We start from the raw sequence: 56589 nt of genomic DNA on the forward strand, positions 1-56589 counted from the left end.
CCTGATGTTGCTGTTGATGGGATTTTTCGCAATCATCTTCCAGATTCCGCTGTTCATCATGCTCGCCGTCATGATGGGCGTGACGAGCCGAACGTGGCTCACGGACCGACGCCTCTACTTCTGGGGTGCCTTCCTGGGGATTGCGTTCATCACCAACCCCGATCCGACAGGGATGGTTCCGATCATTGTGGCGCTCTCGATGGTGGTGTTGTTCGAGGGCACGCTGCTCTTGCTCAAGTGGACCGAGCGAGACTAATCGGACAGTCGAAATACAATTGGGCCACCGGCTCCGCTAGTCCGATCAATGGCGACCGTCCTTTTGCTCAGACACGGCCGAACGGCGTGGAACGCGAATCGTCAGCTCCAGGGGTGGGCTCCAGTGCAACTCGACGATCGTGGCCGAGAACAGGCACGCAATGTGGGAACGTTTCTCGCATCGACAGACAGATACGCTGTCGATCGGATCGTCCACTCTGATCTTGCCCGAACGCAAGAAACGACAGCACTCATCACTGCATCGCTCAGTGTGCCCACACGCGCCGACAGCGCGTTTCGAGAGCGAGACATGGGTGTCTACCAGGGCCTCTCCTACGACGATGTGGACGAGCGATTTCCAGCGTTTGCGCTCGGCAGATCCGGCGTGGACGCTGCCGATCGAACACCCGAAAGCGGCGAAAGCTACCGAGCGCTCCAATCGAGGGTCCGTGAGGGATGGAACGATCTCCTGGCGTCGCTCGATCCAGAAGAGTGTGTTCTTCTCGTCAGCCACGGCGGCCCGATCAAAACGATTCTGGGTGAGATTCAATCGCAGCCACTGGAGAACGCCCTCGTTGAAGGCTCACCACGGAACTGTGCACTCTGTGAAATCGCGGTCGAATCCGAGCCAACGATCGTTCGACGTGACGTGCGTCCCTGGGAGTGATCGACGGTCACGACGGCGATTCAACGGTGATCGTCTCTTCGACCGGATCAACCGTCACTGGCGCACCGATTGGTAGCGGCGCGACAGGTGTGGTGTGACCCCAGTCTAGTCCACAGACCACTGGTGCCGATGGATTGTATCGCTCGATCTCCTCAATGATCGCGGTGCGGACCTGTCGGCGATACGCTCGTTGCTGGGCGGCTGGGGGCTGTTTGAGAAAGCTCTGGCCTGGGATGCGCCCGACGATAACGCCGGCAAATCGCTCTAAGAGGCCACGCTCACCCATCGAGAGCAGCGTCGCCCTGACGGTCGTGGGCGAGGGAAGGTCCTCGGCAGTTTCGAGTGCCAATATGGCACCGTCGATCGTCTCTGGCTCTGGAACGCAGCGATCAGCAGCGAGCCGCCATTTGACGATCGATTGATTGCCACCCCAGAGTGGGCCTGACACGCGCTTGTTAGCGCCTGCCCACTGCCAGCCGTCGTTCGAACGGTAGGCGGGAGACGTTTCTAGCGCGGCGGGATCCTCCCAGTCAGCGGGCTCGTCGGTCCATCTCGTACTGGGCGCTATCGTCCCGAGCGAGGAGTCAAATACAGCCCGACGACAGTATTGTTCGGTGTACGCTGGTAGTTCACCGGGAACGGCGATCTCATTGAGCAGCTGCCCGCCAGTAAACGAGATCACACCCGCCGCAAACAGTTCGAGCGAGAGATTCGTGTTGTCGCTCATCCCGAAAAACCGCGTCGGGTTGGCAGCCAACAGCCCGTGGTCGAGATGCGCACAGATCCGGAGCTGGTCCCACCCGCCAATAGTTGCGAAGACAGCGCTGATCTCCGGATCGCTGAATGCAGCGTGAATATCCGCCGCCCGTGCGCGTGGATTTCTCGAGAGAAATTCAGTTCCCTGTCGAGCGGTCGGGAAGACAACCGGCTCCAGCGAAAAGACGGTTTTGAGGCGCTCAAGCGCCAGTTCGAACACGTGTGGATGTTCGTGTGCGCCACCACTCGATGGAGCAACGACGGCAACTCGATCGCCGGGTGCTACCGCTGGCGGAAGCTGCATTTCCATGCCATCTTCTGAGAACGGTGACTGGAAATAATTTCGTGAACTGTGCTATCTATTCAGAACAACGTTGCGCCCGCTGTGACGGTACTGTCCGGTCTGAGGAGAATTACCTCGCCGTTATCATCGGGCACGCCAACGGTCAACACCTCCGAGGTGAATCCAGCGATCGTGATGGGGTCGAGATTGGTGGCACACAACAGCTGTGTCCCAACCAACGATTGCGGGTCGTACTGATGGCCGAGTTGGGCAGCCGACTGGACGGTTTCGTCGCCGATATCGATCCAGAGTTTCATCATCGCCTCCTTGTTCGTCTCCGGAAATGGCTCTGCGCGCGTCACATCACCGACTTGCAATCGAACGTCGAATGGAGAATCCACCATTACTGCAAACGGAGCTGCAGGCTCGCACAAAACCGTTCCGGTATCGGTTCATTCACCAGTGGGATACTCCGCGTCGAAGACGTTCTCGACGACCGGTTCGCTGTCAGTAGCTGGACTGACGCTGCCGGTTTGATACCCCTCGAGATCGAGCGTCACGTGCTCGAAACCAAGCTCGGTGAGTTTCTCGCGTGCGGCCGCGATGAACGACGGATCGAGTGCATCTTCGAGTTCGTCTGGGCCAACTTCGATGCGAGCCAGTCCATCGTGATCACGAACGCGAAACTGCTCGAATCCCCAGTTGCGAACGAGCGATTCCGCACGTTCGATCCGCGAAAGCTTGGATTCGGTCACTTCGATTCCAGTCGGAATTCGCGAGGAAAGACACGCCATAGCGGGCTTATCTGCAACAGAGAGACCATACTCCTTGGCGATAGATCGCACGTCTGCTTTGTCGATGTCGTGGTCGAGCAGCGGTGAGTACACCTCAAGCTCGGCTACGGCACGCAATCCCGGTCGGTGACCCTCACCGGGATCGGAGGCGTTCGTCCCATCACAGACCGTCTCAATGCCCAGTTCGCGAGCGGTTTCGTACATCTTCGAGAGCCGCATCGTTCGGCAGTGATAACACCGTTCGTCGTCGTTTTCGACGAACGCCGGATTGTCGAGCTCGGAGAACTCGACGATCTCGTGGCGAATACCGATCTCCTCGGCGACGGCGATCGCGTCTGCGAGCTCTTCGCGAGGAAGCGTCTCGCTCTTTGCGGTGCACGCTACCGCCTTGTCTCCGAGCGCATCGTCGGCAAGCGCAGCGACGACGCTCGAATCCACGCCGCCAGAGAAGGCAACGAGCACGCTGTCCCGACTCGCGAGCGACTCACGAGCCGCGGCGACTGTTTCCGCAGAGTGCATAGTTTGCCAACGGTTTCACGGTCAAAAAGACCGTTGCCCTCGCCGGTCCGTGTCGGCGAGCGGTGCAGTTTTCCCTTTCGCTGACGAGAACCCTACCAATGGAACTGGAGTCCGTTCCGGGGATTGGCGAGCGAACCGCCGAACAGCTCGCAACGCTCGATGACCCTGAGCGAGCACTCCGAACCGGTGACGTGTTGACGATTGCCTCGGCACCAGCGATTTCGGAGGGACGAGCAGCCCGTCTGGCACGGAATGCGATTCGCCAGCAACACGACGATACCGATCCCTGCCTTCGAACCGAACGGGCACAGTCACTGTACGATGGGGCGCTGGAACTCCTCCAGGAGGGCGCGGTGACCGAATATGCCACCAGACGACTCGAAACCATCTATCCAAGCTGTTCACGAACACGAATCGAGGAAGTGCGATCGTTCGTAACCCAGGCGATCGATCGCGACCCGGATCCGGCCGTTCGATCAGCACTCGAGTCCGTCGCACCGCTGTCACAGCCGGCCAATGTGACGGTCAGAGACCGCTGTCTGGCGACTGCATCGCCTGAAAAACACGCCAAAGCCAGCAAAAACGTTCCCGAACTCTCGATTGAACGAGTCGAGGACACACGTGAACTTTCTGATCTCGCCAGGGGCTACTCGACGGTGATCGCGCTCGATGAGTCATTTGCTGGACTGGATCTCCCAGACGGCGTTCGTGTAGAGCCAGACGCCATCGAACGAATCGAGACCGTCGTTCCCGAACGGTTGCTGGTGCTGTTTGGAACGAATCAGGAGCGTATCCGCGCGGCGATGGCCGTTCACGAGCGTGCCGGTCTCGATCGACCCTGCTCGTTCGAGACGCTCAGGTCTGCACTCGACCGACTCGATGCAGAAGGTTCGATCGTCGGAGACGATCGGCTCACTGAGCTCACAGCTGCACTGGACGATCTTGAGGTGGTCGTCTCTCGGGCAGAGACGCTTGCCAACGAACGGCTCCGGGGCGTAATGGAAGACCGAGACGTGACGATCGAAGGTGCAGATCTGCTCTCACTTGCCGAACAGGGCGCGCGCGTTGAGCGCTTGCTCGAACGGGAACTGAACGACGCGTTTGAGGAGGCAATCGAGCTAGCACGATCGATACTCCGCGAGCATGTCCCACTCGAGACGGTCACCGACCAGACCGAGCGAGTGTTTCCGGACGATCCAACGTTCCCGGTTGCACGCAACGAGCGGGCGCTCTCACAGCTCATGACCGAACTGCGCGCCGCCAAAGTCCAACACGCCGCCGAGCAAAAAGCACAGCTAGCGTCCACGCTCCAGTCGTTCGTCGAGCCGGCAGAACTAATGATCGAACGAGCCCTCGACCTTGATGTCGAGCTTGCAATCGCCAGATTCTATGATCGATACGACTGCACGATGCCCGAGATCGTGTACGACGGCGACGGAGACGTTGGTGTGTCGATCGAAGCCGGTCGCTCTCCGCTACTCGATCTGCCGTACGAAGCCGTCGAATCGGTGTCGTATGCGGTAAGTGGCACTGCAATTCTCTCGGGAGTAAACAGTGGTGGGAAAACGTCGCTGCTTGATCTCGTTGGGCTCGTCGTAATCCTGGCACAGATGGGTCTCCCGGTACCCGCCAGTGCTGCACGCATCGAGCTGTTTGATGCGATATACTACCAGGAAAAGAGCCAGGGAACGCTCGATGCAGGCGCGTTCGAGGCGACGCTCCGATCATTTGGCGAACTGCTCGATGATGCTGGTACGCAGTTGGTGCTGGTCGATGAACTCGAGAGCATCACCGAACCGGGAGCAAGTGCAACCATCATCGCTGGCATCCTCGATGCCCTGAATGACAGAGCGGCTACCGGCGTGTTCGTCTCGCATCTCGCCGCCGAAATTCGAACAGCGTGCGAACAACCCGTACAGATCGATGGCATTCAGGCCAGAGGACTCGTCGATGGTGAACTCGAGGTAGATCGAACGCCGATCAAAGACACGATCGCTCGCTCTACACCCGAACTCATCGTCGAAAAGCTCGCAACTGATGAGCGTGCTCCGTCGAGGTCATTTTACACGTCATTGCTGAGCGCCTTCGACGATAACGGTGATCCCAAGTGAACTGTCCGGCGTGTCAGAACTGGCGATTATGTGGCCACCGAGTGTAGTGCTCCGACGACGCAATGGAACGAGAAACGTGGGTGTCACGCGATGGCTTCATTCTGGCGGCGATCGGAAGTGCCGTTGGTCTGGGAAATATCTGGCGCTTTCCCTGGTTGACGGCGGACAACGGGGGGAGCGCATTTCTGGTTGCATATCTCGTGGCCATCTTCGTCGTTGGCATTCCCGGGTTGATGGTCTCGTTCGTGATCGGTCGGCGTTCGAAGCGCAATCCCGTTGGTGCGTTTCGCACGCTCGCTGGAGGCACACACTGGAACATCCTCGGCGGACTCTGTCTGGTTACGTCGCTCGTTTTGCTTTCGTTTTACACGGTTGTTGGTGGTTGGGTGGTCCGGTACGTGCTCGAATCGATAACTGGTGGCTACTTCCACGATCCAGCGAGTCATTTTTCGGCAATTGCCTTTGGTATGCCTGCGTTTTTCTTCCAGCTCGTATTCCTGTTCATCACGGGCGCGATCGTCACCGTCGGCGTCCAGCGAGGAATCGAATCGACGACGCGGCTGTTGACGCCAGCAATTGTCGTGTTCCTGGGTGGTCTTGCAATCTGGACCTGGATCCGTGCACCAGCAAGCCCGGGATACGACTTCTATCTTGGATTCGATGGAACGTACTTCACCCAGAACTACCTCTCGGTGATTGGGGCCGCCTCGGGACAGGCGCTGTTTTCGCTCTCAATTGGCAGCGGAACAATGATCACCTACGCGTCGTATCTCGGCGAGGATCGGTCGTTGCTCGCCGACGGATCGATCATCGCGATCGTCAATCTCGGAATCGGACTGCTCGCTGGTCTCGTCGTCTTTCCGCTGTTGTTCACCGTCGTCGGAGAGCCAACCGGTGGCGGGCCCGGTGCGTTGTTCGTTAGCCTTGCGGGGGCGTTCGGAACCCTGCCGGGTGGCAGAATCATCGGCGTTGCGTTCTATCTCACCGTTTTCTTTGCGGCCCTATCTAGTGCAATTTCGATTCTAGAGATGCCCGTTGCCTATTTCGTTGACGAACACGGACTCTCTCGACCGACCGCAACCGCCGTGTTGACGGCACTGCTCGTCGTCACGGGCGGTGTCAACGCATTCAACGAATCGTTGTTCGACTTTGTCGCCGGACCGCTGGTGAGCCAGCTCCTTACGCTTGGCTTGCTTGGGTTCATGCTGTATGCGGCCTGGGTGCTCGGCGATGAGAGCACAGCGGAGTTCAAAGCCGGTGCCGGACCGCTCTCCGATCTTGTGGCAACCCCGTGGCGGCTCATCGTGGGAACGTTGTTGCCGCTGTTTCTGTTGCTCTCGATTCTCTCAACGCTCGCATCAATGGTGTGAACTCACCACTCGTTGCAAAACTCCTGTGAGGCGTACACCCGGTCGTTGGTGATGTACACTCCCACTCCCTCAACATCCCACCGAGCGGTGAGCAGATTCTTACGATGGCCGCTGGAGTTCATCCAGCCACGCGTGATTCGGTTGGCCACTTGCTCGGCGGTCGTCGCCCTCGGCGTCGTCACATATGCCAGATTCTCGCCGACCCCCTTACACCGTCTTGGAAACAGCGACCCAAACCTGTCGCTGGGACCGGCACCCTCCGGTGAGGTGTGATTAAAATACCCCCGAGTCGCCATATCGTAGCTGTGGCGCCGACCGATCGATTCGATTTCCTGGTCGTAGGCCACGCTACTACGATCGTGTCTGTCTCGTATCGTATTCGTCTGGGCGTGAATCTCCATGGCGATTTCCGAGGAATTCAGTGATCCATTCGCCGTCGATTCTCTGGGATCTTCCGTCGTAACCGAAGGAGTGTCATCGAGCGGAAACTCGAGCAACAGTGGAATGTCAGGAAGTGGTTCGGGTGTTTCGATCGCACCGATCTGTTCGGTGTCCACCGTGAGCAGTCCCAATGAAACCGCCACTGACAGGAGCAGATACACGACCAGAACGACGTACAGTACGCGAACGAACGTGCGTACACCCCGGCCGATCAATTCCCCCATGCTATGGTGGGTTCTCCGCCCACCGACTTTATTCCTCGCAGATTTAGTTGGATAATAATTGGGTCGTGAATGGGGTGTTCGAATCTGTATTTACCACTCGGCGATTGAGCCGTCTGGGTGTGTCCAGACCGGGTTGTGCCAGTCTACGGATTGTTCTGCTCGTTCGCAGACGGTCGATTCGTCGATGGAGATACCGAGCCCAGGTTTCTCGGGGAGTTCAATGTAGCCATCTTCGTACTCGAAGAGGCTTGGATCTGCCAGATAGTCCGTGACATCACTGTCAGTGTTGTAGTGGATGTTGAGACTCTGTTCTTGAATCAGTGCGTTCGGTGCAGTGATGTCAACCTGAACACAGGATGCGAGCGCAATCGGTCCGAGCGGACAGTGTGGTGCGATTGCAACGTCGTAGGCTTCGGCCATGGAGGCGATTTTGTGGACCTCGGTGATGCCCCCAGCGTGGCTGAGATCCGGCTGGAGCAGATCCACAACGCCGTCTTCGAGAATCGGCTTGAAATCCCATCGAGAAAACATCCGTTCGCCGGTGGCAATCGGCGCGGTGGTTGCGTTTGCGATCTGTTCGAGCGCTTCGTTGTGCTCTGCCAGGACGGGTTCCTCGATAAACATCGGATCGTACTGGTCCAGTTTGCTCGCTAGTTTTTTTGCCATGGGTTTTGCAACCCGTCCGTGGAAGTCAACGGCAACATCGATATCCGGACCGACGGCCTCGCGCACCTCGCGGAGACGATCCACCGCGCCATCGACGACAGCGGGGGTGTCGATGTGTCGAACTTCGCTGGTTGTGTTCATCTTCAGCGCGGTGAAACCGGCATCGACCATCTCCGCCGCGGCGTTGCCAACGTCTGTGGGTTTATCACCGCCAACCCACTGGTACACTCGAACGCGGTCTCGTGCCTTTCCCCCAAGGAGATCGTAAACGGGTGCTTCGTAGTATTTCCCTTTGATGTCCCAGAGTGCCTGATCGATTCCGGCGATGGCAGACATTAACACTGGTCCTCCACGATAGAATCCGCCGCGATACATGTGCTGCCAGTGTTTCTCGATGTGGCGTGGATCTTCTCCCAGAAGATACGTGTCCATGAGCTCCTCGACGGCGGTTCGGACCGTTTTGGCCCGTCCCTCAACTATCGGCTCGCCCCAGCCCACCAGTCCGGTATCAGTTTCCAGTTTCAAAAACAGCCAGCGGGGTGGCACTTCGAACAGCTCGTAATCGTTGATTTCCATTTGTTCGTACTTTGAACGACCGGTGATAACGATTCTGTTCGGTCCTCACAGCTCCACGACACCCCCTGCTCGCCACACTTATGTGCTCTCACGGGCGATATGAAAGTAGAATGTCGGACGAGGAGCTGTTGTCGTGGGACGAAACTGTGTTCCGGGACGAACACGTCTTCGAGATCGATTACGTCCCGGAGACGTTTCGTCATCGTGAGGAACAAACACGACAGTTACAGTATGCTCTCCGGCCAGCCGTTCGAGGCTCACGGCCGCTGAACGCCATGATACGGGGCCCATCGGGGACGGGAAAAACGACGGCGCTTCAGCTACTCGGCTCAGAGCTGCAAACCCGGTCGGGCGTTCGGATGGCACATGTTAATTGCCAGGTGGATGCAACGCGGTATGCTGTGTTTTCTCGGCTGTTCGAAACGATGTTCGAGTATCAACCACCCACGAGCGGCATCTCGTTCAAGAAGCTGTTCGGGCAGATCACCGATCGGCTGGTCGAAAACGACGAAGTGATGGTGGTCGTGCTCGATGATGTTAACTATCTGTTCTATGAAGACGAAGCGTCCGATACGCTGTATTCGCTTTTGCGCGCACACGAGGCACATTCGGGGGCGAAGATCGGCGTCATGTTGGTTTCCTCGGATCTTGATCTCGACGTGATCGACGAGCTAGACACGCGCGTCCAGAGCGTTTTCAGGCCTGAAGAGGTGTATTTTCCACGGTACGACGAGCCGGCGATCGTTGACATTTTACAAGAGCGCGTCGATCGTGGCTTTCGGTCGGGCGTAGCCGATGCGACGATTCTCGATCGGGTTGGGGAGCTGACGGCCGAGACGGGCGGCGATCTTCGGGTTGGAATCGATCTGTTGCGTCGGGCCGGATTGAACGCCGAGATGCGAGCGAGTCCGACGGTCGAACTGGAGGATGTCGAAAAAGCCTATGATAAGTCGAAATACGTCCATCTTTCGCGGCATCTCCGCGATCTCAGCGAGACCGAAACGGCGCTCGTGGCGGCGGTTACCGAACACAACGGCAAACGCGCTGGTGTGGTGTACGAATCGTTCGAAGCAAAAACCGGGCTGGGATACACTCGCTACTCCGAACTGGTGAACAAGCTGGACCAGCTCGGCATTATCGACGCCGAGTACACGACCGTCGAGGGACGCGGGCGATCACGAATGTTGACGCTCGCCTACGAGGAAGCTGCCGTCCGGGAACGCCTGGCGTGATTGCTGGCGTGTCAGTCAGTCACGAAACCGACTCACTCCGGAATCCTTATACTGCTGTTGGGTAGAGTAGTAACTGTCCCAGACGACGACTGGGCCAGTGTAGCTCAGCTGGCAGAGCGAATCCTTCGTAAGGATTAGGTCAAGGGTTCAAATCCCTTCACTGGCTCTATACTTTTCACTCGGATCTGCCAATATATGGTTAGTGCTCAACACAGGTGAGAGTCAACCGCAGCATTGTCGGTACGGAGCTCTTTGTGTGATGGATCACGTAGTCGTTGGCGATTACGGTGTTTGCTGAATCAAGAACGGACGGCGATCCATTACTGAAAATTACAGACTATCAACCCATAGAATAGACGCCATCAAGAGAATAACATCCATGGCCGTGCCACGAGTTGGAACATCTCATTATGAGTGAACTCGACGACCCTAGTACCGCGTTCTTCTCAATTCCGAAGGCATTCTGCCCAAAAGCATCACCGGATGGAAAGAGGGTCATTTGCAACTGGAATACAACAGGTCGCTTCGAACTGCATGCGATTACCGTCTCAAGCGGTGAACGACGGCAATTAACGGAGGGAGAACTACCACTCCATCCAGAAGATGCCACGTATTGCTGGACTGCCACGAGTGACGTCGTCCTGTATCAGGTTGATCGTAACGGGAACACTGACGTTTACCGAGTGACTCTCAATGGCAACCGTGAAAGAGCATTTACTGTTGCTGATGACACACATCTCTGGGCAGTAAATCCAAAAATGGATATCATCTACTATCGAGTCGGAGACAATACGCTCCGCTGGCGGAATCCAGTAACGGAAGAGAGGGGTGAGTTCCCCTGCTTTCCGGGGCTTGATATTCAGATACAGGCGACGTGTTCTGTGAGTCCAGATGGGGAGTGGATTGCTTACACCTCAGTTCCACCTGAAGCCGACGAATCTGCAACAACTACCTATGAAAGTGGTCTTACAACGTATATCTCGCGTGCAGATGGAAGCAATCCGACACGAATATCGGCTTCCAATCATGGATACCGTCTCACACCTGTACAATGGCACCCTGATGGTGAACGTCTCCTCATCCATCGAGACAATGGCCACTGGAAAGATGGCCGGAAATGTGGGATCTACGATCGGCACAGTGGAACGGTCGAATGGATTGCTGATGTTGGAGCGGTTGCGTTCCTCTACAATGGCGAGCGGATTCTTGCGGGCGCTCCACCCCGTTCAGCAACTGAGCTCTACGACGTAGCTGGCAATGCAACAGCTATCCCCTGCGAAGGGATGTTTCATGGATGTAATGGTACAGAAGCGGTAGTTGGTGACACTGGATTTATTGTACAGCGACATACAGTAGACCATCCGTATGAAGTCCTGCATCACGATACAGCGACTGGTGAGACCACAGTCCTCTTTGGAGCCGAGTATGAACAACGTGCAATCGGCCCAGATACGTTTGTGAAGCCAACTGAGGTGCAGTACGAAATCGGGGGTGGTGAAGTCGCCGAGGGACGACTCTTCCGACCAGTTAATCACGAGAACGCACCAACACCCGCAATCGTATTCTTTCACGGACAGAGGAACCGCTGGGCTCGTAGATTTCGCCCCTCTGTACAACACCTCGCTCACCAGGGCTATGCAGTCTTACTAGCTGGTTGTCCTGCCGATGGGTGGAGCCATGAAGCACATGCTGTATTCGCGGCAGCTGGTCGCTGGCTCGCACAACAGGAGGGAATTGACCCTAATCGAGTGATTGCATATGGTCACTCTCACGGTGGCTACAACGTGTATATGCAGTCTGTAGCGTATCCTGCGGTGTGGGATGCCTTTGTAGCAGACACTGGTTGTGTTGATCTTCGGTCTGCAAAGCCAGTTGGAAATCTCCGTCGACAGCTTGGCGATCCTATCAAAAATCAACTACTGTACCGGGAATTAAGCCCGATAACGTACGTTGACGAAGCTGTTGGATCACCACTTCTGATGATTCATGGAGCGGATGATGGATGGGCGGATCAGCCACATATCTTCACAAATGCACTCAAAGACTACGGACTAGTAGCTGGCGATGAGTACGAGCACATCGAATTTTCAAACGTTGGCCATACTCCGAAATCCAGAGAAAAACAGGTTCTGTGGTGGGATACGATCGTCACTTTCCTCGACAACCGGCTTCGCAAGTGAGGGTCCCACCTGCTCTCTACTAGACAAATACCCCACGACCATTCTATGCAATCATATGGGTAGTTATGGAAGCAAACGCACTCGAAGAATCCGGACTTGTTATCGCTATAACGGTGTTCTGTTGCAACCGCGTTACTCGTTCAGGGCTGCTGCGAACAGCCGGAGGTTCGTACCGAGATGTTTCACAAGTGCCCGTGGAAACCGCTTTCGAGCGCCAGAAAGCGCATCGTCAAGTGCTGCAGTAGCATCCTCGAAGACGCCTTCTCCATGCCCGAATAGGATTCGTTCTGGTTCGATTCCTGCAAAGGTTTCTCGTGGCGGGAACGGTCGAAGACCGAGCATTACGCCGATACGTTCGTTACCGACTGGATACGCCGAACCGGATGAGAGCAGATCAGGAACGATGAGTGTTCCATCAGTCTCACGATAGGCGATGGCACCCTGATAGAGCGACAGCGGCTCAACACGAGTGATCTCGAAACCAGCACCACCAAGAACAGACTCGTCGCGCCTGATAGGAACATTGACGCGCGAGGCAATCCGATCCATCCACGGCGGAATGTGAACGGCGACATCATGACGTGCCGCAACTGGACCAGCATCCCTGGTATGGTGACTGGAGAGGACCACAACTCCAGCCACGTCTCCAAACTCGTTCAATAGCGCATCGATACCCGGTGCGTCCACAGGATCAATCACCCAGACCCCATCATCCGCTTTCAGCGCGTGGCTCGCTCGCTCGCCGTCTTCGTCAGGGTGGGCTATCCACCCGAAGCCCTCATTCCACCGGTCAATTTCCTCAAATCCGGTTGCAGTGGACCGATTGTAGGCAGGCATATCTATGTGGAGTCACTCCCCATCCATCAATACCCATTGGAATGAACTGTAACGTTGTGAGCTATCGATAGTAGCTGTGTTCGAACCAAGTGTGAACGGACTCTCACCGCGTTTTGAGCGGTGGCAACAGCTCCTCGATCCGTTCAAGATCGACGTCCAGCCAATCGGGGACCTTCAGCTCCTCGCCGAACTCGGCCGGCTCCTGATCGATATCGAATCCCGGTCCCATCGTGGCGTACTCAAACACGGACCCGCCGGGTTCGGTGATGTATCGAGAGCTGAAATAATCTCGATCCTTCCTTGAGGTCGTGATGTAGCCGTGCTCGCGCAGTCGATCGCTCACCTCGTCCTGGTGGGTCGTGTCCTCGACGCCGTAGGCAACGTGGAGATACGTTCCAATGCCCATCTGGCCACGCGGCGCGTTCGGCCGGATCAGAATATCGACCACCTGACCACACGGCCCAGTACCGGGTGCTCGGTATCGGATTCGATCGCCAGCCTGTGGATGCGTGGCTTCTCCAGAGTGCTGCCACCCCATTACCTCCAGCACGTCCATCGTTCCGGCGGGATCGGCCGAATGGACCGTTACGTTGTGCATGCCACGAATACCGTGTTCGGCCGGGATGTCACCGTCTCCCGTCCAGGGATCGATCGAGGAATCACCAGTAACGAGCTCGTATGGCAGCCCATCCGGATCGCTAAAGCCGATCGCCGTCTCCTCAAAGCGCTCTTCGACGGTGTAATCGACACCGTGGTCGTCGAATCGATCCTTCCAGTACTTGACGGATGATGGCGGAATTGTCAATCCAACTGATCGCAACATCCCCTTGCCGAGCTGTCCCTCCTCCATCGGCATATTCGTCATCGGAAAGTAGGTCACGATCGTTCCAGGCGTCCCCATCTCGTCGCCGTAGTACAGATGATAAATTTTCTCGGGAACGTCGAACCGCACCGTCCGTTTCACGAATCGTAGCCCCAGCACGTTCGTGAAAAAGTCGTAGTTCTCCTGGGGATCGTCACAGAACGCGGTCACGTGGTGTATGCCTTCGATTGCTGCCATTGTATTAGACAAACAACCTGTTTATATTCCTAATAGATAACTATTACTGTATTATAGTTGGGTTGATCTTCGATCAAATTTGATTAGTTGGCAAGGAAATTGAGTACGTCTGTAAATCCAAGTATTTCACTCACCAACATTGAGCGCCGTTTGGGGATTCTCGTACACGATACGTTCGATCTCCTCGACAGAAAGTCCGAGTCGGTAGCACTCCACAATAGCTCGTTTGATCGCGAGGACATCCGTATTGAGGACGTTCGCGGCGTCGGTCTCGATCATGATCCGCTCTGGACCGTATTCATGAACGAATTTGGCGACGGTTTCGACAGTGACGCCGGTGAGCCAGGGGTAGCCGAGGGTGAAACTCAGCAGGCAGTCGGTTGCTTCGAGCAGCAACTCCGCATTGTTCGCATCGGCGTGTGAGGCGATGAGCTGGCGTTCGTCGAATCCCACCTCGCGAGCGAGGGCAATATCTTCCTCGAGGGCCTGTATGGCCGGGTTGTCGCCGTCCAGCACTGGTTCTTGCGTGAGTTCATCGTTTCGCTCAAAGCCAGGGATTCCGACGCCAGCTCGATACAGCTCCGCTGTTGTAGACGAAGCGGCCGGCGTGTGGAGAATCACTGGACAGTCATTCTCTGCTGCGATAGCGAACTGTTCACGAACGACGTCTCGCTGGCCCTCCAGTGGCCACTGCTCGGCGTGCTGTGTTGGCGTGATTCCGGTTTCACCAATTGCAACGACGGAATCGAGTCGGCAGTACTCCCTGAGCCGATCGAGGAGCTCGTCAGAATCGTCGATGCGGACACCCGTGTGGATACCAACTGCGAGTCCAGTGTCGAAAAAATGTTCCCGTTCGATCGCTCGCTGACGATTAATCACGTCGTCCCAGAGATACTGGATATCCTCGGCTGCAACTGGTTTGTACGGCGTCCAGTGATAACCAGACGCCACCAGTACCATCGCGTGACAGCCCGCCAGCGCATATTGTTCCCGATCACGCCAGGACAACGTCTGTGCATGGGTGTGGGGGTCGATCCACGGTTGATTGAGAAGGCTTGCCGGCGGATCGTACGAGTTCTCAAACGAGTGGGCAGCGTCGGTCGGTCGACGAGTCGGGTGGGCCATTGGTGTGCAGGGTTCGGCGCCAGTGCCTTCTACCTTGGGCCCACCCGGTCGCATTGGCTCCCAAACGCTCTCTGAATGTGGGGGGTCTCCGCGAGCGTTCAGACTCTCAGATACTGTCGGTTTGTGTGGCCCGCCCATGAATCACTTGACGTAGCACAACACGTCATCGAACGCAACACGCGCACGTTCGAGTTAGTGTCCTTATATATTGAAATTTGGGTATACTTCACTGTTGTAGCGGTTTACCTACAGTTTATTCCAAACCATGATAGTATCCTGGATCGCCACCAGCGGTTGTCTTCGTAATCAGCGGTGCGATGTATCTAATTATCTGATACCTGAAATAATATGACAATATTCTCTACCAGAAAGGTTAAGTAAAATGCATAAATATTGGACATAGATCTTAATGACCAGTCTGCGATTCTTGCCTGCTGATTACTACGGGTGGAAACGATGAGACGCATGCGTCGGCTCGCTATCGTCCTGATCGCTATCGGCCTCGTAACTAGCGCCATCTACGCCACTGGCGCATTCGATTCGTTCACCGCCTCACGGAACGCCAGCGTGAACGTTACTGGCGACGCCACGGGCTATCTTGGGTTGCAACCAGCCGACGGTCCGAATGGAGCCTACGCGACCGACAAGAACGGAAAGCTCCAGGTGTCGCTTTCGGAGATGGCCGACGCCGACGGCGGTGCCGATGGCGCTGGGGTTAATCCAGGAGCGGAGACCACGGTCACGAACGTCTTCACTATCACAAATCAGGGTCCGCAGCCGGTTAGCGTCTGGCTTGCTGCTGACAGCGATGCGGTGTCGTTCGAGCGCGGTGACTCTGGGCGTTCTATCGAGACGAAAGCCCATGCGGTAGAGCTTTCCCCTGGAAAAACTGTGGCCGTCAGCCTCGCCATCGATACACAACACGTCGATACTGGCAAAACCCTTGACCCCATGATGACGCTCCACGCCAGTACTGATGTGGGAGGTACGTCGGTGGACAGTGGGACGAACGACGAGAGCGAGCAGCCATCGAGGGAAGCGCCCGACGAATCGGACACAGAGAAAGAAAGTGGCGGATCGAACAACCAGGATGGGAGTAATGACGAGGAGGGATGTGGCATCAATCTCCTCTGTCATGGAGAGAATGCTGTAGAGAGTGGTGGAGAGTTCATTCACGGCGTTGCCAAAGATGTGTGGGAGACCCTCAGTCCGTACCTCAAAAAAGGCGTGAAAATAGCCAAGAACGCAGGGCGTGAGCTCACCGAGACCACCATCAAGATGGCGAATAAGCTGATGAATAGTCCGATTGATGTGCTGCGAGAAGCTGCTGCTGGGCTCGTCTTTGGTGGTGCCGGAATGCCTGGTGGGGCGTTCACTGCGAAGGAATCCAACTCGCCGTATTATTTCCTGTCGTGGATGGGCAGCACCATCATTCCTATCGTGGATATATTCACTGGCCTTCGTGATTTGGCGGATAATGCGTCCCAGGGGAAGCTGATTGGAGCTGGGCTAGAGGTCGTTGGCCTCATTCCAGCGATCGGAAAGGGAGCTGATGTGTACAAAAGTTTGAAAATAGCTGACACCTGGGTTGGCAAATATGCCTCAAAAGCAGGTGATGCGCTGCGTGTGCTCAGGGATAATAAATATATAGCGAAGCTAGGGCCAGAAAACAGGAAAAAGTTAGTCAATAAGTTTAAGGGCGGTTCATCAACATCCAAAACCGAGAAAATATCTGAAGCCCAGATGCAGAGATATATCGACGCTGGATATAATCCTGCCCGGGTCGATGATATGGTGAAAAATGACAAGTTCACTAAATCAGATATGCGAATACTTACGGGCAAGAATGCCGATCTGAAACGAGCTCAGGCACTTCGCGACAAGGACGTTCCTGTTGATGATATCCGATACTACGCAGAAAACGATGTCCCTCTCAAGAAAGTCGATGAACTGAAGGATAAAAAGTTCCCGGAACCGTTTTCCCGTGAGCAAATCCGGACGCTCATGAAAAACGAGGAGTACACTCCCGACGAGATCAGCAAACTCCATGGCGAAGGCTTCGAAAACGGTCAGATTACTTCATTCGCCAAGAAAGGGTTGGATCCAGATAGCCTGAAGAACTTGAGACACGATGAGGGACTTGAAAGCGAACAGATCGTAACGCTCATCAAGAAGGATGTCAGCCCGAAAAAGATAACCGACATGAAGGATGAAGGCTGGGAAAACGACCAGCTGACGACGCTCGCGCGGCGCGATGCCGACATCGAACAGGCCAGAAAACTTGAGCAAGATGGGCTTTCGACGAAGGAGGTTACAGACATAGCAAAGAATATACATTCAAGAGTCAAGGGAAGAAATATCCCAACAACAGAAAATCTTAAAAAAGTAAACGAGCTCAAGGGTCGAGGATACAATGCGGAGCAACTTGAATATATAACTAAGAATAGTATTAGTCTCACTGGAACGAAATATTTGGATAAGTATGTTAGCAGAGGAAAGCTAATGGATTTCTTGAAGGCACGTGAGGGGGCCGACTACTTTAATAAATGCAGGATGATTGAGACGTGGAGGAAAACTCACCAAGATAGTGATGATAAAGTCCCGACTCTACCTGTGTGTACTGCCGAAATTGAGATCTATTGACCAATTGTCCAAATAATAGCACAATACAACTATAATATTAATTAGTTCTGAAGATTATTTGAAAAACAATAGATATTTACCGTCTCTCCATTCGCGTTGTATATGATAGTAAAAATATAGTGTGGCAAAGAATAATACAAACCAAATTATCCTCCCATTCTGACCATGATTAACGAACCTTACAAGAATATCGACATGAGAGATAGCAGGTTTAAATACAAACTCCATGAACAAATAATAGGTAACGAATACAATGAATGCTTCTAATTTCCATTTGAATTTCTTTTTCCATGTTTCGCGCCGATGTTCGGATATCATTAGTAATTATTTTCAGGTCTAGATGGTTATAATCGTTGGTTCTCCATTAATCGATTGGCGGCATTGCAGCGCCGTTAGCAATTCATATGGTTTGTGACAGTATCATTACGTTGTGGGACGCATTGATGAGATTATGGATTTTTTGTGCTGTTTTCGAATTACGCTAAGTTAGAATCCGAACGCTCGTGAAGCGCGATGCCGACATCGAACAGGCCAGATTGTTTGAGCAAGATGGACTTACTACTGGTGAAGTTGCTAAAGTAGCCTATATTCGGCTATCATTTGTAAACCAGTCCTCGTACCGGATGATTATAATCATCGGCACTTCATCAATTGGTTCGGTGCGTTGATCCCAAAAGATGTGTTCTAAGAGATACAGAGGTTTCTTGACCGGGGCAAGAACCTACGTACAAACGAGGAACGCAGATTTCTCCATATCATCGATATGAAGATATGAAAGTGAAAAAGCAGTGGTGAGTCGAATGTAGCTATGGCATACGTCCGCTATCTGAGTAGTATAACAGATATAAATACACTAATCAGGAGAGTATCACCTACAGCCAGAACCTATTGATACCCTGGTTTGGCCGAAATAGAGCCTCTAACATCTGTTCTCCATTCTCGACCTCCGTGTTGCTCGCACTGAGATTCCGATGCAGTTAAGTGTATTTAGGTGGGCCTAAAAGATATGGAGTACACACGACGAAAGGTCATGGCAGTGGGTGCAGCCACGATAGCAACCGGACTGGCCGGCTGTTCAGAATCCGAATCTGGCGGTGATGGTACGGATACGGCGGGGACAGAATCGAACGGATCCGGCAGTTACACGGTGTCGATGGCACCGGTCGGAGAAGTGCAATTTGATGCGCCACCGGAATCGGTGGCACATTACTTCCCGGACTACGCCGACATGGCGGTTGCACTCGGAAAGGGCTCGACGATCAACTCGATTGGAATGCCATCACGCTATCACACGACGCATTACGACGCGCTGGAGGGCGTGAGTGTCGACATGGAATCGGTGACAAAGCTCAACGGAGAGTCTGGCATTCCAAAGGAGATCTTCTTCAAACTCGACAGCGATCTCCACATGATCGACCCGCAGTGGTTGATCAGCAATGACGCGTTCAAGCTCGAATCGTCCGATATCGAGGAGATAACCGATCGCGTCGCCCCCTTCCTCGGCAACGCAATCTTCCGTCAGACGGACAAATGGCACGACTACGAGTACTACACGCTGTATGAGGCATTTGAGAAGGTCGCAACAGTGTATCAAGAGACCGAGCGATTCGAGCAGCTCAAAACGTTCCACGACGACTACGTCGGCGAGATCGAATCGCAGCTGCCAGAGGAGCGTCCCAACGCTCTACTCTGCTGGCAGGGTGAGGACGAGCCCGAATCGTTCTCGCCGTACCGGCTTGGTGGGAAGGGAACGAACAAGAAGGCATTCCACGATATTGGTCTGACCGACGCACTGGAGGGGACGGACGTGGAGGGCCTCTCCGAGAGCAGCCGTGGAACGATTGATTATGAAACGCTCGCGCAGGTCGATCCCGATTCCATCCTGCTGCGTGGCCACGAAGCAAAAACACAAGAAGAGTTCCAGAATACGGTCGTTGCGTTCATGAAAGAGCATCCGGTGGCCTCGAAGCTCACCGCCGTGCAAAACGACAAGGTGTTCCGCGGCGGACCGATCTATCCCGGCCCGCTCCACCACCTGTTCCTCGTTGAGCGGTACGCAACCAGCTACTACCCGGACACGTTCTCGGGCGAACTGTTCGACCGCTCGGAGCTCACAAGCATCATCACCGGCTAAACTGTTGTTCTGGCGCTTCTCATTGTCATAAGCGCCCAAAACGGTCCATCACTCGGTTTGATTTCTTTTATTTGCCACACTACCTATCCGACCCAATCTTATCAGTTCAGGCACTGATAATCAGCATCTCACCAACAAACAGTACTGTGAGTAACAGAGCGAATCCAGCCATTATACGAGCATACCAACGGTTTTGCATCGTTTTTTCTTTGCTTCCCTCGGTATTCCACAAGGAGTTGATCCCGAATCCAGCAATAATAAGCCCAGTACTGAGAAAGAATACTGTCGAAAGGATGGCTTTCTCAAACCAGTATGCAGTAATAGCCTGGACTGAGATGAGAATGCCACAGTAGAGAAAGCAGCCAGCCACGAATGTTCTCGATCTCATACAGTAGAATCTGTCTGATTGGTATTAGATCTGGCCCTGCCACTCATATTGCGTCTCCAGTCCAGTCATGCAGGGATTATGTATCGTTAATTTGCGCTGGAACGAAGGAATTCGACATTGATGACCGAGAACCAGCTTTCGTAGCGATTTGTGAACCGTTGATGCCAGTGATATTACCGGCGTGACGAGTCGCGACCACGATCTCAGGGTGGAGCGCTTGTACGGAGCCACATCACTCAGCGCTCTCCATCTCGTGTTTGTCGGTCACCCTCACCGCCTGAAATCGTCACAAACCGGTCGATCGATTCGAGCATCGACAGCACACCGATCCGGAGGCCACTCAGCAGTCGCTCGGTCACCGTAAGAATCGCGAGCAGCTCGTGAATGACCAACAGCAACACACTGAGGCCACTGAACGATCCGAATACCGCTATCACACCGAGAAAGAGATTGGTGATATCACTATGCGTATCCCCCAGGATAACAATTGAGAGAACGAACAGTCCGACCGTTACCAGAACGCCACAACAGCCCAGCACGATCCCCCATCTGGCTCTCCACGCCCACTTGCCCACGCCGACACTGGATTCGGTCTGCTGTGCTGGTTCGTTCTCCTCACCCACTTCCACTGTGTCACGCTCAAGCCGTTCGAGCGATCTGAGATCATCGCCTGGTGTGACAAGCTCCGTCCCACGATTGTGAGTATCAGCAAGCAACTGGTTTCGGTCGAAGCCGTTGAGCACCCGAATCCGCTCTATGGTCAGCTGGGTCTCCACCAATGCTCGTCGCAGCTGTTCTTCAGAGAGGTCATCCAGTGCCAACTCGAACTGCCGGTCTGGATAAGAACTGAGCAATCGGAAATCCTGCAGTCCAGCCTGGATTCGCTGTCTGATCAGTCGCTGATCGCGCCCTTTGGCCTCCGATGTCACGTCGGCGAACTCATTCACAATTCGTTGCCGCTGCGTTTTCGTGAGCAGCGACGCCGAACGATCGTCCATATGAAACCCTCAGTCTGATTCAGTATATGTCTGTATACGTGGGATTTTCACCCCGGTATACGACGGTATAGCAGCATATACCGGTCGGTATACTGGCTAAAAGCCCTCTCTGGAGGGTTCGCGGCCCCAGCTGCCAAGAAATGAGCGTTAATTTTCCAGAATTCAGGGGTATACGGCCCTATACCGGCCATTCTCTGCTGAAACGGTCGTCCGGTTTTAATACAGTCCTATCAGGACCACCGGATGGATGTCTGCGATTACAACGACTGGACTGACGAAACGATACGGTGACGTAACAGCCATCAACGGGCTGGATCTCGTCGTCGAGGCTGGCACCGTGTACGGCTTTCTTGGGCCGAACGGGGCGGGCAAATCGACCGTCATCAACTGTTTGATGGACTACTGTCGACCGACAGACGGAACCATTGACGTGCTGGGCTATAATCCACAGGAGGATGCGCTGGCCGTGCGAGAGCGGACTGGCGTGCTTCCACAGGGATTCGACGTGTACGATCGCCTGACTGGCCGCCAGCACTTGCAGTTCATCATCGACTCGATGGGCGCAGCCGACGATCCAGAGGCGATCGCCGAACGCGTGGGAATCCTCGATGCAATCGACCGACCGGCCGGCGGCTACTCAAGAGGAATGGCCCAGCGGCTCATGCTCGGGACTGCCCTTGTGGGCCACCCCGAGCTGCTGATCCTGGATGAGCCATCGACGGGACTGGATCCCGAAGGTGCCCGAGAAATGCGGAAAATTGCCCACGAGGAAGCCGACAGGGGTGCGACCGTCTTTTTCTCGAGTCACATTCTCGGGCAGGTCGAGGCCGTCTGTGACCGCGTTGGGATCCTCCAGGATGGTCGGCTGATCGCCGAAGACACCATCGAAGGGCTCCGTGCGACCGTCACAGCAGAAACGACCATCACAGTCACAGTGGATGTGCTTCCGTCTGGAGCACTCGATGCAGTGCGTGCACTGTCTGCTGTCTCGTCGGTGCAGGCCACGGAGACGACGGTGACCGTCAACTGTGCCGACGGCGCGAAAGCGACCGTCATCCACGAACTCGAAGCCGCCGGCGCTACTATCAAAGATTTCGAGCTCACAACGGCGTCGCTTGAGGAGCTGTTTCTCAGCTACACGAACAGTGAATCGAATCCCAACACCGACGCTGTGCAATCAGACGAGGTGGTTCGTCTGTGAGCACGCTCCTGGTGGCAAAAAAGGACTTTCAGGACGCCATTCGATCGCAGAGCTTACTCGGCGTTTCGTTTCTGTTCACGTCGTTTCTGGCGTTTCTACTGTACTATAAAATCACGCTCGAGACGCCTGCTGAGCCGTTTTTGCTGTCGGAGCTCTATCTTCCGATGGCAAGCGTCGTTGCCCTGGTCGGGACGTTGCTCGGATACAACGCGATCGCTGGCGAGATCGAATCCGGCAGCGTGCTGTTTTTGCTTGGAACCGCTCATACGCGCACGGATGTCCTCTTCGGAAAGCTGCTGGGGCGCGGAGCCGTCGTCGCCGTCACCGTGCTCGTCGGATTCGGGGTGTGTGCTCCACATTACGCCGTACTAATCGAGAGCTCGCCCGAAATTCTCACATACGCCACGCTTGCAGGGAAGATACTGTCACTTGGCATCGTCTTCGTCGCCATCGCAATCGGGTTCTCTGCGGTCTTTCAGTCCGAAACGCTGGCCGTCTGGGGCGGCGTCTGTCTCGCGGCTGGATTCTCGTTTGGCTGGGATTCATTTCTTGCGGTGATCAAGACCTTCATGTTCACCTCACTCACCCTTCCACCCTGGTATTATCTGCTCACGCGGCTCAATCCAAAGTACGCGTATCTCTCAATCGACGCAGCAGCACTGGAGTACGCACCATTCTATCTCGATGCATGGTTTGGGCTCGTGATTCTGGCCGGGTGGGTGGTCGCTCCACTCGGAATCGCCTACTGGCAGTTCTCTCGAGGTGATCTCGCATGAGCCGATCCAACTACGCCATCATTGCACTGCTCGTTGCAGTGCCGTTGTTCGCCGGCGGGCTGGTTGCGCCAGTGCCGGACTACGACGCCCATCTGCAGTTTGACGCAAACGCCACGAGCAACATCTCAGAGACACAATCCCCAGAGATTCAGTATCAGAATCTCTCACAACCTGCACAGCAACTGTTCGACCGCATAAAACGAGGGAATGGGAGCAATGCAACGCTCCAGGAACGGTTTCCCAATATCTCGGGCGTGACGATGAACACCAGTGACGACGTGATCGTTCCGGTGGCGACTACACCGCAGGACTTCACACAGTATCACTCGGACACCGAGCGCGGTGGGATCCACGTTCTCGTCAAAGACGGTGAGGACAACTACGAGATGTACGTCTATCAGGCGACACCAAAACCATCCACACAGTCTGTGCTTCTCCGACTCGGCGCACTCCTCGGAGCGATTACGCTCGGTACCGTGGCCGCCTATCTCAGGCTGACCCCCAGCGACTGAGCGAACCGTATCAATACGCCGATATGCGTTGCTGGAAATGAAATCGTATGCAAATCACCCTCTGCGGTACCGGTGACGCCATGGGCATTCCGCCGGCGTTCTGTGATCTCGAGACCTGCAACGCGGACGCAAAACGTCGAAGATCGGCCCTGTTGGTCGAAGCCAATGAAACGACGATTCTCTGTGACTGTGGTCCCGACGTGAAAGCACAGCTGCGAGCGACAGACACGAAAGCGATCGATGGGGTATTCGTGACACACTTTCATCACGATCATGTCGGTGGTATCGACGAACTCGCAGCATTCGCACCGGTAATTGGATTCGATATTCATCTCACCGAAACCGCCATTGGACACTTCGAGCGCGAGCGTGCGCATCTCACCGACGAGATCGAACCACGGCCAATACGGGCGCACCAGCCGGTCGAAATTGGAGCTGTTACTGTCACGCCATTGCCGGTGACCCACGCGCGCCCAGAATTCGAGACGGTCGCCTTCGCCATTGCGGCAGATGATCGGACGGTGGTGTACGCCCCTGACGTGGGTCGGATCGATCCGGACATGTCGATCCCATCCGAGATTGCTCTGTTGGTTGTCGGGGGTAATCGACTTTTTCGATCGGATGGTGGAGAAGACTCCATCAGGAAAATTGTCGATCCATTTGCTCCCGAGCGTGTGGTGATAACCCACGTGAATGAGTGGTGGCTTGGGCAATCGACCAGCGAACTCCGCCGAATGACACGGGACACCGGCTACGAACTCGGTGACGATTACCAGATGATCACCGTATAGCCTACTTCTCGAGTAGCTCACCGACGGCCGCAATGAGATATGCGATCGGCTCGCGGCGTGCAGAATGACCCATACAGCCAATCCGTACCACCTCACCCGCGAGATCGCCGAGCCCGCCCGCAATCTCGATGGAATACGTCTCGCGGAGCTGGCTGATGAGCCACTCGTCCGAAACCCCCGTCGGGAGTTTAAACGTCGTGAGACTCGGCAGCCACGAGGTTTCCTCGACGAACGGCTCCAGTCCATGTGTTTCGAGACCAGCCACCAGCTCGCTTGCCACGCGACGGTGGCGTTCCCAGCGTTCCTCGAGTCCTTCCTCGGCCACGAGTCGCAAGGCCTCGCGCAGCGCGTACACGTTCGTTATCGGCGCTGTGTGGTGATACGCCCGCTCGCTCCCCCAGTAGCCCTCGAGCAACGAGAGATCGAGATACCAGGAGCGGACCGGCGACTCGCGGCCAAGGATGCGATCCATCGCCCGATCGGAGAGCGTGAGCGGACTCGCCCCCGGCGGACAGGAGAGACACTTCTGGCCGCCCGCGTAGGCCACGTCGATCCCCCAGTCATCAACGCGGAGCTCGACGCCTCCAAGTGACGTGACAGTGTCGGCGATCACGAACGCGTCGTGGGCATGGGCGATCTCCACCAGCTCTGAAACGTCAGGCTGAAGAACGCCTGTGGAGGTTTCAGCGTGAACGAAGCCAAAGACGGTTGGCTGGTGGGTGTCGAACGCGTCGGCAACCGCGGCCGACGAAAGTGGTGCTCCCCACGGAGCGTCCACCGTCACGACCTCGCCGCCTGCCCGCTCTGCCATCGCCGCCATCCGATGGCCGAAATAGCCGTTGGTCGGCACCAGCACGGTGTCACCTGGCCGAACGAGATTCGCAAACGCGGCCTCCATTGCGGCCGACCCCGTCCCACTCACCGGAATCGTCCACTTATTGGTGGTCTGAAACGTGTATCTGAGCAGCTCCTGGACCTCGTCCATCACCTCTAGAAACGCAGGATCTAGATGCCCGACGAGCGGCGTCCCCATTGTGCGAAGAACGCGAGGGTGAACCATGCTGGGACCAGGGCCAAGCAACGTCCGGTCCGGTGGCGACAACTCATCGATGGCTGGCGGCGCGTGCATATCGGTCGGTCACACAGAGCAGCCAAAAACACACCGGTGGCCACCCAAAGTTGCAGGAGACGTGCACAAAAGATATGTATATAGACAGCATACTGTCACATATGTCTCTCCCCGATTCGGAATCCAGCACCGAGCGGTCGGTTTCCGGATTCGTTCGTGCCATCACGACACCGCGCTCGCTTGTCTTTGCATACGGCATCGAACTAGTCGTCTTCCTGACTCTCCTCATCGGAATCTACGTCGCGTATTCGGCGTCGCTGATCGGATTCACCACGTCGATGCTGGCAATTGCTGCGCTCGTACTCCTCGAACTCGCTGCAGACCGATTCATTGTCCCACACGTTGGGGCAAAACTCGAGAGCAAAACGCAATAACCACGTTATCACCCAAACTATTGACCAGATACTATCGTGGTTAATTCCATATCAATATCGCATTGATATCTTAAGACCATAGTATTCCTAAAACGCAGAATATTTATCGTGGTGTTGGATAGCGAAATTTGATGGGAGAACGATCGGATGCAGTGAGTTCGAATGGTGTGCTCAGTGACGATGTGGCCGGTTCGCTCGGGCTTGCAGATCTCGAGTCCTACACCTGTTATGAAGACGGAGATTGCTTTGTAATCTGTGATCGGTCGAACGCAACGGCGTGGATACGATCGGATACGACCGCGCCGATCGAACAGTAGGCCCGGTGCTCACCAGCAATCGCGACAGTAGATGTTGGTGAGATCGAGCGTCGGATCGTAGAGTGGAGGTACGATGTACGTTCCACAGTTACGACACCAGCTCCAGTAGCCAAATCCGGTGCCGAAAACTGGCATTGGCTGGGCGGCGACGACTGACGGGCGGTCCTTCGATTCGATTTCGATCCAGTCATCTGTCACCGCACGGACGGTGCCGTCGATTGAGGCGTGCTGTGGGTTGGAAATTCCGCTCTCTGATGGACGAGCAATCATCTCGCCTCGTTCAACGACGGTTCCCGGCTCGACGATGGGCTCGCTCGGCGCGACGACGCCCTCGAACGCGGGATTGGAACACAACGGGATTCTGACTGCCTCCGGTTCGATTGCAGCCGTCGGCTCGGTTTCGAACGTCTTTGTATCCCGATCATACGTTTCGAGCACGTTGACGCGGTCGTCACCGAGAGTGTGTTCCTGGATGGTTGTTTCATCGAGCACGAGCACGCAGTTCGTCCGTTTTCGAATGCCGTACCGGTCGGGTGGCGAGTCCGTCGCGAAACACCAGCCAGGGCCACCGTCGGCGAGTACTGCCTGTGGATCGAGCTCATCTGGATCCACGCCAGCCGCAGAGAGCAGCTCCGTTCCAGGTGTCCCGATCGGCGCGCGAACGAACCGATGCGTTGGAACGTCGCCATCGATGTGGAGATATTTCTCCGTGACCGGCGTGCCTGCCGTGAGCGCCCGATAGATGTTGAACAGCGTCTCCGTGTTGTGGACGATCCAGCCGTGATCCATCGGCAGATCATTGCCGATCACCGTGTCGGCGACCAGTCGCAACAGGACGCTCTCCATACCGTACTCATAGCGGTCCTCCGTGTATGCGATGACGATCCCTGTCTCATCGTCGTCGATCGGCAGCGCATCGGGGAGATACACCGTCGGCTCAAGATGGTCTTCGAGCGCTGTGAGGTGGGGCTCGCGATCGGTAACTTTCGCGCCGATCACGATCACTGAAAACAGTTCCTCGTGCAGGCGCTCAAGAAGCGTCCCCAACTCGTTTGCGTGGGCAGTTCCAAGCCATTTGTCGATGAAGAAGTTTGGTTCGCTCTCCTGGTGATTTACCAACAGCCCATCGACGGCGTCCACGTGCTCCCATTTCGCGTACGACGGGAAGCCAGCGCCACCACTGCCTGCGATTCCGGCCGATCGAATCGTCGTTCGAATGGCCGGCACCGTCGTCTCGGAGAGATCGACGCTGGACTGGCGCATGTGATATGATAATTCATGACAATGTTTAACTCTGCCGAGTAATTCGGAGTTTCTCGCCAGTGATACCGTCGAGATAACAACGATCAAGTGGGTATCAGCACCCAAATTGCTATCAACTATTATCCGGAATATTATCTATGTACGATTCGATAGAGACGGCCGATCGGACCGAGCTGTGCGACCTACAGAGCAAGCGGCTTCGTTCAGTTCTCGAACGCGCGTACGAATCGGTACCGTTCTACCGCGATCGACTGGACGAGGTGGGAATCCAACCAGGGACGATTGGTGACATCGATGCCATTGAACGACTTCCATTGACAACCTCAGATGCGTTTCGATCGTCGTATCCTGATGGACTGTTCGCAGTCGAGTGGGACGATATCCAGCGGATCCACGCCTCCTCAGGAACGACAGGCCGTCCGAAGATCGTCGGCTACACGGACGGCGATCTCGAGCGCTGGGGATCGGTGATGGCACGATCTTTTGTTGCCGCGGGCGTCTCAGTTGATGAGATTGTCCAGAACGCCTACGGTTACGGGCTGTTCACCGGCGGTCTGGGCTTTCACGACGGCGGTGAGGCGCTTGGTGCGACGGTGATTCCAGTTGGTGGGGGCAACACCGCCCGCCAGATCGACCTCCTCTGTGAGCTAGAAAGCGATGCACTCGCGTGTACGCCGTCGTACTGTCTGTATCTGGCAGAAGCGCTCGACGAACGCGGGGTTGATCCCTCATCACTGGCTCTTTCGACGGTGCTGATCGGTGCAGAGCCATTCACTGAGCCACTGCGGGCAGAAATCGAGGAGAAACTCGACGTGACGGCGATCGACGTGTATGGACTCTCGGAGATCATCGGTCCGGGCGTCTCGATCGAGTGTGATCACCAGAATGGCCTTCACATCTGGGAAGATCACTTCTATCCGGAGATCATTGATCCAGAAACCGGAATGGTGCTTCCGGATGGAGAGACCGGCGAGCTCGTGCTGACGACGCTCACCAAAGTGGCACAGCCCGTGCTACGATACCGAACTGGCGACATCACCTCGCTGACCCGCGAGCGGTGTGCCTGTGGTCGAACACACGCCCGGATGGCTCCCATAACGGGTCGGACTGATGATCTGCTCATTATTCGTGGTGTCAACGTTTATCCGAGTCAGATCGAAGACGCACTGCTCTCTGTGAACTCTGTCGCTCCTCACTATCGGATCGACTGTCATCGGGATGGCCAGCTCGATCGGCTCACGATCACCGTTGAGCGCACTCCAGAGCGTTCCGGCACAGCGGAGACGATCGAAGCCGACATCAGAACCGAACTGTCGCGAGCTCTCGAGCTCACACCAGACGAAATTGATATTGTCTCACCAGGGACGATCGAGCGAACCGAGACGGGAAAAGTCCAGCGCGTGTTCGACCACCGGAACGGCGATCCCTGACGATTATGTGACTGCCAGTCGTTTGGTTGGGCATGTCCGAACGCCTCTCCGATGCAGAGATCGACGCCAAGCTGAGCGACGACTGGACGCGTGACGGTGACGAAATCGTTCGCACGTACGAGTTCGACAGCTATCTCGCCGGCGTCGGCTTTGCCAGCGGGGTTGGGGGAATCGCCCAGGAGGCCTATCACCATCCAGAGATCACGATCAGCTGGCAGGCCGTCGAAGTACGATTCACCACACACGATGTGGGAGCCATTACCCAGCGGGATATCGATCTCGCAGCGCGGTGTGACTCGCTGTTCGACTCGTGAGCCGTCCACCTGCCGAGTATGTGGTTCGCGTTACGTTCCGACTCGAGCCAAACACTGGTCGGATCGATCCACAGCGGTTTCAGACAACCGTCGCCTGGCCGGCACCGACGCCCGGTGAGGAGGGATGGCTATGGTTTCGAAATCATCTCTGGCGGGGCGAGCTCACAGCCACCGGGCCGGTTCGTGAACGCGCCGCTCGAACGCTCGACGTCGCCCACATCGAGCAGATATCGTTCAGCGAGCTGCAGACGACGGAGTCGTATCTCGATGCCCTCTACGAGAAGATCGAGACTCGTCTCGACGATCCCGATCGGCCGTTCAAAAGCGCGACGAGCATTGAGGCCGTCATTCGGAACTATTTCGGCTCATCGATCCGCGTCCGGTCATAATAACGGACAGAAAGGCTAAGAGTGCGCACGGCGTATCTTACGGTCGGATGGCTTCGACGCTAGGCGAGTATGATTTCTGGTTGTTCGATCTCGATGGAACGCTGGTGGATGTCGAGCCGAGCTATCGATCGTCGGTGATCGAAACCGTCGGCGACCGTCTCGGTCACGGCTTCACCGAAGAAGAGCGAACGGTGCTCTGGCATGGCTTTGGCGATCGACGCCAGCATCTTCTAGAGCGCCACTCGATCGATCCAGAGCGCTTCTGGAAACATTTCCACGAGGTGGAAGATCCAATTGCCCGCGCCGAAGCGACGTATCTGTTCGAGGATGCCGAAATGATGTTTGCCAGCCTCGATCGACCGGCCGGACTGGTAACACACTGTCAGCGCTATCTCACCGATCCGGTGCTCGATTCGCTCGACATTCGGGACTGGTTCGAGAGCGTCCTCTGTTGTACCGAAGAAACCGGCTGGAAGCCTGACCCCCGACCGATCGAACGGACGATGTCGGCAATGGGGCTGTCGTCCGGTGGCACCACCCGTGGTGTACTCGTCGGTGACAATCAACAGGACGTTGGGGCCGCCTGGAACGTCGGCCTCGATGCGGTCCACGTCGAGCGACACGGACCCAGAGCTCGTGGGGCGTGCGTGCTCGGCGACCGGCGCGTCCGTGGGCTCGATGAGCTCGTCGGACGGTCCCACGAGCCGGCGATGGACTAGTCGTCGTACTGATCTGTCTCGTCTTCGATCGGTATTTCGAGCTCCGTTTTTCCGATCGAATCTACTGGTGCCTCCATTTCGAGCGTCGTATCACAGTCAGGACACGGGACGGCGAATCGAATGCCGATACCGCCGTCCGACTGGTCGTACAGATCGAGCACGACGGTGTCGGACGGGTACAGATACTCGGCGGTGACAGGGTGCTCACAGCTCATGGTCATCTGGGAGTGACTCCCAATCGAGCTACGTCTAACAGGCAGTTGAACGCTTTGCCGGCACTCACCACTCAAGGGAGCTGATCCCATCGACGTCGTACTCATCCAGGTCGAATGCGTCGGTGGCTGTCGGATCGGCTGTGAGCCCTGCGTTCGAAAGCAGCGCTTGTGTCGCTTTTACGGCGGGTTTTGAGCGTCGGTCTGCGTTCGCGTACACTTCGACGCGTTCGGTTCCAATCGGTACGAAATCAACGTCGAGCGATTCGGCGGTTGCCGCGAGTCCAACGCCGGCGTCAGCACGACCGGATTGCACCGCTCGTGCGGGGCCAGCAAGCCCACGGGCACCAACGTTGTCAGCACCGATCGTTTCGAGCAGGTCGGTGGGTGATTTCTCACGATCCGTTGCGAGTCGTTCGATCTCCCCAATGAGTGTCGTTCGCAAGCTAGACGCACTCGTTCGGGTGCACAGTTGTAGCTCCCGATCCACGAGCGACGCGAGTGATGAGATGGTTTCTGGATTGTCCGGCGGGACGAACAGTCCCCAGTCGCGCTCCCAGCCGCCAATTCGCTCGACAGCGGGTGCGGACGGTGATTCATCGACCGGATCGGGCTCGCCGGCGAGCACAGCTATGTCAGGCACGCCGTTTCTAAGCCGGCGTCGCCCCTCACCGCTGCCGACAGCAAGATATCGCGGGCGCTCGAGTCGGTCGAGCAGCCGCGACCACAGCGGATCTGCTTCACCGACGCCGAACAATGCGGGAGGCTCGACGGCCGGAGAGAACAGCTCAACCGTGACCTGTTCTCCCTCGTCAATTCGATGCGTGTCTGGTGGCATGCGAACGATGCCGTCTGCCTCGACGAGACTCGTCGTTGCACCGCTCCCTTTATCGACGGGATAGACCAGCCACTGTGGCTCTCCATTGTCCCCGTCGCTCGTGGGTTCTGAGGTGACGAGACCAACTGGCAAAAGCCTGAGACGCCCCTCAGCGTAGCGTTCACGGCTGGCCATCGTTCCCGTAACGGTGACTGTCGGTGGCGCAGGCTGTCGGGCAGCCTCACGTATGGCCGGTGCGACGAACGTCGAGAAGATCGTGAGCGCAGACACCGGATAGCCAGGTAGCCCCACGTACGCGGCGTCGAAGAGGGTCCCGACGAGCATCGGCTTGCCAGGTTTAACGGCAACGCCGTGGAGCAACAGTTCGCCGGTGGATTCGATCACCCGATAGAGCACGTCCAGCGCACCGGCGCTCGTCGATCCAGAAGAAAGCACGAGATCACACTCTTCAGCAGCGCGTTCGAGCACCCGTCTGAGCGCATCCGGGTCGTCACCGGTGTGTGGATACCGTTTGACGATCCCGCCGGCCGCTTCAACACCGGCCCCAATCGAAAAGCTGTTGACATCATAGATCTGCCCTGCCGCGCTGTCAATCGAGCCGCCCGGGCGGATGAGCTCGTCACCCGTGGAAATGATTCCCACGCGTGGCCGGGCCTGGACGGTGAGCTCCTCCAGTCCGAGTGCCGCGAGGAGCCCGATTTCGCGTGCTGTGAGCCGCGTTCCTACTCCGAGTGTCCGAGTGCCTGCGGCCACGTCGGTGCCAGCCGGCATGACATGATCGCCGGGTGCAACTCCGTCGCGGATCGCAATGTGGTCTGCCCGTTCCTCGGTTCGTTCGACGAGTACCACGGCGTCGGCCCCATCGGGCAGTACGGCTCCCGTAGCAATCGCAACACAGCTTCCATCGGTGACTCGACAGTCAGGTTTGGTGCCGGCATGAACTGTACCCACCTGTTCGAGTTCGACCGGATCGGCTTCGCTGGCACCGAACGTGTCCTGGGCAGTTACTGCGTAGCCATCAACTGCAGCCCGATCGAAGCCGGGAACGTCGATTGGCGCATCGAGCCGTTCGGCGAGCACTCGACCACGAGCGCCCTCAAGCGAGACGGTTTCAACGCCGGGAGCAAGTTTCAGCGACGCGATCGTCTCGTGTACCGTTTCGGGATCGGCCAGGGTGCGAAACTCCTTTCTCATCGGTGGGCCTCCCAGTTTTCAACCGTGACCATCGCATCCCGTGGAATCCCTTCAGAAGCGCGATCGATGACGACCCAGCCATCGGCCAGTGCCACGCTAGAGAGCACCCCCGCCCCGCGCGTCCGTGTTGGCGTTGCCGTCGGTGGATCGGTCGTTTGATCGAGCGTTACACGAGCGAACGTCTGTACGCCGGGCTCGCTCGGCAGCTTCCGCGTCAGTCGGGCCTCCGTTGTGGGAAGTGGGGCAACAGGCAGGTGACCGACCTGCTTTAACAACGGTCGGACACACTGGACGGCAGCGATCAAACACGCCACTGGATAGCCTGGCGCGACGACGATTGGCGTCTCCTCAATCATCCCCAGACCGACCGGATGGCCTGGACTGATTGCCACGCCATGGACGTGCAACGTGCCGAGTTCCTCGACGACCGAAGGCAGCAGATCCCTGGCACCAACGGACGAGCCACCGGTCGTGACTATCATGTCGTGGTCGAGTGCGTCCCGGACTGTATTTGTGAGCGCCTCGTGGTCGTCCGGAACGGTTTCGTTGTACGCAGCCACGCCACCCCACTGCTCGACGTACTGTGTGACCATCTGTCCGTTCGTTTCGATCGTCTGGCCGGGGTCGGGCGAGTCCTGCACCAGCTCTTCACCCGTTGGAATGACACTCACCGCTGGTTGCTCGTAGACCGTCACACGGGAAAGCCCCGCGGCCTTACACAACGCAAGATCGGACGGGCGGAGCTGGTGGCCAGGCTCGAACAGTTTCTGGTCGTCGGCAACGTCTTCACCAACTGGTGCGACGTTATCTCTGCCAGCAACCCGCTCGAAGATCTCGACGCGATCGCCGTGGCGCTCGGTCCCCTCGATTTTCACGACGGCTCCCGCTCCATCGGGGAGCTCATCGCCAGTGTTTACGGGGACGGCCGTTCCGTTGCCCACCGAGGACCCGATCGTGAGCACAGCCGGAGAGCGCCCGCTCGCCTCGAAGGTGTCTGCCGGTTCCACCGCATAGCCATCCATTGCGACGCGTTCGTACGCCGGAATGGATCGCTGGGCAACGATCGGCTCGGCAAGCACGCGATCGGCGGCATCCACGAGCGCAAGCTGTTCAGTGCGGTCAATCGGTGTGCACGCACCAGCGAGCGTTTCGAGTGCTCCTGGGAGCGGGGTCACCGAATCGAACCCCGCAGTTGCATCGGTCATACCGCTGGGTGCGATGGACAGGAAGATAACAACTGTGGTGACACACCCACAGGTCCCCGTTCACATCGAATGGTCATGACAGTATTGGGTAAACCATACAAAACTATTATCCGCGGCGAATGCCTACTCACGTTCACGATGACAGAAGGAGACGATTCCGGGCTGGATGAGGTTCGAGAACGACGGCGAGAGGAACGTATAGACGAACTCTCGGGAGAGGGTGCCAGTGCGACACCAGACACCCCCGTACAGATTGACGGCCCTGACGCGTTCGATGAGGCGATCGCAGCAAACGACGTTGTGCTGGTTGATTTCTACGCCGACTGGTGTGGTCCCTGCAAGATGGTCGCTCCGATCGTCGAAGAGCTCGCAGCAGAGACCGATGCCACAGTACTGAAAGTTGATGTAGATGCCAATCAGCAGCTCGCTGGTCAGTACAGCGTTCAGTCGATTCCGACGCTGTTGTTCTTTGCTGATGGCGAGCTCGCCGAGCGCCAGGTTGGAGCGGCGGACAAAGGAACGCTTTCGGGAACGCTCGATCAGTTGCTTGCGGCGTAACTGCCGGACCAACAGGCCGGAAACGAGTGTAATTTCTTGGCTGTCACTCTCGCTCGAGATAGAGCGAGTAGACGATGACGGCAAACCCAGTGGCGACGAGGCCGCTGTTGATGAATACGCCAGCCTCGAGCGAGACAGTAAACAGCTGGTGGGCGATGCCAGCCAGCAGCGCACCCAGTGTGACAACACCGAAGCCAATCGCGAGCAGCCGCATCGCAGCGTCGCCAGTCTGGCGGTATGCCTTGAAGGCAATGTAAGTGATGGCGCTCCCGAGCAGCAAAATCACCGTTTTGAAGGCGACGACGCCCGTGTCGATCCAGCTCACAGCTGGTCACCCATCTTGGACCAGATGTCGGCAAGCCGCTCGTTTGCGGATCTGGCTGGCCGTTCGACCGACACCTCGAACGCATCGTCATCCGTCACCGAGATTTTCAGCTCGGTGAAATCTCGCTCATATCTAGTGACGCGCCCGCCACCGGGATTGATTGCGTCTTGTTCGTGTACCAGTTCGGCAGTACTCAGTCGTTCGAGCTTTCGATACACGGTCGATGCAGGGATATCACAGTCCTCGGAGAGTTCGTTCGCTGTCATGGGTTCGGTCGTCGAACGGAGGATCGCTCGGCAATCGGCGTCGTCCAGCGCCTCGAGGATTGCCTCCAGGTCGGAATCCTCCAATGACGCTGTCTCGCGCACCATATCCGTTCGTTGCCGTGGGACCCCTTAGCCGAACCGATTGCCGTGAGGGTATCCCATTGATCGCGGTTTCTCAGTGGGTGGGAATCCGCCGGTAGTTGATGGCCAGGACGTTCCAACTGCAAACTATGTTTCAGAGCGACGCCGCCAGCCCCGTCTATCGCAACCATGAATTTCTGGGTGTGTGGTGGTTCTCATGATCGATCCGACGATCGCAAGCCGGCTCCAGTTTGCGCTCACCGTGATGGTTCACATCATTTTTCCGGTGATGAGTATGGGGCTTGCGCCGTTTCTCGTCTGGTTTACAGTTCAGGAAGTCCGTACCGGTCGTCCGATCTACGAACAGCTTCGTCGGTTCTGGACGAAAATCTTCGCGGTGAGCTTCGTGATCGGGACGGTAACAGGCCTCGTCCTCGAGTTCGAGTTCGCGACGAATTTTGCAACGTTCGCGACGGTGGCCGGTGAGCTGTTTGGTGGCCCGCTCGCGCTCGAAGGGATGATGGCGTTCATGCTCGAGGCAACGTTTCTTGGCGTCTTCGTCTTCGGTCGCGAACGGGTGTCCGACCGGCTGTACGTCGTCTCGAGTGTCGCCGTCGGACTGGGTACCTGGCTCTCTGCGGTCTGGATTCTGATTGCCAACTCCTGGATGCAGACGCCCCGAGGATTCGAGCTCGTAACCGAAAACGGCCAGCGCGTCGTCACACTCACCGATCCACTCGCCGCCTATCTCACTCCACGATTCGGATACATGTTCGTTCACATGCAGAATGCGGCGATCGAATCGGTTGCGTTGTTCATGGCCGGCGTGGCTGCCTACTACGTCTATCGCCACCACATTCGCGGTCACTCCGTCGAAGCAATTGCGTTCTGGGAGACGACGCTGAAGATAGCGATCGTTGCGCTCGTGATCACAGCGCCGTTGCAGGTGCTTCACGGCGACGCCTACGCTCGTCACGTCGCCCAGAGTCAACCCCAGAAATTCGCCGCGATGGAGGCGATCTGGGAGACTGGTTCGTACGTTCCGGAGTATATCGTTGCATTTCCCACCACGCTGGATGGCGTCTTCGATCCACGTACCCGTGAGCTGTTCGGGATCGCAATCCCTGGATTTGCCTCCTGGCTCGTCAGCGGTGGAAATCCGGAGGCCACAATCAGAGGCCTCGAATCGTTTTCCACACGCGCACCACCGGTCGCGATCGTGTTCTGGTCGTTCCGGATCATGGTGGCGCTTGGCTTCTGGTTCATTGTCCTCGCATTCTGGAGTGCGTTCCGGTGGCGTCGCGGCGAGCTGTTCGAGGATGATCTCCTCCACCGGGCGCTGATGCTCTCGGCTCCGCTGGGAATCGTCGCCGTTGAGGTGGGATGGATCGTCACTGAGGTGGGTCGCCAGCCATGGGTCATCCAGGGAGTGTTGCAGACCGCCGACAGCGTAACGCCCGGGTTGAGTGGCCAGGAGGCCACTCTGACGTTGCTGGGATTCGTCGCCGGCTACACGGGATTACTCGTGTTGTACGCCGTCGTTTGTCGCTGGCTCATTGTCAGCGGACCACCGGCTATCGACGAACTCACAGCAACGGACCACTCGTCCGAAGAGGTGAGCTCCAATGGTTGAGTTTGGTGGGCTCACAACGGAGTGGCTGTTTGGCCTTCCGCTGCCGACGCTCTGGTTCGGACTGGTGCTGTTTGCGCTCGGCGCGTTCTTGTTGCTCGATGGCTTCGATTTCGGCATCGGCGTGCTGTTCGCTACTGGTTCGAAATCGGAGCGCGAGCGGTTGCTCGCCGTTATCGGTCCGTTCTGGGACGGCAACGAGGTGTGGCTCGTCGTCTTCGGTGGGCTGTTGTTCGCCGCGTTTCCATCCGCGTACGCGTCGCTATTCAGCCGGTATTATCTGCTCACGTTCGCGATTCTCGCCGGCCTTGGGCTTCGTGGTCTCGCACCGGAGTTGTACGAACAGCGAGACGATGACCGCTGGCAACGAATATGGGGACTTGCCTTTGTCGTTGGGAGCACGCTCACCCCGTTTTTGTTTGGACTGTTGCTCGTGAACTGGGTCACCGGCGCGACGGCAACGCTCACCCTTCACGGCGTGTTCGGTGGGCTTGCCCTGCTCGCGTTCTGTGTCCTCGACGGCGTCGCGTTTTGTCAGCTAAAAACGCCGGGTGAGCTTGCCGTGCGGATGCGTGTCCATGGGCTTCGTGCTGGGATCGCGTATCTCGCGTTGCTTCTCGTTTCGCTTGCTGTGAGCGGTGTGGATCTCCAGTCGCCAGTGGTACTCGGTTGCGTGTTCGCATCGATACTGCTGATCGGAGCCTACAGCTGGACCCTTCGTCGGGACCGGCCGGTGGGTGCCTTCGTGGCCGTCGGTGGCGTTGTACTCGTTCTTCTCGTCCTGTTCGGTGGGCTCGCGTTCCCGTACATCGATCGTGGCGCGGGACTGACGATCCAGGACGCATTTATCAGTCCGCTGATGGCGAATCTCATGACGATCGCCACCGCGTTGTTGCTACCACTGGTGCTCTCGTACTTTGTCGTGCTCTACAGTGCATTCAGTGGACCAATCGAGAGCGAGGAGTCGTATGGCTGAGCGAAGCGGTGAGTGAGAGATCGGCGGAGTGAAAGTGGGCTCCTGGGGTGGTTGTGGGGGTCGGTCAATCACGCAGTTGCATGAATATTTATTCTGCCGCAGAACGGGAGTAATCAATAGCGATAGTTTTCACTTTCACTCTGCCTGGCGAACGCATTTACCGGTATGGAGTGACGATACAGATGGCGATACTCGTGATCGAACAACTCCGTCTCACCACTCGATTCGTTGAGGACCAGGATGAAGCGCTTCGCTTCTACACCGACAAACTCGGGCTCGAAAAGAAAGCTGATGAGCAGTTCGGCCCCGATAACCGCTGGGTCACTGTTGCTCCCGAACAGGACGAAACCGTAGAGGTCGTCCTCGAATTGCCTGACTGGGCCGAGGACGAAGACGAAATCGACCGTCGAGCAGCACTGGTCGGTGAACAGCCGGCGCTTGCATTCACCGTCGACGATTGTCACGCAACGTACGAAACACTCAGAGAGCGCGGCGTTGAATTCATCAATAAACCAGCGGAACGACCCTATGGGATCGAAGCCGTCGCAGAAGACCTCTATGGCAACGGCGTCGTCCTCGTTGAGCAACCATCGGAGTGAACAGATATCATCCTTGATTGACTGAAATATTTGAGAATTTTCTGCTTGAGCCATCAGCGTTGGATGAGTGTGCTGTTGGTTTTCCAATCACTTTTCCCACAATGTATTTTGTCATCCAATTGGAATGGGAGATATGACAGAATGGGGAAAACAGCCCTCGGAGATGTCTGACAGTCGACTCTTGTATTGGATTGTGATTGGGCTGGTGTCACTGGTAGCTCCTGTAATCCAACTCTGGGAGACTCAGTCGATTTCATGGCTCGGAGTTTTGCTCGGGGCGTTTGTCAGTACTGTTGTGTTCAGCGAAGCCGCCGCTGACACTCAACTGGGACAGTACATTGATGCGGCGTCACACCGAATCGGTGTGTCAGGACGAGCAGTTGCACTGCTCGTTTTTGTCGTGGTTGTATGGTGGAGCATCTGGCACTTTGAGCCACCGCTCGTTCCTTCCTTCAGTTTCGTCCTGGGCGGATTTCTTGGTCCCATTGGCAAGCTAGCATTCGTTTTCGCAAAACGTGTCGTAAATTGAGAAACAGACGAGCAGAATACGATGGTGTCCTCGCCGAAATAGTACACGGCTTGATCCAAAGTTACTCATTGATGCGCTACTCGTCGTGTTCTCCATTTTTGTCATTGGGAAATGAGATAGTTCAGCAGAACAACGCTCTGAGCAGGTGTTTTCGCTAGCGAGCTTTCAACGGCCCCCGCTTTGTATCTCCCATCACTATAGATACTGTAGTTTCCCTGCGGAGTCCTGATAGGAAATAGGCATATGATAGGAAGACGTACGTAGAATCAGCAATGAATTATGATATATGGTCCAATGGAGACGGATTGGGGCCTTCTGTCTCGGAGTCGGGCTGATTTTGTTCGGCTTCTGGGTTGATCCGTACGGCCATCTCCCAAATACGTTCGCCACATTGCTCGTGGGAGTTCCAATGGGGTTTCTCCTCTTTGGTGTGAGTGAACGATCCTTACAGGAGAGTTTCTCTATTAGCATTTGTGGTGCTATCGGTCTGGTGATTGGGAACTACCACTAGACCTATGTGTGACGCTGGCGATACTGATATATAATATATTGATGTATCTTCGATCGAGTCAGCCATACTATCAGCGTTGATTATCTATCCACTGAAACTGTACTCATGAAGTGATTCAATGTCGCTTCGAGTTCGTCACAATCCTCGCTGTCGTGTGGATCAACGTCATTGAGTGTGTGCCAGGTTGATGCTAGTTGGGGACTACTCTGCTTTACGTGTATTAACAGCTCATCATGCCAATTTTTGTAGACCATAACTTGATCGCCGAGCCGGGTCGAACTGACAATCTGCTCCCAGTACCGCATGTCTGGCTCCAGTTTATGGGGTAGCTTGGTCGTCTCGAATTCGTTCACAACGTACGCTTCGGTCGTTGGATCGAATTTCGAACGTATTGGATAGCATGGGATCTGGGAAAATAACTGATGAATCGCTTCTTCATCTGTATATTTGAGATCAAAACCAGCGTCTTTCCACAGCTGAACGGAACCTGGGTAGTACTTTTCCAGGATTTGCACCCACTGCTCGTTGCGACCGTCATTGCTATAGCGGCCAATAAATCCGACCGCTTTCGTTTCGAATATATCGAACGTTTCGCCGTCGTCATTCTCCAGGGAATAGATTCGATTTTCGACCTGATCCCTCTCTTTCGGATCCGTCTCCGCAGAAGAATCTGGGAGTCGCTTATAAGAGTCCGGGAACGTGATATCGTCTCCGTTCTCACTCAAACCAGGGTGTTTGACATCATGCTCTTCCCATTTGTTTACCCTTTCTCCCATCTCTCTATTATTATCGTCTTCCATTTTCTCCTTCTCTCATTACTTAGTACCTATCTATACTACGGTTATTCATATTCCTAGTGTATCTGCGTTTATGTGGAAGTTTTGAGGCTAAAACCGCCTGAAGGGCGATTAATGAGAGCTTTGCTCTTGTGAGCATCACCAGAACTGCTCCGCAGTTCCGGTTAGCAGGCAGGCGCTCTGCGTCTGGCGACACAGCCAGCGGTTCACCGATTCGACCGCAGTGGGGCTGTTTTCGCCTCACGAGAACAGATTGCTAACCACGAACTTAATTTCTCAACTGCGATCGGGAATCCTCGCTTTTCGCCAGAACAAAGTCCTGGCTGATCAGCAAGGACACAAAGCGTTCTTGCCACTTCAGGGCGGGGCGGATGTCAAGGGAATTCTCGCCGGTACAATCGGGATAAGGAAATGACAGCAATACCGAGACACACGACCCCAACGACGAATTTTGCTATCGGTCCAAACGAAATCGCGACTCCAATGATCGAAACCAGAAAAATGAGCATTTCTAATTGTGAACTGGTCTCGTATCCGGACTCAGATGATACTGTTTCAGGGCCTGACGGAGGTATATTTGTCATTATCACATACCACTTTCCTACGAACTATGTTAAATGTTGTCAAGAGAAACAGGTCGACACAGAGCGGACGTATCGAACGCGGCCACCGAGTGCAGTGTCATTACGAGAGACGCACTGGCGTAGCGCGATCATCGCCAGCACCGGGGTCGTACAGCCACTGAAACAGCGGCACGTAACAGAGCCAGGCGAGCAGATAGCCCACCCCAAAGAGAACGTTCCTGGCTTCGAGCCCGGAGTAAACGCCGTCGGCCACTCCGACCACCAGCGCGAGCGCAAGCACCACGAACACCGACTCTCGATCGATCCAGTCGTACACGACACCGATCAGCGATCCGAGCACGTAACTGAGCCCATACCGCGCACCGGCAATGACGAGGGCGTTGCCCCAGAACAGCACCGTCACCGAAAATCCGGGCTCAATGCCAAGCAGCTCGAGAAACACAGAAAACCCCCGGAAATACTCGGCCTGCACGCTGAGCAACCGCGCCACTGCAAGGGCTGCCGTTAGCAATCCCACGATGCGACCGACTTTCACGCCAGTTCGTGCTGGATCGTTGCGTTCAACCATATGACTGAATTGCGTTAGCGCCGGTGCAATCGGAGGCCGTTCAGATGTAATTCACTGAGGAGGACGATCGACCCGATGATCGCGTGGCCGATCGCAGACAGCACCGGCGGAGTGACTGCGTACGGATACACGATGGTGGTGCCGATGAGCACGCAGAGCAATCCAAGGACGCGCTGAACGGGATGCCGTTTGATGAGCACCAGCGGACCATAACTCCCACGCAGAACAGGAGGTGAGCGATCCGCTTTCATCATACCCACCTGTGGGCACAGAAACACCGGCAAAACGGGCCTGTCACGCTCGACCTACTCAAGCGTCACTGCTGTCCCGTATGCGAGCACTTCTGCACCGCCGTTGGCAATTTGCGAGCTCTCCATGCGAACGTTCACGACGGCGTCGGCGTCCATTGACCGCGCATCCTCGGCCATCCGTTCGAGCGCCTCATCGCGCGCATCACTCAACAGCTCGGAGTATGCGCCGAGCTCGCCACCCGTAATGTTCCGAATTGACTGGGTGATGTCACGCCCGACGTTTCTGGCACGAACCGTGTTCCCGCGTGCAATGCCGAGCGAGTCGTCGATCTCCCGACCAGGGACCGTGTCGGTGGTAACGAACTCCATACTGGCCATCATTTCCCCACCAGCAAAACTGTTCCGTTCAATGGCATGATTGATCACTCTGATTACAAAATACGGATTGAGGGAGCCGTTATAGTTCGAGCGTACATATCCTGCCGTAATGAGTCAGAACACGACACCGACTGTGGTTGCGATCTGTGGCAGTCTCCGGCCGGAAAGCAAAACCCGTACCGCACTCGAACAAACGCTTTCGGTTGCATCGGCAAACGGTGGCGAGACTGAGCTGCTCGATCTGCGCGAGTACGACCTGCCAGCGCTCGATACGAGCACCGACATGCCACCGGCTGCGAATCGCATCTCTGCAACGGTCGAACGGGCCGACAGTCTCCTGCTTGGGACGCCAACCTACCACGGTTCGTACTCCGGCGCGTTGAAAAACGCACTCGACTACTGTGGCAGAGACGAGTTTGCCGGAACGACCGTCGGTCTGCTTGAGGTTGCAGGTGGACGATTCCCCGGTGGTGCGTGTGACCATCTCCGGACCGTCAGTCGAACACTGAACGCCTGGACGCTTCCTCTGGAGGTTGCGATTCCACACTCCAGTGACCTTGTCGTCGACGGTGAAATCACGGACGATGCCCTTCGATCCCGGATCGAACAGCTCGGCCGCGAACTGGTGGAATACGCTGGCGTGGACGACTATCCGGAGGCAGCTGCCATCCCGACAGATCCCGTCTGATCGCGGAATTCACTGAGCGTGCTGGGACGTATACGTTCTGAGTCTGCCAATCGTGTTGCCGTTCATCGTGAAGATATCAACGAATCCAAACCAGAGCGTGCCGTCTTCGCGCAACAGCCGACCCTGGACGGCGATATCATCCTCGTGAAACACCGAATCGATCGCGTGACTGGTGGTCGTTTCAGGCCGTTCGTCGCGCATGAAGGCGAGAAACGTTTCTCTGCCCTCGATCGTTCGATCGGGTCGCTGATGCGTGAACGTTGGCTCCAGCAGCGACGCCAGCTCATCGTATGCGCCATCGTCGATGGTGCGATAATACGCGCGGACCACATCCGTCATGCGTACTTACAGGTGAGCCATCGAGAAGAACGCTGGGGGTCGGACAGCTTTTCTCTATGGCCCCCCGAGAGCCATCGTGGAGTGTCACGTTCGCTACGAGGGTGATGATGACCCCGACAAATGCAGTGCTCGCAAACTTGCGCGGTTCGATCTCGCAGAGCTCCATCGCTCTGCGAACGCGACGCCCTCAGGCGTTGTGTTGAATCCGTTCGCGGAACAGGCGCTCTCGCCAGCAGATGATCAGCACTCGAATCTCGTTGCCCTCGATTGTTCCTGGGAGACCGCTCAAGCCGAGGCGTTTGATCTTCGTGGCGACCATCGCGCATTGCCGTTTCTCGTCGCTGCAAACCCCGTGAACTACGGGCAGCCGTTTCAGCTCAACACCGTCGAAGCGTTCGCCGGCGCGCTCTGTATCCTTGGCGACCGTGAGCACGCAGAACAGCTGCTCTCAAAGTTTCGCTGGGGACACACATTCTTGGAGCTGAATGAAGAGCCACTCCGGCGCTATCGAGAGTGTACGGATTCGGCCGACGTGGTGGCCGTCCAATCGGAGTACCTAGAGCAGTAGCTGTGAGAAAAGCGGCTGCAAAATGCGATCGCGTCGTTAGACGGATCGGTTTTCCTTTGCCTTCGGTCGGAGTCTCTTATAGCCACATTTCCGGCAGCTGGTGGCTCGCTGTGCGTTGCGTGCGTTACAGCGCATGCAGATCTGTTTGTTGAGGAGTCGGTCCTCCGCTTCCGGGAAATTAGCCATACTGACTCTGAATCGAGTCGGCTACTTAGGATTTCCGAGAGCGATTGCGTCGCTATCGGTCTCCTACGGTCGTACGCACCAAAAAATGGCGGCCAGTTCCAAGAGCCTACGCCATCAACACGGTTGTTCGGCTGAATCGTCCGTCGAATCGTTCGATTTGCCGTCGTTTTCCTTGGATTCGTCGTCCTCGGACTCGTCGACACCGTCACTCGTTGTGGCAGTATCGTCATCCGATTGCGTCGAATCGTCTGGCGTGTTATCGGCTGTTACCCCTTCGTCGGTTGGCGAGTCCGTTGTCTGCTCGTCAGTCTCTGTTGGCGTTTCGTTTCTCGGCGTATCGGTATCGTCATCCGGCGTTCGGTCGGTGTCCGATGATACGTCCTTACCGTTGACCGATATCGAGAGCGTGTAGTCGACAGTCTCGAAGAACGATCGAATGGTGTTCTCCACCGGATAAACGCGAACGTAGTACGTTCCGCTTTCGTTTATGGTGGCATTGAACCCATCGACCGTCCATTCGGAGGCGTCATACTCCCACTCTGACTCCGAATCCAACGAATCTGGGGTGTCGGGACGGAGCAGTTGCGTGTGAATCTCGAAATCTCCCCGCCGGTCGAGGGTTGCCTCCACACGATCGCCTTCTTCGAGTTCGATCGTGTAGGTGTCAGCATCCGATCCCGTCATGACACCCGACGATCCGTCGTGGATCGAGGTCGCCATCGATGGCTGCTCGTTCGGCTCGTGACCGTCAATGTGACGTGTCTGCACGGATAGATCGTACGCCGTCTGCTCAACCGGACCGGCACCGCTCACCTTCACGTAGTACGTGCCGGATTGGGTGGCGGTGTCTCCACCACCCGTCCACGGACCGGTTGCGAAACGATCGGTGTGATATGCTGGATTCATGGCATCATTCGGATACTCTCCGATTTCGTCGCCGTCCGGATTGTAGATGGAGAATACGAGATCCTCCTCGTTTTCTGACGTTGCTGTCAGTTCGACCCCGATCGACTGGCCGGCAGTCGCATCGAACGCGTACCAGTCGGCATCGGTGCCAAAGATCGTTCCAGTTTCGGTTCCGTTCGCATCCATCGTGGTTGCCTCGCTCAGGCTGTCACCCACGTTGTCGGCTGGAACAGCCGAGTCGTTCGAGCTCGTCGACACCGACAGCTCGTACGACGATGACTGCTGGAACCACGCTTTGCTGTTGTTTCCGGGATACACACGAAGGTAGTACGTTGCCGTCTCCGTTGCCATGTAACTGAACTCGTCGTTCAGTGCTGGCCCACCGGAGAGATCGTACTGCTCATCGTACTCGTTGGGCATATACTCCGAAGCCGATGGCTCAACGAGCTGAATATTGCCCAGCACGTCAGTTTCGGATTCGATCGACGCCTCGATCGACTCACCCTCCGCAAGCTCGATCGCGTACGTATCGACATCTGCACCACTCATCGTTCCCGTAACGGTCGCGTTTCCGTCGATGGGTTCAGCAGTGGTGGGACTGTCGCCCGGCCGGTCAGCGTCCTGCGACGTCGTTTCCACGGTGAGCTCATACTCGGTAAGGGTTGTTCCATCGTTCACCCATGGCTCGATTTTCACGTAGTACGTGCCAGTTTCAGGAGCTACGTCGCCACCCCAGGCTGTGGGGCCACGGTCTACGTCGAGCTTTTGTGGATTGCCAGTCGAGTTGGCTGACTCGCCGAGTTCAGATCCGTCCGGAGCAAAAATCTCCATCCGAAGCTGGTCATACTCCTCGGTCAACGCGGTGAGTTCGACGAACAGTCGATCACCTTTCTCTGCATCGAACGAATACCAATCTTCATCACCCGCAGAAATCGCATCAGTCGCCACACTTCCCGACTCGAGCGTCGTAGCGTCAGCTCTCTCATCACCTGCATCGTCACCATCAGTTGCTGATACCGACGGAGAGACGCCGACAGCCACGGCCGAGACGAGAAGAACGAAAAGAACCGCAACAGTTGGAAGTCGTGTTCGTTTCATGATTCTGGATGTGCCAGAACGCTCGTGAATACCGAATCTCGATGTTCTGTCACACACCAGCTAGGACACGTTTGTTTATCCGAATAAGTTTTCTGGCCGGTACTGCGGGCGATCTGAACAAAAGTACGCGTAGTTTTCACTCATGGACAACAATGCGCACCGAGAACGGAGAGGGTCCGTGACAGCTCTGGATTACACCGTTAACACGGAGGGCTGTCAGTGGAATCGCTGTCGGGAGTATCAGCGTCGGTGGAGTCTGCGACGGTAGTTTCAGCGTCAGTATCCCCAGTGTCTACAGAGTCGTCATCGGCTGGGGTCGTCTCTGGCGTCCGTGTTTCCGTTCGATCATCTGGCGTTGCCGTGTCATCTGCTTCGGTTGGTGTCTGGGTTGTGTCCTCGGTATCCGTCTCTGTCTGCGGTGTATCAGTCGGTGTCTCGTTCGCGTTCACCGTCACCGATAACGAGTACGCTGCTGACTTCCAGAACGATCCAATGCCGTTCTCAGTTGGATAGACCCGAACGTAATACGTTCCACTCTGGGCAGCAGTGTGCGTGAACGTCTTGGTCTGAGGGCTTTCGTTCGACACGTCGTGCTCGCCGTGATATCCTGCAAACGTGGTGTCCGGGGTGTCCGGTCCAGTGAGCTGGATATTCACGAGTCCCGTCGAATCAGTTTCTGCCGACGCCGCTATCGTTTCCCCTTTGTCGAGCTGAATCGCGTACGTATCCACGTCCTGGCCGCTCATTGTGGCCGAAACCGTCTCGCCGGCTGCAACGTGCGTGGCCGACGATGGCTGTTCGTTGGGATCGTACTGATCCAGTCGGTCGGTCGAAACTGAAATGTCATAGTCCGAGACGTTCGTGCCGCTGACCCGAACGAAATAGGTGGCTGATTCGGTCGCCATCGCTCCGCCGTATGCTACCGATGATGAACCTGGACTCGGTCTGTAATCCGAGCCCATCCCATCATTCGGATAGACGTTGATTTTCTCGCCAGCTGAATTGAACAGATCAATCCGTGCGTCGGTTCCCGGATGGATCGTCGAATCGTTCGGTCCAAGCTCAAGCGAGGCCCTGATCCGCTCGCCGCTACTGGCGTCAAACTCGTACCAGTCAGTGTCGTTCGCTGTCAATGCGTCAGTTGCCGTTCCGTCTGCACCGAGTGCCGTAGCATCCGCTCGGTCGGAATCGTCGTCATTCGAGAGGGTCTGGTTTGCATAGCGATCACCAGCAATCGCCACACTCGAAAGCCCGATTCCGACAACCGAGATGAGTAGAATTGTTAGCAATACTGTGGCCGAAAGTCGTTTTCGAATCATCTATGATCGATGTGTTACCGGCGGTGCTTCGGTTCACGTGCGACCGCTGTCACACATCAGCATCCCCTTTCGTGATTTTTCGAATAAGTCTTGTGGCCATCTGACATCTCGGTTTCTATACTATATGTTTTCTGGCCAGTGGATCGTGTGCTATCGCTTCAAGCGAGGTGCTGAAGTGGTTCGGACACCTACCTATTTTGATGAGTGATCCCAGCACCAGCAGTCGTTCCTCCCGGGAAACGTCGGGGTCTGTGCTCAGACCGGACCGACCCGACAGCGACCGACCGTTTCGCGTCGATGCACCGTTCGATCCTGCCGGCGATCAACCCGACGCGATCGAAGCGCTGGTCGCGGGCTATCACGATGGAGACGACGAACAGACGTTGCTGGGGGTAACTGGCTCGGGAAAAACGAACACGGTTTCTTGGGTGATCGAGGAGGTCCAGCAACCGACGCTTGTCATCGCACACAACAAGACGCTCGCTGCCCAGCTCTACGACGAATTCCGATCGCTGTTTCCGGACAACGCCGTCGAATACTTCGTCTCCTACTACGACTACTATCAGCCCGAGGCCTACGTCGAGCAAACTGACACGTATATCGGCAAGGACGCAGCAATCAACGAGGAGATCGACCGCTTGCGCCACTCGGCGACGCGGTCGTTGCTCACGCGCGACGACGTGATCGTGGTTGCGTCAGTGTCTGCGATCTATGGCCTCGGTGATCCGGCGAACTACGAATCGATGTCGTTACGACTCGAAGCGGGCCAGGAGATCGGGCGCGATTCACTGCTGAAAGCGCTGGTGGACCTGAACTACGAGCGAAACGACGTGGATTTCACACAGGGTACGTTCCGCGTCCGTGGTGATACGATCGAGGTGTTCCCGATGTACGGCCGGTATGCCGTTCGCGTGGAGTTCTGGGGCGACGAAATCGACCGCTTACAGAAGATAGACGTCCTTGAAGGCGAGTCGAAAGGTACTCAGAACGCGGTGTTGTTCCACCCGGCAGAGCACTACTCAATCCCCGAAAAACGCCGAGAAACGGCCATCGAAGAGATCGAAGCGCTCCTCGAAGAACGGATCGACTACTTCGAACGCGAGGGCGATCTGGTCGCCGCCCAGCGCATTGAGGAACGAACCACGTTCGATCTGGAGATGATCAAAGAGGCCGGCTACTGTTCGGGCATCGAAAACTACTCCGTTCACATGTCGGATCGAGAATCGGGCGAGCGACCCTACACGCTGCTCGATTATTTCCCAGACGAGTTTCTGACGGTCGTCGACGAGTCCCACCAGACGCTTCCGCAGGTTCGTGGCCAGCTTGCGGGAGACAAAGCCCGCAAGGAGTCACTCGTGAACAACGGCTTTCGACTCCCCACGGCGTACGACAACCGACCGCTTTCCTTCGAGGAGTTCGAGCGTGTTACCGACAAAATGCTCTACGTGAGCGCAACGCCCAGCGAGTACGAACGCGAGAACTCGGCACAGATCGTCGAGCAGATCGTTCGGCCGACACATCTCGTGGATCCGGCCGTTGAGGTTTCTCCGACCGAGGGACAGATCGACGATCTCCTCGATCGGATCACCGAACGGACCGAACAGGACGAGCGCGTACTTGTGACGACGCTTACCAAACGAATGGCCGAAGATCTCACCGAGTTTCTGGATGAGGCGGGCGTCGCCGTCGAGTACATGCACGACGAAACCGACACGCTTGAGCGCCACGAGCTGGTGCGCGGACTCAGACTCGGAGAGTTTGACGTGCTCGTCGGCATCAACCTCCTCCGGGAGGGCCTTGACATTCCGGAGGTGTCACTGGTGGCGATTCTCGACGCCGACCAGGAGGGCTTTCTCCGATCGGATACCACGCTCGTTCAGACCATGGGCCGTGCGGCCCGCAACGTTCGAGGGACGGTCGTGTTGTACGCAGACGAGACGACCGACGCGATGGCCAGTGCAATCGAAGAAACCCAGCGCCGCCGTGCGATCCAACAGGAGTACAACGAAGAACACGGTTTTACCCCGACTACCATCGACAAGGAGGTCGGTGAGACCACGCTTCCAGGAAGCAAAACCGATACCAGCTCCGTCACTGGCGTTGAGCCCGACTCATATGATGAAGCGCGCGAGTTCATCGCCGAGCTCGACCGGCGGATGCAAGAAGCCGCCAGCAACCTCGAATTCGAGCTCGCTGCTGACATCCGTGACCGCATTCGAGAGATACAAGAGGCATACGACTTCGATGACGATGCAGTTGTCCCGGAAACCGACGAGTTCTGAGGTGACTACAGTCGACGGGCGATCGTTTCAGCCGTCTTTTTGCCCACGCCAGGAACGGTCTCAAGCTCGTTGGTTGAAGCAGCCCTGATCGTTTCGACCGAGCCGAATCGTCGGAGCAATCGGTTTCGGGTTTGGGGGCCCACTCCGTCGATCGTTTCGAGCACCGTCTCGATCTCATCGCGAAGTGTCTGGTGATACTGCACGGCAAACCGATGAGCTTCATCACGTACTCGCTGGAGGAGATGCAGCTGGGGTGCGTCCTCTGGCCAGTCGAACTGGCGGTCTTCGGTGAGAATGATTTCGTCGCCTTTCGCAAGCGCCACCACGGGCACACTCCAGCCGGCCGCCGAAAGCGCATCCACGCTGGCCTGACGCTGGCCCTCGCCACCGTCGATGAGCAACAGGTCGGGTGTTGGGCGCTCGTCCCGACCATTGATAGCCCGGTCTGCCCGCCAGGCGAGCAGTTCGTGCATATTCGCGTAGTCGTCGTTGCGGTCAGTCAGCTTCTTTCGCCGATAGTCCGCCTTTACCGGCCGTCCATCGACGAACGCCACGTTAGATCCGACGACCGACCGGCCCTGTGCGTGGCTCACGTCGAAGCCTTCGATCCGGTCGATTGATTCGAGTCCGAGCGCGTTGGCCAGCAGAGCGGCTCCATCCGTGTCACTACTCGAACTCCGGGCGTTTTTCAGGGCGAGATTCACGAGGGTGTGTTTTCGACCAGTGCCCGGAACGGTCACCGTGACACCCTCAGATTCGAGCCAGTCGGTCACGTCCGCGTCGGTGGGTAACTCCGGACAGAGCAACTCATCAGGGAGCCGTCGCTCGGTGTAGAACTGCGGAAGAAACGCACTCAAAATGCTTCCAACGGTGTTTGCTGGCTGTTCGTCCGTGCCGACACCGGACACCGAATGGCGTTCTCGATCGACGAGCTTGCCGTTCTCGCTGCACAGTCGGGCGACCGTCGCAGACTCACCCCGAACGTCAACACCGAGTACGTCCATCGTTCGTTCGTCGCGGCTGATGACCGCCCCTCCCCCCTCGCCGTGGAACGCTTCGACTGCGCTGAGTCGATCGCGAAGATTCGCGGCCCGTTCGTACTGCTGAGCGTCGCTTGCCTCGTGCATTGCCCGCCGAAGTGGATCCGTGAGCACGCCAGTTTCGCCCTCGAAAAAGCGTTTAACCGTCTCGACATCACCGAGATACGTCTCGTGCTCGATTTCACCCGTACAAGGGGCAGAACAGAGCCCGATATCGAAATCCAGACACGGTCGATCTCGGCCGGCAAATTTATGATCAGAGCAGCCACGCAGCCCGTAGAGCGATCGGATTGCTTTGACGACGGTATCAACCCGTCCCTTCTCGGTGTAGGGGCCAAAAACGGTCGCGGATTCGTCAGGATCGCGCGTGATCTCGATACGGGGGGTTGGGTGGTCCGTGAGCTGAACGAGCGGATAGGATTTGTCGTCTTTGAGCCGAACGTTGTACCGTGGCTGGTGGCGCTTGATCAGATTTGCCTCCAGTAATAGGGCCTGTGTCTCGGTCTCGGTCATCGCCACGTCGATCGAAGCGGCCCCATCGATCATGCGACGAATTCGCGCCGAGCGAGGATCGCCGTACGACCGCACTCGGTCTCTGAGGTCGACTGCCTTTCCAACGTAGAGCACGACGCCGTCTGCGTCCAGAAACTGATAGACGCCGGGCTCGCGGGGGAGCTTGCTCGCCCGTTCGGTGACGCCCGTGGTGTCCATCACTCGTCACTATCGGCCGAACGCGGTTGAAACTGACGCGTTCTCGGTCGATGCGTTCTCCTGTTGGTAGCAAAAAGCCCACCTATGAGCGAATCACGGCAGCTGTGGATGGTCGATCGAACGTTCGATTCGAGGAATCTGGTGACGATCACGTACGCGTCGACCGACGGGACACAACAGCTCCGCAAGGAGCTGTCCTCGTCGATGCTCTCTCGAATTGCAATCACCGCTGCGATCACCGCATCCGAAGACGAACTCGAGTCGGTCGAGAGCACAGAACGCCGCGAGCGCTTTGCAACTGAGGCGTCCAGAATGGCGGCTGCTCACTCGCCGGACGACGAGCTCTGAGCAAAAGCGTAACAACCGTCCCCACGAGAGCCTGGATATGGACCGGTACGGAAAGATAGACAGCTCGTTTTTCACTGAATACGTCTATCCACATCTTGGGGCCGACCGCGACGATGTCGCGCTGGGTCCCACCGCTGGCGTGGATTTTGGGATCGTCGACGTTGGCGGCCAGGCCCTGGTGACCGCGACCGATCCAATCTCGATTCTTCCAGAGCTGGGATTCGAACGAGCAGCCCAGTTCGCGCTCGATATCGTGCTCACCGACGTGGCCGTCAGTGGACTGTCGCCGGACTTTCTCTCCGTGTCGTTCACGCTCCCGCCATCGATGACCGACGAGCAGTTCCGACGTGTCTGGACCACGATGGATGCGATGGCGACCGAACTGAATATTGCCATCGTAACCGGCCATACTGCACGATACGAGGGATGTTCGTTTCCGTGGGTCGGCGGTGCGACTGCCTTTGCCGTCGGTGATCACGACGCGGTGATCAGACCGAACGACAGCCAGCCCGGCGACCAGCTCATCGTGTCGACTGGCCCCGGTGCTGAGGCGGTGGGACTCCTGACCACACTGTTTGGCGACCAGCTAGATCTCCCTCCCGCCACCCTCGAAACCGCCAGGAAACGACTCGGTGACACTCGGGGCGTTGCCGACGCGCTCAGTGTAGCCGAGATCGACGGCGTAACCGCGATTCACGACATTACAGAAGGAGGCCTCCAGGGCGCACTGTGCGAACTCGCCAACAGCACGGGACGAAAGCTCCGCGTTGAACGCGAGGCCGTTCCAATCGGCCCGGGTGTCGAACCCGTCTGTACCGCGCTCGATCTCGATCCGTGGCAGGTGACGAGTGCCGGCTCGTTGCTGGTGAGTGCTTCCGAAAATGCAGCCACTGAGGTGGTTGATAAACTCCGTGCACGTGGGACGCGGGCCGCAATCGTCGGATCCGTCACGGACGGAGCGGGAGTCTGGATTGACGGCGAACGCGTCGACCATCCCGGAAGTGATCCATCCTGGGACGTGTACGCAAAGCTGGCCAATGAAAAGTAATCGCTGGACGGGAACGTTCTGGCAAATAAATCTGTTGTTGTTACATTATAAAACGCTCGTTTGAGACAACGGGGTGTATTATGCCTTCAGACGGCCAAAGAAGAATGTGGTTGGCATGGCACCACAGACCGATACGGACGATGGCCGTGGTAGCCGTATGATGTCGGACGAACGAGGAGCTATCGGCGCACACGACCCGTTTGCTGACGATCGGCGTTTCGGAGCCGGGCCTCCCGAGCCGTCCGTCGGCATCGCATACCCATCCGGATCGTGTGCGGGCGAGTGAGTCACGTTGTGAACGATGAGTGACGGCAGTTTGTCGGATCGGTCAAATCGCCTGTCGGACTCCGGCCCTGTCGGCCGGGGCCATTTCCACTAGTGTAGTGGCGGGAGTGTCAGAGGAAGGCGAGCGCAATTAATAGGGCGTTTTTTGGCACGTCATCACGGACGGGGTCACAGTCCCCGCCGATCCTTCTAGTTCTGTATCGTTTCGTCCGTCGCATCGGTTCGCTCTCCGTCGAGTTGTGGAGCCGTGTGCGCTTTGGATTCATCGCTCGCCGATGCGGTGACACCGGCCGTCAGTGGATCGATCAGTAGTTCGACGGACTGGCCATGTTCGAACGCCGGATCGAGATCGGTGATCCGTAGCAGACAGATGTCACCGCCTGCATCGACAACCGTTGCCGTGTACGGCTCCTGCTCGATGATTGCCTCAACGGTCGAAAGATTCGATCTGATGGCAGCGATCGCGTTGTCGATCGTCTCTGTGTCGGTCCCTTCCGAGTTCACTGGTTCGGATTCGACGGGGTCTGGCGTTCGTCCGTGCCGTGCATCAACTGCTGAGAGATCGATCCCTTCGGTAGTGATGTCCACCCCTTCACGTCGTGGCAGATCGATCGAGGGGCCGTACTCGCTCATCTGTGGGGCGTCGTAGCGGTCGGGCTGTTGACGCCGAATACGACTGGCGGTCTCGGCGTCAAGCTCTGCTGGGGCAACCCACTCGGAGCCATCAAACAGCGTATAAACGAGATCGTCGCTCACTTCCCAGACGAAGCTGTCGCGCTGTATTGGCGTAGCAGTCGTCGCTGTGGCCGTTCTGTTCGCCAGGATGACCTGGACTGGATCGAGTGACTCCAGGATTGACGCCATCGACGATTTCGTCGGTCCGTGCCGCCAGGGGAGCGATTGTGCCATACAGCGTGCGGCAGCCATTGGGGTTGCGTCGCGGTGTGTCAACCGAATCACTGCCGCCGACGGATCGTCAACCAGCCCGTCGAACAGCCGCTTTGAGCGGCCCTCGATGGGGGTTGCCGGCGTTGCCACAACGACACCATTGCCGTCCAGTGGGGGTGCACCGTCTGGCATCGGTCTGACGGTTTGGTTCGTGTATCCAAGCTGCTCCCACAGTGCGCCGATACGGCCGACAGGAATCGTCGTTTCGGGCGTCCCGAGCTCATTTGAGAGCTCCCCGAGCAGTGCCGTCACGTGGAGTGCGGTCGGCTCATCCGCCGTCACCAGCACGGAAGAGGCCGTCGACACCCGATCACAAATAACGCTACAGGCCTCTGTCAGTGAGTTGGGTGAGTGGGTTTCGTCGGGGGCATCAAGCACTACTGCGTCCAGATCTAGCTCTGGGGGGAGGTTGAGTCCCTGAAAGCCAGCCGCAGATTCCTCGGTGTACTCGTTGGCAACGAGCACCGTTCTGAACGTGTTGCCATCGTCGATCTCGAATAAGAATCCTGCGGCTCCTGGCGCGTGGCCGACCGGAACCGGATGAACCGAGAGCCCCTCAAGCAACTGATTCCAGCCGTCGATCACGACGAACTGATCCAAAATCCGTTCTGGATGGTCCATCGACCGTGCCTTGGATCCCGTCAGCGACGCCGCAACGATCTGGGCGGTCTCTCTTGTCGTATAAATTGGCACGTCCTCTGCAACGTTCGTATCGAGCGAGCTGTAACACTCCGGATGCGCACTCGTCAGAACGATCCCGAGCAGCTTTTCGCCCCGATCGTCGTCCAGAATCGATTCAACGTCCACCCCACGACCGGCGTTGAACAACAGACAACCTACTCCGTCAGGGACCACACCCTCAAATCGCAAGCAGAACGACTCCCCGCCTGTGTCTGGGTTCACACGCTGATAATGTAACCTCATCCTTCGACTATTATAGCCACCAGCAGTTAATCTTGATTTAAGCTATTATTGAAAATCAGCATTCTATTGTGAAATAGATGATTATTCTCTAAATTTGTACACCAGCCGTTCACTCGAACGGTATATCGTGATCGGAAAGCAAATCGAGAAAGTCCGCTTCTGAAAGCACGGTCGTGTCGTGTTCATCTGCCCCAGCAAGCTTTCGTTCCCCGGGATTGTCACCGGTGACGAGATAGTCGGTGTTAGAAGAGACGCTTGTGGTGGCGTTGCCACCGTACTGCTCGATGAGCTCTTGTGCCTCCGAACGCGTGACCGAATCGAGTGAGCCGGTGAACACGAACGTCGTCTCGGCAAACGGCGACTCGGCAGTGGATTCGACGGGCTGGGGATCGACACCTTCTTCGAGTAACTGCTCAATCACACTGACATTGCGCTCGTTGTCGAAGAAGTTCCGGATCTCTCCGGCGACGGTCGGTCCCACGTCGGAGACGGTTTGTAGTTCCGCTTCAGTGGCCGACAGCAGTTCTTCGATGGATTCGAACCGCTCGGCCAGCGATCGGGCGGTGGTTCCCCCGACTTCAGGAATGCCAAGCGCAGTCAAAAACGTATCCAGCCGTGGCGTCGCCGTCGCTTCGAGCTCGTCGATCACGTTCTGTGCGCTCTGTTCGCCCCATCCGTCCAGCCGGGCAAGATCAGCAGTCCGTAGCGCGTACAGATCGGGGAGTGATTCGACGAGTCCCGTCTCGATCAGTTGATCGAGGCGCTGCTCTCCCAGTCCTTCGATGTCGAGTCCCGAACGACTGGCGTAGTGCTGGATCGCCCGCTTTCGCTGCATTGGACAGCTGAGTCCGCCAGTGCAGTAGGCAAGCGGCCCCTCCCGCTCGACGGAGCTTTCACAGACCGGACAGCTGTCGGGAAACGAAAAGTGCGTCTCGTTGTTGTGTTCTGTGACCTCACTCACGTACGGGATCACGTCTCCCGCCCGCTGAATGCGGACCCGATCGCCGATGTCGACGCCGAGCTCGGCAATCTGATCGGGGTTATGGAGGCTCGCTCGCGACACCTCGACACCTGCGACCTGCACCGGATCGAGCAACGCAACTGGCGTGAGTCGTCCAGTTCGGCCGACCTGAACGACAATATCGCGAACGGTCGTCTCTTCGGTTCTGGCCGGTAGTTTGTACGCAAACGACCAGCGTGGCGCACGAGCGGTCGCTCCGAGCCGTTCACACCGGTCGCGGTCGTTGATCGAAATAACGACGCCATCCACCTCGTAATCGAGATCGTCGCGCGCCCCAACGAGCTCATCACGGTACTCGATTGCCTCGTCGATCGTCTCGACGATAGTCGCCCGGTCGTTGATCTTCAATCCCCACTCTGGGAGCCGCTCGCGAATCTCCCATTGTGTATCGAACGGGACGGAACTCTCTAGGACCCCGAAGAAAAAACAATCCAGCGGTCGTTCTGCCGTGACGCTCGGATCAAGCTGTCGGAGCGTCCCTGCGGCGGCGTTGCGTGGATTCGCGAACGGATCCTTTCCCTGTTCGACCCGCTCGCGATTGTGTGTCTGGAATGCTGCCCGTGGCATGAACACCTCGCCGCGAACGGCCAGAAACGACGGTGGATCGCCGCGCAACTGGAGCGGAATCGATCGAATCGTTCGAACGTTCTCCGTTACGTCCTCGCCTGTGGTGCCATCACCACGAGTTGCAGCGCGAACGTACGCTCCATCCTCGTAAACGATTTCGATCGAGAGGCCATCGAATTTTGGCTCACAGAGATACGAGAGGGTCTCATCGCTGAACGCTTCGAGCGAACTCTGGGTGTCTGTTGCCCCAGACAGTCCGAGTTCGCGGTGAACGCGCTCGTCGAACGACCGTACATCCCCAACGTCGCCGCTTGAGTCGATCGAAAGCATCGGTG

56 protein-coding genes and 1 tRNA gene (2 of these 57 cut by a window edge) are annotated in these 56589 nt (G+C 56.7%); 29 read left to right on the top strand and 28 right to left on the bottom strand.

The genetic code is table 11. From position 1 onward, the window contains the following. Positions 1-256, top strand: the 3' portion of a protein-coding gene (gene tatC / locus JXQ78_RS00305) for a twin-arginine translocase subunit TatC (protein WP_330631477.1). The gene continues 905 nt to the left of window position 1, outside the view; the window shows 256 of its 1161 coding nt (coding positions 906-1161); the start codon falls outside the window, past its left edge; the stop codon is at positions 254-256. 48 nt (positions 257-304) lie between these two features. Next, positions 305-922: a histidine phosphatase family protein gene (locus JXQ78_RS00310; RefSeq protein ID WP_330631478.1), complete on the top strand. Its 618-nt coding sequence runs from the start codon at positions 305-307 to the stop codon at positions 920-922. Positions 923-929: 7 nt separating this feature from the next. Here the strand turns inward: JXQ78_RS00310 and JXQ78_RS00315 are convergent, their stop codons facing one another. From JXQ78_RS00315 to larE, 3 genes are read right to left on the bottom strand one after another with little or no spacing between them, the layout of a single operon-like run. Continuing rightward, entirely contained in the window at positions 930-1988 is a 1059-nt protein-coding gene (locus JXQ78_RS00315; protein ID WP_330631479.1) for a S66 family peptidase, read from the bottom strand. Between the two features lie 53 nt (positions 1989-2041). After that, positions 2042-2365 (bottom strand): tRNA-binding protein, encoded by a 324-nt coding sequence (locus JXQ78_RS00320; RefSeq protein WP_330631480.1) that lies wholly within the window; start codon positions 2363-2365, stop codon positions 2042-2044. 48 nt (positions 2366-2413) lie between these two features. Continuing rightward, positions 2414-3274: an ATP-dependent sacrificial sulfur transferase LarE gene (gene larE / locus JXQ78_RS00325; RefSeq protein ID WP_330631481.1), complete on the bottom strand. Its 861-nt coding sequence runs from the start codon at positions 3272-3274 to the stop codon at positions 2414-2416. Between the two features lie 98 nt (positions 3275-3372). Here larE and JXQ78_RS00330 point away from each other — a divergent pair, with 98 nt between their 5' ends. Both JXQ78_RS00330 and JXQ78_RS00335 read left to right on the top strand, forming a co-directional pair. Next, a complete protein-coding gene (locus JXQ78_RS00330) occupies positions 3373-5385 on the top strand; it encodes a MutS-related protein (protein ID WP_330631482.1) in 2013 nt (670 codons plus the stop codon). 62 nt (positions 5386-5447) lie between these two features. After that, positions 5448-6755, top strand: coding sequence for a sodium-dependent transporter (locus tag JXQ78_RS00335; RefSeq protein ID WP_330631483.1), 1308 nt, complete (start codon positions 5448-5450; stop codon positions 6753-6755). A 2-nt stretch (positions 6756-6757) separates the two neighbouring features. Here JXQ78_RS00335 and JXQ78_RS00340 read toward each other — a convergent pair whose 3' ends face one another. Together JXQ78_RS00340 and dgoD are read right to left on the bottom strand one after the other, a co-directional pair. After that, a complete protein-coding gene (locus JXQ78_RS00340) occupies positions 6758-7420 on the bottom strand; it encodes a CAP domain-containing protein (RefSeq protein ID WP_330631484.1) in 663 nt (220 codons plus the stop codon). Between the two features lie 90 nt (positions 7421-7510). Then, the gene (dgoD, locus tag JXQ78_RS00345; RefSeq protein WP_330631485.1) at positions 7511-8662 is read right to left on the bottom strand and encodes a galactonate dehydratase; all 1152 of its coding nucleotides are present in this window, start codon (positions 8660-8662) and stop codon (positions 7511-7513) included. A gap of 110 nt (positions 8663-8772) precedes the next feature. Between dgoD and JXQ78_RS00350 the strand changes: the two genes are divergently transcribed. The 3 genes from JXQ78_RS00350 to JXQ78_RS00360 all read left to right on the top strand — a co-directional run bounded on the left by JXQ78_RS00350 (position 8773) and on the right by JXQ78_RS00360 (position 12074). Beyond that, a complete protein-coding gene (locus tag JXQ78_RS00350; RefSeq protein WP_330631486.1) occupies positions 8773-9894 on the top strand; it encodes an ORC1-type DNA replication protein in 1122 nt (373 codons plus the stop codon). A 93-nt stretch (positions 9895-9987) separates the two neighbouring features. Next, positions 9988-10060: transfer RNA gene (locus JXQ78_RS00355), tRNA-Thr, on the top strand. A gap of 244 nt (positions 10061-10304) precedes the next feature. Next, on the top strand, positions 10305-12074 hold the full coding sequence (locus JXQ78_RS00360; RefSeq protein WP_330631487.1) for a S9 family peptidase: 1770 nt from the start codon (positions 10305-10307) through the stop codon (positions 12072-12074). A 132-nt stretch (positions 12075-12206) separates the two neighbouring features. On the opposite strand, the gene JXQ78_RS00365 is transcribed toward JXQ78_RS00360, so the two are convergent. The 3 genes from JXQ78_RS00365 to JXQ78_RS00375 all read right to left on the bottom strand — a co-directional run bounded on the left by JXQ78_RS00365 (position 12207) and on the right by JXQ78_RS00375 (position 15096). After that, a complete protein-coding gene (locus JXQ78_RS00365; protein ID WP_330631488.1) occupies positions 12207-12911 on the bottom strand; it encodes a hypothetical protein in 705 nt (234 codons plus the stop codon). A 103-nt stretch (positions 12912-13014) separates the two neighbouring features. Then, entirely contained in the window at positions 13015-13971 is a 957-nt protein-coding gene (locus tag JXQ78_RS00370) for a VOC family protein (RefSeq protein ID WP_330631489.1), read from the bottom strand. Between the two features lie 126 nt (positions 13972-14097). Further along, positions 14098-15096, bottom strand: coding sequence for a TatD family hydrolase (locus tag JXQ78_RS00375; protein WP_330631490.1), 999 nt, complete (start codon positions 15094-15096; stop codon positions 14098-14100). A 465-nt stretch (positions 15097-15561) separates the two neighbouring features. On the opposite strand from JXQ78_RS00375, the gene JXQ78_RS00380 reads away from it, so the two are divergent. Both JXQ78_RS00380 and JXQ78_RS00385 read left to right on the top strand, forming a co-directional pair. Beyond that, positions 15562-17739, top strand: coding sequence for a hypothetical protein (locus JXQ78_RS00380; protein ID WP_330631491.1), 2178 nt, complete (start codon positions 15562-15564; stop codon positions 17737-17739). A 1006-nt stretch (positions 17740-18745) separates the two neighbouring features. Further along, positions 18746-19873 (top strand): ABC transporter substrate-binding protein, encoded by a 1128-nt coding sequence (locus tag JXQ78_RS00385; protein WP_330631492.1) that lies wholly within the window; start codon positions 18746-18748, stop codon positions 19871-19873. Positions 19874-19979: 106 nt separating this feature from the next. Here JXQ78_RS00385 and JXQ78_RS00390 read toward each other — a convergent pair whose 3' ends face one another. Continuing rightward, positions 19980-20261, bottom strand: coding sequence for a hypothetical protein (locus JXQ78_RS00390; protein ID WP_330631493.1), 282 nt, complete (start codon positions 20259-20261; stop codon positions 19980-19982). 236 nt (positions 20262-20497) lie between these two features. After that, the gene (locus tag JXQ78_RS00395; RefSeq protein ID WP_330631494.1) at positions 20498-21259 is read right to left on the bottom strand and encodes a hypothetical protein; all 762 of its coding nucleotides are present in this window, start codon (positions 21257-21259) and stop codon (positions 20498-20500) included. Between the two features lie 247 nt (positions 21260-21506). Here JXQ78_RS00395 and JXQ78_RS00400 point away from each other — a divergent pair, with 247 nt between their 5' ends. The 4 genes from JXQ78_RS00400 to JXQ78_RS00415 are packed head-to-tail and all read left to right on the top strand — an operon-like array spanning position 21507 to position 24539. Then, a complete protein-coding gene (locus tag JXQ78_RS00400) occupies positions 21507-22460 on the top strand; it encodes an ABC transporter ATP-binding protein (protein ID WP_330631495.1) in 954 nt (317 codons plus the stop codon). After that, the gene (locus JXQ78_RS00405) at positions 22457-23236 is read left to right on the top strand and encodes an ABC transporter permease subunit (protein ID WP_330631496.1); all 780 of its coding nucleotides are present in this window, start codon (positions 22457-22459) and stop codon (positions 23234-23236) included. Before JXQ78_RS00400 ends, JXQ78_RS00405 begins: the two co-directional genes overlap by 4 nt. Next, positions 23233-23748: a hypothetical protein gene (locus JXQ78_RS00410; protein WP_330631497.1), complete on the top strand. Its 516-nt coding sequence runs from the start codon at positions 23233-23235 to the stop codon at positions 23746-23748. Before JXQ78_RS00405 ends, JXQ78_RS00410 begins: the two co-directional genes overlap by 4 nt. Before the next feature lie 47 nt (positions 23749-23795). Further along, positions 23796-24539: an MBL fold metallo-hydrolase gene (locus JXQ78_RS00415; protein WP_330631498.1), complete on the top strand. Its 744-nt coding sequence runs from the start codon at positions 23796-23798 to the stop codon at positions 24537-24539. A gap of 1 nt (position 24540) precedes the next feature. Here the strand turns inward: JXQ78_RS00415 and JXQ78_RS00420 are convergent, their stop codons facing one another. Then, entirely contained in the window at positions 24541-25668 is a 1128-nt protein-coding gene (locus tag JXQ78_RS00420; protein ID WP_330631499.1) for a pyridoxal-phosphate-dependent aminotransferase family protein, read from the bottom strand. Positions 25669-25769: 101 nt separating this feature from the next. Here JXQ78_RS00420 and JXQ78_RS00425 point away from each other — a divergent pair, with 101 nt between their 5' ends. Continuing rightward, positions 25770-26042 (top strand): hypothetical protein, encoded by a 273-nt coding sequence (locus JXQ78_RS00425; RefSeq protein WP_330631500.1) that lies wholly within the window; start codon positions 25770-25772, stop codon positions 26040-26042. A 131-nt stretch (positions 26043-26173) separates the two neighbouring features. After that, positions 26174-26359 (top strand): DUF7331 family protein, encoded by a 186-nt coding sequence (locus JXQ78_RS00430; protein ID WP_330631501.1) that lies wholly within the window; start codon positions 26174-26176, stop codon positions 26357-26359. A gap of 9 nt (positions 26360-26368) precedes the next feature. Here the strand turns inward: JXQ78_RS00430 and JXQ78_RS00435 are convergent, their stop codons facing one another. Beyond that, complete coding sequence (locus tag JXQ78_RS00435; protein ID WP_330631502.1) at positions 26369-27622, bottom strand: hypothetical protein; 1254 nt, start codon at positions 27620-27622, stop codon at positions 26369-26371. Positions 27623-27759: 137 nt separating this feature from the next. Between JXQ78_RS00435 and paaK the strand changes: the two genes are divergently transcribed. From paaK to JXQ78_RS00455, 4 genes are read left to right on the top strand one after another with little or no spacing between them, the layout of a single operon-like run. Next, positions 27760-29052, top strand: coding sequence for a phenylacetate--CoA ligase PaaK (paaK, locus tag JXQ78_RS00440; protein ID WP_330631503.1), 1293 nt, complete (start codon positions 27760-27762; stop codon positions 29050-29052). Between the two features lie 32 nt (positions 29053-29084). After that, complete coding sequence (locus tag JXQ78_RS00445) at positions 29085-29366, top strand: 4a-hydroxytetrahydrobiopterin dehydratase (RefSeq protein WP_330631504.1); 282 nt, start codon at positions 29085-29087, stop codon at positions 29364-29366. Next, positions 29363-29755, top strand: a complete 393-nt coding sequence (lwrS, locus tag JXQ78_RS00450) for an LWR-salt protein (protein ID WP_330631505.1) — start codon at positions 29363-29365, stop codon at positions 29753-29755. Before JXQ78_RS00445 ends, lwrS begins: the two co-directional genes overlap by 4 nt. Before the next feature lie 47 nt (positions 29756-29802). Beyond that, positions 29803-30474 carry an HAD family hydrolase gene (locus tag JXQ78_RS00455; RefSeq protein WP_330631506.1) on the top strand — a complete coding sequence of 224 codons (672 nt, stop codon included), beginning with the start codon at positions 29803-29805 and terminating at the stop codon, positions 30472-30474. On the opposite strand, the gene JXQ78_RS00460 is transcribed toward JXQ78_RS00455, so the two are convergent. From JXQ78_RS00460 to JXQ78_RS00470, 3 genes are all read right to left on the bottom strand, one after another. Further along, the gene (locus JXQ78_RS00460; RefSeq protein ID WP_330631507.1) at positions 30471-30689 is read right to left on the bottom strand and encodes a hypothetical protein; all 219 of its coding nucleotides are present in this window, start codon (positions 30687-30689) and stop codon (positions 30471-30473) included. The genes JXQ78_RS00455 and JXQ78_RS00460 overlap by 4 nt on opposite strands. 64 nt (positions 30690-30753) lie before the next feature. Beyond that, complete coding sequence (locus tag JXQ78_RS00465; RefSeq protein WP_330631508.1) at positions 30754-32718, bottom strand: molybdopterin biosynthesis protein; 1965 nt, start codon at positions 32716-32718, stop codon at positions 30754-30756. Then, positions 32715-33923, bottom strand: coding sequence for a molybdopterin molybdotransferase MoeA (locus tag JXQ78_RS00470; protein ID WP_330631509.1), 1209 nt, complete (start codon positions 33921-33923; stop codon positions 32715-32717). The genes JXQ78_RS00465 and JXQ78_RS00470 overlap by 4 nt, the downstream gene beginning before the upstream one ends. A gap of 138 nt (positions 33924-34061) precedes the next feature. Between JXQ78_RS00470 and trxA the strand changes: the two genes are divergently transcribed. Continuing rightward, on the top strand, positions 34062-34481 hold the full coding sequence (gene trxA, locus JXQ78_RS00475; protein WP_330631510.1) for a thioredoxin: 420 nt from the start codon (positions 34062-34064) through the stop codon (positions 34479-34481). Between the two features lie 43 nt (positions 34482-34524). Here trxA and JXQ78_RS00480 read toward each other — a convergent pair whose 3' ends face one another. Then, positions 34525-34806 (bottom strand): DUF7521 family protein, encoded by a 282-nt coding sequence (locus tag JXQ78_RS00480; protein WP_330631511.1) that lies wholly within the window; start codon positions 34804-34806, stop codon positions 34525-34527. Then, complete coding sequence (locus tag JXQ78_RS00485; RefSeq protein WP_330631512.1) at positions 34803-35177, bottom strand: helix-turn-helix domain-containing protein; 375 nt, start codon at positions 35175-35177, stop codon at positions 34803-34805. The genes JXQ78_RS00480 and JXQ78_RS00485 overlap by 4 nt, the downstream gene beginning before the upstream one ends. A gap of 193 nt (positions 35178-35370) precedes the next feature. Between JXQ78_RS00485 and JXQ78_RS00490 the strand changes: the two genes are divergently transcribed. From JXQ78_RS00490 to JXQ78_RS00500, 3 genes are all read left to right on the top strand, one after another. Continuing rightward, a complete protein-coding gene (locus JXQ78_RS00490; protein ID WP_330631513.1) occupies positions 35371-36786 on the top strand; it encodes a cytochrome ubiquinol oxidase subunit I in 1416 nt (471 codons plus the stop codon). Next, on the top strand, positions 36779-37759 hold the full coding sequence (locus tag JXQ78_RS00495) for a cytochrome d ubiquinol oxidase subunit II (RefSeq protein ID WP_330631514.1): 981 nt from the start codon (positions 36779-36781) through the stop codon (positions 37757-37759). The genes JXQ78_RS00490 and JXQ78_RS00495 overlap by 8 nt, the downstream gene beginning before the upstream one ends. A gap of 182 nt (positions 37760-37941) precedes the next feature. Continuing rightward, positions 37942-38358: a VOC family protein gene (locus JXQ78_RS00500; protein ID WP_330631515.1), complete on the top strand. Its 417-nt coding sequence runs from the start codon at positions 37942-37944 to the stop codon at positions 38356-38358. Positions 38359-39478: 1120 nt separating this feature from the next. Here JXQ78_RS00500 and JXQ78_RS00505 read toward each other — a convergent pair. The 4 genes from JXQ78_RS00505 to JXQ78_RS00520 all read right to left on the bottom strand — a co-directional run bounded on the left by JXQ78_RS00505 (position 39479) and on the right by JXQ78_RS00520 (position 41967). Further along, positions 39479-40198, bottom strand: coding sequence for a hypothetical protein (locus JXQ78_RS00505; protein ID WP_330631516.1), 720 nt, complete (start codon positions 40196-40198; stop codon positions 39479-39481). Between the two features lie 681 nt (positions 40199-40879). Further along, positions 40880-41347 (bottom strand): hypothetical protein, encoded by a 468-nt coding sequence (locus tag JXQ78_RS00510; RefSeq protein ID WP_330631517.1) that lies wholly within the window; start codon positions 41345-41347, stop codon positions 40880-40882. 14 nt (positions 41348-41361) lie between these two features. Beyond that, positions 41362-41598, bottom strand: a complete 237-nt coding sequence (locus JXQ78_RS00515) for a hypothetical protein (protein WP_330631518.1) — start codon at positions 41596-41598, stop codon at positions 41362-41364. 54 nt (positions 41599-41652) lie between these two features. Next, positions 41653-41967 (bottom strand): YbjQ family protein, encoded by a 315-nt coding sequence (locus tag JXQ78_RS00520; RefSeq protein WP_330631519.1) that lies wholly within the window; start codon positions 41965-41967, stop codon positions 41653-41655. Positions 41968-42085: 118 nt separating this feature from the next. Here JXQ78_RS00520 and JXQ78_RS00525 point away from each other — a divergent pair, with 118 nt between their 5' ends. Next, the gene (locus JXQ78_RS00525) at positions 42086-42664 is read left to right on the top strand and encodes an NADPH-dependent FMN reductase (protein WP_330631520.1); all 579 of its coding nucleotides are present in this window, start codon (positions 42086-42088) and stop codon (positions 42662-42664) included. A 9-nt stretch (positions 42665-42673) separates the two neighbouring features. Here JXQ78_RS00525 and JXQ78_RS00530 read toward each other — a convergent pair whose 3' ends face one another. After that, entirely contained in the window at positions 42674-43003 is a 330-nt protein-coding gene (locus JXQ78_RS00530; protein WP_330631521.1) for a nuclear transport factor 2 family protein, read from the bottom strand. 76 nt (positions 43004-43079) lie between these two features. On the opposite strand from JXQ78_RS00530, the gene JXQ78_RS00535 reads away from it, so the two are divergent. Continuing rightward, entirely contained in the window at positions 43080-43571 is a 492-nt protein-coding gene (locus tag JXQ78_RS00535; RefSeq protein WP_330631522.1) for a DUF367 family protein, read from the top strand. Positions 43572-43607: 36 nt separating this feature from the next. Here the strand turns inward: JXQ78_RS00535 and JXQ78_RS00540 are convergent, their stop codons facing one another. The 3 genes from JXQ78_RS00540 to JXQ78_RS00550 form a co-directional block, all read right to left on the bottom strand. Further along, a complete protein-coding gene (locus tag JXQ78_RS00540) occupies positions 43608-43757 on the bottom strand; it encodes a 50S ribosomal protein L40e (RefSeq protein WP_330631523.1) in 150 nt (49 codons plus the stop codon). Positions 43758-43871: 114 nt separating this feature from the next. Continuing rightward, complete coding sequence (locus JXQ78_RS00545) at positions 43872-45761, bottom strand: pre-peptidase C-terminal domain-containing protein (RefSeq protein WP_330631524.1); 1890 nt, start codon at positions 45759-45761, stop codon at positions 43872-43874. Positions 45762-45961: 200 nt separating this feature from the next. After that, complete coding sequence (locus JXQ78_RS00550) at positions 45962-47080, bottom strand: hypothetical protein (protein ID WP_330631525.1); 1119 nt, start codon at positions 47078-47080, stop codon at positions 45962-45964. Positions 47081-47280: 200 nt separating this feature from the next. On the opposite strand from JXQ78_RS00550, the gene uvrB reads away from it, so the two are divergent. Further along, entirely contained in the window at positions 47281-49362 is a 2082-nt protein-coding gene (uvrB, locus tag JXQ78_RS00555; RefSeq protein ID WP_330631526.1) for an excinuclease ABC subunit UvrB, read from the top strand. A gap of 5 nt (positions 49363-49367) precedes the next feature. On the opposite strand, the gene JXQ78_RS00560 is transcribed toward uvrB, so the two are convergent. Beyond that, a complete protein-coding gene (locus JXQ78_RS00560; protein WP_330631527.1) occupies positions 49368-51113 on the bottom strand; it encodes an excinuclease ABC subunit C in 1746 nt (581 codons plus the stop codon). 84 nt (positions 51114-51197) lie between these two features. Between JXQ78_RS00560 and JXQ78_RS00565 the strand changes: the two genes are divergently transcribed. From JXQ78_RS00565 to JXQ78_RS00575, 3 genes are all read left to right on the top strand, one after another. Further along, positions 51198-51461: a hypothetical protein gene (locus JXQ78_RS00565; RefSeq protein WP_330631528.1), complete on the top strand. Its 264-nt coding sequence runs from the start codon at positions 51198-51200 to the stop codon at positions 51459-51461. 37 nt (positions 51462-51498) lie between these two features. Next, on the top strand, positions 51499-52509 hold the full coding sequence (locus JXQ78_RS00570) for an AIR synthase-related protein (RefSeq protein WP_330631529.1): 1011 nt from the start codon (positions 51499-51501) through the stop codon (positions 52507-52509). Between the two features lie 115 nt (positions 52510-52624). Further along, positions 52625-52795 (top strand): hypothetical protein, encoded by a 171-nt coding sequence (locus tag JXQ78_RS00575; protein WP_330631530.1) that lies wholly within the window; start codon positions 52625-52627, stop codon positions 52793-52795. A gap of 188 nt (positions 52796-52983) precedes the next feature. On the opposite strand, the gene JXQ78_RS00580 is transcribed toward JXQ78_RS00575, so the two are convergent. Continuing rightward, positions 52984-54645 carry an MBL fold metallo-hydrolase gene (locus JXQ78_RS00580; protein ID WP_330631531.1) on the bottom strand — a complete coding sequence of 554 codons (1662 nt, stop codon included), beginning with the start codon at positions 54643-54645 and terminating at the stop codon, positions 52984-52986. Between the two features lie 130 nt (positions 54646-54775). Further along, on the bottom strand, positions 54776-56589 hold the 3' portion of the coding sequence (ligA, locus tag JXQ78_RS00585) for an NAD-dependent DNA ligase LigA (RefSeq protein WP_330631532.1). It continues 307 nt past the right edge of the window; the window shows 1814 of its 2121 coding nt (coding positions 308-2121); its start codon lies off the right edge, out of view; the stop codon is at positions 54776-54778.

Origin of the sequence: Halocatena halophila, from assembly GCA_027563145.1 — an archaeon.
Taxonomy (GTDB): domain Archaea; phylum Halobacteriota; class Halobacteria; order Halobacteriales; family Haloarculaceae; genus Halocatena; species Halocatena halophila.

Excerpts from the sequence above, each read along its gene's own strand:
- JXQ78_RS00310 (WP_330631478.1), top strand. The coding sequence starts at position 305 with ATGGCGACCGTCCTTTTGCTCAGACACGGCCGAACGGCGTGGAACGCG.
- JXQ78_RS00315 (WP_330631479.1), bottom strand. The coding sequence starts at position 1,988 with ATGGAAATGCAGCTTCCGCCAGCGGTAGCACCCGGCGATCGAGTTGCC.
- JXQ78_RS00320 (WP_330631480.1), bottom strand. The coding sequence starts at position 2,365 with ATGGTGGATTCTCCATTCGACGTTCGATTGCAAGTCGGTGATGTGACG.
- larE (WP_330631481.1), bottom strand. The coding sequence starts at position 3,274 with ATGCACTCTGCGGAAACAGTCGCCGCGGCTCGTGAGTCGCTCGCGAGT.
- JXQ78_RS00330 (WP_330631482.1), top strand. The coding sequence starts at position 3,373 with ATGGAACTGGAGTCCGTTCCGGGGATTGGCGAGCGAACCGCCGAACAG.
- JXQ78_RS00335 (WP_330631483.1), top strand. The coding sequence starts at position 5,448 with ATGGAACGAGAAACGTGGGTGTCACGCGATGGCTTCATTCTGGCGGCG.
- JXQ78_RS00340 (WP_330631484.1), bottom strand. The coding sequence starts at position 7,420 with ATGGGGGAATTGATCGGCCGGGGTGTACGCACGTTCGTTCGCGTACTG.
- dgoD (WP_330631485.1), bottom strand. The coding sequence starts at position 8,662 with ATGGAAATCAACGATTACGAGCTGTTCGAAGTGCCACCCCGCTGGCTG.
- JXQ78_RS00350 (WP_330631486.1), top strand. The coding sequence starts at position 8,773 with ATGTCGGACGAGGAGCTGTTGTCGTGGGACGAAACTGTGTTCCGGGAC.
- JXQ78_RS00360 (WP_330631487.1), top strand. The coding sequence starts at position 10,305 with ATGAGTGAACTCGACGACCCTAGTACCGCGTTCTTCTCAATTCCGAAG.
- JXQ78_RS00365 (WP_330631488.1), bottom strand. The coding sequence starts at position 12,911 with ATGCCTGCCTACAATCGGTCCACTGCAACCGGATTTGAGGAAATTGAC.
- JXQ78_RS00370 (WP_330631489.1), bottom strand. The coding sequence starts at position 13,971 with ATGGCAGCAATCGAAGGCATACACCACGTGACCGCGTTCTGTGACGAT.
- JXQ78_RS00375 (WP_330631490.1), bottom strand. The coding sequence starts at position 15,096 with ATGGCCCACCCGACTCGTCGACCGACCGACGCTGCCCACTCGTTTGAG.
- JXQ78_RS00380 (WP_330631491.1), top strand. The coding sequence starts at position 15,562 with ATGCGTCGGCTCGCTATCGTCCTGATCGCTATCGGCCTCGTAACTAGC.
- JXQ78_RS00385 (WP_330631492.1), top strand. The coding sequence starts at position 18,746 with ATGGAGTACACACGACGAAAGGTCATGGCAGTGGGTGCAGCCACGATA.
- JXQ78_RS00390 (WP_330631493.1), bottom strand. The coding sequence starts at position 20,261 with ATGAGATCGAGAACATTCGTGGCTGGCTGCTTTCTCTACTGTGGCATT.
- JXQ78_RS00395 (WP_330631494.1), bottom strand. The coding sequence starts at position 21,259 with ATGGACGATCGTTCGGCGTCGCTGCTCACGAAAACGCAGCGGCAACGA.
- JXQ78_RS00400 (WP_330631495.1), top strand. The coding sequence starts at position 21,507 with ATGTCTGCGATTACAACGACTGGACTGACGAAACGATACGGTGACGTA.
- JXQ78_RS00410 (WP_330631497.1), top strand. The coding sequence starts at position 23,233 with ATGAGCCGATCCAACTACGCCATCATTGCACTGCTCGTTGCAGTGCCG.
- JXQ78_RS00415 (WP_330631498.1), top strand. The coding sequence starts at position 23,796 with ATGCAAATCACCCTCTGCGGTACCGGTGACGCCATGGGCATTCCGCCG.
- JXQ78_RS00420 (WP_330631499.1), bottom strand. The coding sequence starts at position 25,668 with ATGCACGCGCCGCCAGCCATCGATGAGTTGTCGCCACCGGACCGGACG.
- JXQ78_RS00425 (WP_330631500.1), top strand. The coding sequence starts at position 25,770 with ATGTCTCTCCCCGATTCGGAATCCAGCACCGAGCGGTCGGTTTCCGGA.
- JXQ78_RS00430 (WP_330631501.1), top strand. The coding sequence starts at position 26,174 with ATGGGAGAACGATCGGATGCAGTGAGTTCGAATGGTGTGCTCAGTGAC.
- JXQ78_RS00435 (WP_330631502.1), bottom strand. The coding sequence starts at position 27,622 with ATGCGCCAGTCCAGCGTCGATCTCTCCGAGACGACGGTGCCGGCCATT.
- paaK (WP_330631503.1), top strand. The coding sequence starts at position 27,760 with ATGTACGATTCGATAGAGACGGCCGATCGGACCGAGCTGTGCGACCTA.
- JXQ78_RS00445 (WP_330631504.1), top strand. The coding sequence starts at position 29,085 with ATGTCCGAACGCCTCTCCGATGCAGAGATCGACGCCAAGCTGAGCGAC.
- JXQ78_RS00455 (WP_330631506.1), top strand. The coding sequence starts at position 29,803 with ATGGCTTCGACGCTAGGCGAGTATGATTTCTGGTTGTTCGATCTCGAT.
- JXQ78_RS00460 (WP_330631507.1), bottom strand. The coding sequence starts at position 30,689 with ATGAGCTGTGAGCACCCTGTCACCGCCGAGTATCTGTACCCGTCCGAC.
- JXQ78_RS00465 (WP_330631508.1), bottom strand. The coding sequence starts at position 32,718 with ATGAGAAAGGAGTTTCGCACCCTGGCCGATCCCGAAACGGTACACGAG.
- JXQ78_RS00470 (WP_330631509.1), bottom strand. The coding sequence starts at position 33,923 with ATGACCGATGCAACTGCGGGGTTCGATTCGGTGACCCCGCTCCCAGGA.
- trxA (WP_330631510.1), top strand. The coding sequence starts at position 34,062 with ATGACAGAAGGAGACGATTCCGGGCTGGATGAGGTTCGAGAACGACGG.
- JXQ78_RS00485 (WP_330631512.1), bottom strand. The coding sequence starts at position 35,177 with ATGGTGCGCGAGACAGCGTCATTGGAGGATTCCGACCTGGAGGCAATC.
- JXQ78_RS00490 (WP_330631513.1), top strand. The coding sequence starts at position 35,371 with ATGATCGATCCGACGATCGCAAGCCGGCTCCAGTTTGCGCTCACCGTG.
- JXQ78_RS00495 (WP_330631514.1), top strand. The coding sequence starts at position 36,779 with ATGGTTGAGTTTGGTGGGCTCACAACGGAGTGGCTGTTTGGCCTTCCG.
- JXQ78_RS00500 (WP_330631515.1), top strand. The coding sequence starts at position 37,942 with ATGGCGATACTCGTGATCGAACAACTCCGTCTCACCACTCGATTCGTT.
- JXQ78_RS00505 (WP_330631516.1), bottom strand. The coding sequence starts at position 40,198 with ATGGAAGACGATAATAATAGAGAGATGGGAGAAAGGGTAAACAAATGG.
- JXQ78_RS00510 (WP_330631517.1), bottom strand. The coding sequence starts at position 41,347 with ATGGTTGAACGCAACGATCCAGCACGAACTGGCGTGAAAGTCGGTCGC.
- JXQ78_RS00515 (WP_330631518.1), bottom strand. The coding sequence starts at position 41,598 with ATGAAAGCGGATCGCTCACCTCCTGTTCTGCGTGGGAGTTATGGTCCG.
- JXQ78_RS00520 (WP_330631519.1), bottom strand. The coding sequence starts at position 41,967 with ATGGAGTTCGTTACCACCGACACGGTCCCTGGTCGGGAGATCGACGAC.
- JXQ78_RS00525 (WP_330631520.1), top strand. The coding sequence starts at position 42,086 with ATGAGTCAGAACACGACACCGACTGTGGTTGCGATCTGTGGCAGTCTC.
- JXQ78_RS00530 (WP_330631521.1), bottom strand. The coding sequence starts at position 43,003 with ATGACGGATGTGGTCCGCGCGTATTATCGCACCATCGACGATGGCGCA.
- JXQ78_RS00540 (WP_330631523.1), bottom strand. The coding sequence starts at position 43,757 with ATGGCTAATTTCCCGGAAGCGGAGGACCGACTCCTCAACAAACAGATC.
- JXQ78_RS00545 (WP_330631524.1), bottom strand. The coding sequence starts at position 45,761 with ATGAAACGAACACGACTTCCAACTGTTGCGGTTCTTTTCGTTCTTCTC.
- JXQ78_RS00550 (WP_330631525.1), bottom strand. The coding sequence starts at position 47,080 with ATGATTCGAAAACGACTTTCGGCCACAGTATTGCTAACAATTCTACTC.
- uvrB (WP_330631526.1), top strand. The coding sequence starts at position 47,281 with ATGAGTGATCCCAGCACCAGCAGTCGTTCCTCCCGGGAAACGTCGGGG.
- JXQ78_RS00560 (WP_330631527.1), bottom strand. The coding sequence starts at position 51,113 with ATGGACACCACGGGCGTCACCGAACGGGCGAGCAAGCTCCCCCGCGAG.
- JXQ78_RS00565 (WP_330631528.1), top strand. The coding sequence starts at position 51,198 with ATGAGCGAATCACGGCAGCTGTGGATGGTCGATCGAACGTTCGATTCG.
- JXQ78_RS00570 (WP_330631529.1), top strand. The coding sequence starts at position 51,499 with ATGGACCGGTACGGAAAGATAGACAGCTCGTTTTTCACTGAATACGTC.
- JXQ78_RS00575 (WP_330631530.1), top strand. The coding sequence starts at position 52,625 with ATGGCACCACAGACCGATACGGACGATGGCCGTGGTAGCCGTATGATG.